Genomic DNA, 57,671 nt, shown 5'->3' with positions numbered 1-57,671 from the left:
GAAACAAGGATTCGTGGGGAATAAAGGTGACACGAGCTTCCGGATTAGTAGGTAAGAGTTCGGCAATTGGTTCAATGAGCAGTTGATGCAGTTGTTTTAATCGTTCAGTTTGACCAGCTCTCTCTGTTTTAGTCAATCTTTCTCTGGGAACTAAATCAACTAGGGATGGGCTTCTTCTTAAAAAAATCGATTTACGAGTGATAACAACCAATTCTTTCAGAGATGTATCCAGATTAGTTAAATCAACCTGACGAAAAGCGATTTTCCCTGTAGGTTTAATTACCCAAATGTAAAGCTCTTTGTCTTGAAGTTGCCGCACACCTTGGGCTTCGACGAATTCTTTGATAATCGAGTATAAAACTATTGTCGAGTTTTGTTCTTCAGTAATTTTTTTGATTTGTTTGATAGTCGGAGGAGCAATCGGTTTATTAGTTTTGAGTTTTGATTCAGACTCTGATAAACCTCTTGCTAATAGTTCAACAAAAGCTCTTGCTCTTCCTCTTTCGGTAATTTCTAGGGCTTGATTGAATTGTTTTAGTTCTACTAAATACTCTTGTAAAGCGCTATAAGTTGTTTGATGAGTTTCAAATATTGATACTCTCTCAAGGTCATTGCTGCCTAAGTTCGACCGCAAAGACTCCCAAATTTCAATGGCAGCAAATAGAGCCTCATTTGCTTCTTGAGGATTTCCGGCTTTGTAGAGAGCATCACCTAAGTTGCTCAAAGCTCGTCCCTCGGCGTGGCGATCACCTAGTTGCTTGGCAATTTCTAAACTCTGGCGTTGGTAGTTTACTGCTTGGTTGTAGTCTTCTAGAGCATGGTAAATTATTCCCAAATTTTCTAGGGCTACTAACTCTCCATAGTTATCTTGCAGTTTTTGTGCGATCGCTAAACTCTGCTGAGAGTATTCAATTGCTTGGTTATAGTCGGTCAGAGTATAGTACAGCAAGCTCAAATTAGATAATGCTCTTGCCTTTCCAGGTAGGTTATCGGATGTTTTAGCGATCGCTAAACTTTTTTCTTTGTATTCAAGTGCTTTGGTATATTCCTTCTTAGCGTAGTAAGCTAATCCGAGATTGCTTACTATATTCCTTTCCAGCTCAGACTCATTGGTTGAGTTTACTAGTTCTAGACCCTGTTTATAGTATTCAATAGCTTTGTCATAGTTTCCTATTGCGCCATAAGCGGCTCCTAAACCACTAAAAGCTTGTGGTTTTCTTCTTAAGTTTGGGTCTGATTGGGCAAGATTAAAATGCTGCTTATGATAGTCTATAGCTTTGCCATAGTCTCCCAATCTATAGTGAGTTACTCCGAGGTTATGCAAAGCTTTTGCTTCTCGCAATTGATCGCCAGTTTTTCGTGCAAATTCTAAATTTTTGTCATAGCATTCGGCAGCTTTAGTGTAATCTTTGGCAGCAACTTGTATAGAAAATCCTTGAGGATTTCTGAGCAATTGTTCTTCTGCCAGACACTCTGTAATTTCCAGTACCAGGATTGTCAGTCGTTCTAGTTCAATTGCTGGAGTCTTGTTTGACCTCTTGCTCTGATTGACCGCCACATCTGATCGATTAACTTGGGTTGGCAAGGCAGAGTTTTGATTGTCTGACCTTGGTGATGGTGTTGTTGGGGAAGGATTTGAAGGATTTACAGGATTTATAGGTGCAGGAATTACCGGTTTTGGAGGTTCTGGCGGTGGTAGTGGTGGTCGTGGTGGAATACCTAAATCTGATGTTGTTGGAGGTTCTGGCGGTGGTACTGGTTGAAAAACTGGCTCTTCTTGTGTTGGAGGTTCTGGTGGTGGTAGTGGTGGAATACCTATATTTGCTGGTGGTAGCGGTGGTAATGGCTCTGAGACGATGACTGAAGGAGGTTCAATCGTGGGTGGATCTAGATCTAAAAAAGGTGGAGGTTCAGGTATTGGTGAGACTGGAGATTCTGAACTTTTTATAGTAGAATTCTGGTTTCTGAAATCTAGAATGGAAATAATAGTAGAAGTAGCAGTAACATTTCCTTTACTGATGTCACTACCAGCAACAAGAGTAACATTGCCACTCTCACCATTGCTACTAGCAGCATTTATATCACCAGCATTAATACTTCCCTCTGTAGCGAATAATTGAACCTCTCCTCCTTTACCTTCCACAGAGGAAGAATCAACTACCCCAGCACTAGTATCAATATTTCCTGTATCGCTAACAGCAGTAATATCACCACCATCACCATTATTACTGGAAGCATTGAGACTCCCGGTAGTGATATTACCTTCTGCTTTAAGGTCAATATTTCCACTATCACCACTTACCGCCGTTGAATCCAGTGTGCCACTACTAGTATCAATCTCTCCTTTTCTACTATTGAGGAAAATTCTTCCACCATCCGAGGTAATTGATGCTGTCCGAATATTACCGTCTGCTTCAATAACTACTTGCTGACCAGCGCTGATATCCTGCACTACTACATCGCCAGGATTAATACTTCCCTCGGTAGCGAATAATTGAACCTCTCCTCCTTTACCTTCCACAGAGGAAGAATCAACTACCCCAGCACTAGTATCAATACTTCCTCTATCGCTTACGGCAGTAATATCACCACCATCACCATTATTACTGGAAGCATTGATACTTCCGGTAGTGATATTATCTTTTGCTTTTAGGTCAATATTTCCACTATCACCACTTACCGCCGTTGAATCCAACGTGCCACTACTAGTATCAATCCCTCCTTCTCTACTATTGAGGAAAATTCTTCCACCATCCGAGGTAACTGATGCTGTCCGAATATTACCTTCTGCTTCAATAACTACTTGCTGACCAGCGCTGATATCCTGCACTACTACATCGCCATCTTCCACCTGGATACCAGAACCGATCAGTTGTACTGTACCCTCACGATTTACCTCAATTGCTGTAGCATCACCGCCGCCAACTGTCAGCAGTTCGGGTAGGGAAAGGGGAGTGAAGGGAACAGTGGCAGAGGGGGAAACTTCTAAACTCAGAATATTACCTGGCTGGGAAATACGGAGTAAATTTTCTCCAGGCACAGCCTCAATAGTAACTTGACCACCAGATGCAGTAAGAGTGCCATTACTGACAACAGTACCACCTACTAAGGTTAAATTCTGCCCCTCTTTAACTGCTAAATCAGCTAAATTGATGATCCCACCTGGTTGGGAAACAGCAAAATCAAAAGTATTGGGCTTGCCTACCAAAGAAGCATAGTCATTGCTACCAATGGCGTTAAACCAGCCGCCATCAAAACCAATACCAGTAGCAGTGGTGGCGGTAAAAGAAGCAGGTAGATCGATGCTGGCACCAGCACCAAAGACAATCCCAGCGGGGTTGATCAGGAATAAATTGGAATTACCCCCTGTAACCTGGATTAAGCCATTAATTACAGAAGCATCACCACCAGTCACTCGCCCTAGGATATTTTGGATATTAGGATGAGAGAGAAAGATGGCAATCTGACCTTCACTCAGACCAAATTTCTGGAAGCTGTGAAAGAGATTCGCACCATCTCCCGACAGCTTACCGCCATCAATGTTGAATTGGTTACCCTCAGGGTTGACAACAGTACCAGTACCATCGTTGGCTTCAACTATCGGTTGCGCCTGCACAGGGGTTGGCAACGGGCAACAGCTCAAATAGGTTGAAGAACAAACAAGCAGGAAAAACTTAGTTGCTGCCCATCTTCCCTTACCCATGATCTGGCTCAACAGGTTAAGACAGCTCAATTTTAGTCTCATAAATTATATAATTCATAGGGAATCTGGGTCGAATACACCCTTTTCAAGAAAGTAGACCTAGATTGAACAGAGGGTTACTAGAGCGGATTTGGTATCAAAGCTCTATTGCTTCATTCTTTGGGAGAAATCCCCCTTGGGATGAGGACACTTTATTTAATTTTAGAGAAATATCGATCATCTCAGTTTCCTTTAAACTATGTATTTATCAGGGCTAATGCCTCCCTTTTATGCAGATTGTTGGTTTTTGTCACAAAACTTTACATACTTGACTTTACATATTAAACTATATATAATTTACTTTAAACACATACTCTAGGGCGTGTCTGCTTGCCTCAATAGCCCTAAACCAATAATTCCTCCAACTCCTGTTAGTGTAAAAACTCTTAGTTAAGTTCGATTACCTAGCAGTTTATCCCGCAGCTGCTTAATGCGATCGCGTAACTTTGCTGCCGTTTCAAATTCCAAGGTCTTTGCTGCTTCCTTCATCTGTTCTTCTAACTGATTAATCAACTCCGGAATCTTCTCCAAAGGTACATCATCCACCTGTTCAAACACCGCTTCCAACTGTTGGGAATTCAACCGTCGGGAGACATCCAAAAATGTCAAAATCGGGTTGTTTGCGGTTTTGCGAATCGGCTGTGGTATAATGTTATTTTTGATATTATACTCAATTTGAATCTTACGACGGCGATTAGTCTCATCAATCGCTTTTCTCATGCTTTTTGTAAAGGTATCAGCATACATAATGGCTTGCCCTCGGACATGACGTGCTGCTCTGCCTATAGTTTGAATAAGCGATCGCTCTGCCCTGAGGAACCCTTCCTTATCGGCATCCAAAATTGCTACCAGAGAGACTTCTGGCAAATCCAACCCTTCTCGCAACAAGTTAACTCCAACCAACACATCAAATTCACCCTGGCGCAACGCCTGCAAGATTTCAATCCGTTCAATAGAGTTAATATCCGAGTGTAAGTAGCTTACTCGAATATCCCGTTCTTGCAGATAGTCTGTCAAATCCTCAGCCATGCGCTTGGTTAAGGTTGTTATCAGCACCCTTTCCTGACAATCCACCCGCTGCTTAATCTCAGCCAACAAATCATCGACTTGACCTGCTGTAGGACGAACAAAGATTTCTGGGTCAAGCACTCCGGTAGGACGAATGATCTGTTCCACGACTCGTCCTTGAGATTGTTCCATCTCCCAATCCCCAGGAGTAGCAGAGACAAAAATACACTGATTCACCTTTGCCCAGAATTCCTCTGCCTTCAGGGGTCGATTATCTGCTGCACTGGGTAAGCGAAAGCCATGGTCAATCAACACTTGCTTTCGAGCGCGATCGCCATTGTACATTCCCCGAATTTGCGGCACCGTAACATGGGATTCATCCACTACCAAAAGCCAATCTTCGGGAAAATAATCAATCAAACACTCTGGTGGTTCCCCAAGCTGGCGTCCAGCCAAGTGACGAGAATAGTTTTCCACACCATTGCAGTAACCAATTTCGAGCAACATTTCCAAATCATAGCGGGTACGCTGTTCCAACCGTTGCGCTTCTAGCAAGTTACCAGTTTGCTCCAATTGAGCCAAACGTTCCTCAAGTTCTGCCTTAATAGCATTACAAGCTTCTTCCAACCGTTCATCGGGAGTAACAAAGTGACGAGCAGGGTAAATATTGACTCCCTCTACACTTTGGAAAATTCCACCGCTAACTGGGTCAACGTAGTGAATAGCATCAATTTCATCTCCGAAGAATTCTACCCGAATAATTCGGTCTTCATAAGCCGGGCCAATTTCTAATACATCCCCCTTCACCCGGAACCGTCCGCGTCCCAATTCTAAATCATTCCGGGAATACTGTACTGAGACTAAATCCCGTAAGAGTTGGCGTTGGTCAACTTCGGTATTTACCCGCAGAGGAATCGAGGCTTTTAAGTATTCTGAGGGGATACCCAAGCCATAGATACAGCTAATGGAAGCCACCACAATTACATCCCGCCGTTCAAAAAGCGATCGCGTAGCTGAGTGCCTCAGCATATCAATTTCATCATTAATTGAAGCGGTTTTCTCGATGTACGTGTCAGTGACCGGGATATAAGCTTCCGGCTGGTAGTAATCATAGTAGGAAATGAAATACTCCACCGCGTTATGGGGAAAAAACCCCCGCAATTCGTTACATAACTGGGCAGCCAAGGTTTTGTTGTGGGCAAGTACTAGGGTAGGTTTGCCGACTTTTTCAATTACCGATGCCACGGAGAAAGTCTTACCTGTCCCCGTAGCACCCAGTAGAGTTTGGATAGGGTTGCCAGCCTTGAGGTAAGTGGTGAGTTGGGAAATAGCTTGGGGTTGGTCCCCTGTTGGTTTAAAAGGGGCTTCGAGGTTAAATAGCATCTTAGATTCTGGCACAGCTAAAAAAAAATCCGTAAAAATACTATCTATAATTTCATCATAATTTTTATACATTGATAGGTACTGATGGATAGATTATTACCCAAAGTCAAGAGATAGTTTTAATACTTGCCCAAAATCCGGAGGGTAGGATGACAACTATCTGCTTAACTGCTAATCCCTTAAAGGGTTATCGTTACGGATAAAGGATAATAGGTCATGGGTAATGATTAATGGGTAATTATACCAATTTTATAGCCATCACCGTTTATCATTTACCATCGACTCTCCCGTCTTTAAGTGGAGAGCATTTTTATCTTCTCCTTAATCAGCTAAGCTTTTTTGAACCAATACTTATTAATTTAGGATTAAAAATATTGAATATATTCGCACTTATTAATTTTATAAAAATTATCCACATATTAATTCTCAAATTTGGTAATGGTTAATCTATAATAACGAAGGGTATTATGAGTAACGATTAAACCTGATAACGAACCAATGAATATCGATAAGTATATGTGGTATTAATTTTAGAAAAAATCAAGTCTAAAATCCAGGTATTTTGATTAATTTAATCTCAACATAAAAAACTAGTTTTTAGTAATTATGAATGATAGAAATGCTATTCAGCGGATTGAAATATTGCTAGTGGAAGACAATCATGGTGACGTAGACCTGACCAAAGCTACTTTGAAAAATAGCAATATCCGCAACAATCTGCAGACGTTTAGCAATGGTAAGGAAGCTATGGCATTTCTACGTCGAGAGTCCCCTTATACTAAGGCACCCCGTCCCGACGTAATTTTGCTGGATTTGAATCTACCAGTGATGGATGGTCGTGAAGTGTTAGCACAGATCAAATCTGATCCAAAATTGAGTCTGATTCCCGTGATTATTCTCACCTCCTCAGATTCTGACCAGGACATCCTCACAAGCTACAAGCTAAACGCCAATGCCTACGTCACTAAGCCCCTTGAATTAGAGCAGTTTGTCAAAGTATTGAAGTCAATTGAAAATTTCTGGCTAAGTATTGTTAAACTGCCACCAAAAAATTAAGCATTTCCAATTCATGGTATAGCGTTTGTATCTGGTAATAGGTAATAGCTAATAGGTAATTGGTAGTTGATGATTACCAATTACCTATTACCCATTACCAAAAATCCCAAGACTATGTCTTGATGCAGTCGCTCATGGGGGAAACCACGGCAGTCGCTCATGGGGGGAACCCCCAAGACCGCGCTGCCTCCCCAAGACCGCGCTGCATCGCTTTGATAACTGATTAATCGGACTTGATCGTAATAGTCAATTGGCAATTAACAATTTTAAATTGCTGTTGGTATACTACAAATCTTCACTAAGAACTTCATGGAAAGCAAACCCAGGGGCAGCTAGTACAAAGACAATGGTAGGAAGACCAGCAGTTTTTAGCTGTAAACTTTCGTAATATTGAGTAAACTTATCGTCTGGTGTAGCCATACCCATAAAGATTAAGTCAGCATCAGCCGATGACTCATGAAGAATAGTATTAAAAGAACGCCCTTCGGAAACGAGCACCTGACAAATAACCCCCATCCGCAACTGTTTCACCCAATTACTTAGGTTTGCCCGTGCTGCTTGAGCTGCTATTTCATTAGGAAGCACCAACTTGAGGTAAATCTCAGCATTTTGCCACTTCAGGTCGCTGCGCAATAGATAGGCGAGGAGCAACATCAGGCTACCATTGGCTTGCTTACCGCCCCACCAAACATCAATCCGTTGACGACTACCGAAACCCTGCTCCCGATTTTCCCGCAGAATCACTACATTACGCTTTGCTTGGTGTATGTGAGTAATCAAGCGACAGTAAGGCTGGCGGCGGCTAAGGGTTTCGTTATCCCCGAGTAAAACTGTATTGGGCACTAGTGGTCCTATACCGTAAGTTTCCACCAGTTGCCGGGCTCCGGTAAAGGGATCCGGTGCTGTTACCAAGCGCACTAGAGCTTGTACACTGCGCCGTTCGAGATACTCACTGATGGTTTGTTCTAACTTTGCCTGCTTAGCAACACTATGGGAACTACTGGGTAAAATACTCGAAACGGTCACTAAACCGCGATTATGGGTCAGAGCATCGGCTAACTCTATCAAAGACCATCGTTTAGTGGGAGCTCCCGAAAGCACCAAGATGTGGGGTCGCCAGTTTTTCGGATCAGGATGATGACTAATCTGAAAAATACCAGTGCGCAACAGTGCCATCCAAATCCCCCGGCGTACATCCCCCCAAGCTGTGCGCAGTTCCCGCTGCTGTAGCCAAAGGTAAACCCCCAAGACAATAACAGCTGCTGCCACTGTGGCAAAGGCATTGATCAAAAACATCACGATCAGGCAACCCAATGCCCCTAACAGTGACAGAAACCAGTTAACTTTAAAGGAGGGTCGGAACGAAGGACTTTGCAAAAAGCCCTCAATGCCAGCTGCTACATTCAACACCAGATAGGTGGTCAGAAAGAACATACTTAGCACTGGTGCAATGATATCTAATTTACCAAGGCAAACTGCAGCAGTAGCTATTCCCAAGGTTACAGCGGTGCCAATCCGTGGTTCATCATCTCGTCCACTACCCGTACCTAGAAATCGCATCCAACGGGGTAATACTCCATCTCTAGCTAGTGCCTGTAAAATCCGGGGAGCCCCTAGAATACTCCCTAAGGCACTGCTGAGAGTAGCACCCCATACCCCGAGTAGGATTGCCGGACCCCAAAATGCCATCTGCGTCATAATCAAAGGATTGGCAATTAGGGCATCTCCCCCTACCCGCATTGATAGAATAATTGGTACGATCATATAAACGGCATATCCTGTACCTACAGCTGCCAGAGTACCGATGGGAATGGCGCGGATCGGGTTGCGTAGATCACCGGACATATTCACCCCAGCCATGATACCGGTCACGGCAGGGAAGAAGACAGCAAAGACACGCCAGAAGGATTCTTTGGAGGTCACCCACAGCTCAATATTAGCTACATCATAAGGGTAATCATGGTTACCGACGAATAGAGCAATCAGGGATAGCACTATCGCAGCCATAATAAAGTATTGAATGCGGATGGCGAGGCTAGCGGAAGTCAAAGCCAGTATTGCCACTAAAATAGTAGTAATTAGCGCTACATAAAGCTGGTTGAGCTGGGGAAAGGTCTGAACTACGCTCTCGGCAAAACCAATAGTGTATAAGGCGACTGAGAGAGCTTGGGCAAAGTAAAGGGGAATTCCTACGGCACCGCCAGTTTCAATTCCTAGGGAACGGCTAATCATGTAATACGCACCACCAGCCCTAACAATGCGGTCAGTTGCGATCGCAGAAATAGACAGAGCCGTCAAAAAGGTAATACTGGTGGAGAGGGTAACAATGATGAGGGTACCCACTAAACCAACATTACCAAGTACCCAACCAAAGCGCAGGTACATAATAACCCCCAGGATGGTGAGAATCGACGGAGTATAGACCCCACCGAATGTTCCCAAACCTGAAGTTTTTTCCTGAGTAGGCTCGACAACAGGAGATGAGCGGCGACCAAAGAATAACTTCATATATCTAAAACACGAATATAGTGCATTAAGCTAATCTGAATATAGGGAATAGGGAATAGGGAAGAGAGATTTTCATTCCTTTGTTGTCGGCGAAACGCCCATGGGTTTCTGACTTGAAAAAGCCGTCGAGGCAAGCAAGTGCGTTAGTCCTCGGTAAAATACCAGAGATGTTCATACTTTGTTCTTTGTTGTAAATGCATTTTTGATGGGGGTATAGCTGGAAAATTTTTCAAGTCCTTGGCAGACAATGTCAGTTGGTGAATTGATCCAGGTCCATGAACAACTCCACCAGTTCTACCCCCAAGCCACCAACATTGCAACTCAAGGATGTTACAAGGTTGGTAGCCTCGGCTTTTGGTTCAACATTGGATGAATTTCACACCACAGGACTAACTGCTGTCATGGGGTTTTGGGCAAACAAGTAGAAACTGCTAATGGAACGAAGAGAACAGAAACGATAGTCTTTTAATCTGACAGTCTTTTAAGCTGACTACAGAATTAACTTGCGCGCATTCCCAACTTTATGCACCCCAATCACGAATTTAAGGCATTTTTTGCTCAATGACCAATTTCCCAATATGGGTAATATCAAGTTCGGTTAATCACTTCGTTGATCAATCCAGTCTTCAAGAAGAGCGCCAGTGTGTTGTACTTAACCAGACAATTCTATGTAGAATTCTGTTGGGCTAGATAGTCAGCCCACAGCCTGCGATACCATCCAAATGTAGCGTGATTAACAATAAGCACTATGGAGCCTGATTCTCTACCCACGGAGTTAATTTTGACGCACCCGCTTCAGACCATTGGCAATGTTCAACTGGATTGGATACCTCAACCCGGTAACTATCTCGACTTTAAAGGTAAAACCTACACAGTTTTAGAGCGCCGCCACCGCTACTGTCTTAAGTCAGGGCGCTATCGTTTGCATAAAATTGCTCTGTATGTGCAGTCTTCTGGACACCCTAGTGAAAAAAGCCTGCTCCAGGGGCGTTGGGTGATTGGGGATGCCAGCTGTTATTTCAATGCTCACTCTGAATTGATTCGTTGTGCAGTCAATCCAGACGGACCATGTGATTCTTGCCGCTTTTACGAACCCTTGAAAACCGCAACTAACTAACTAACCATTACCTAGAACTTCTCCTACTTCTAAACGCATACCATTGGCAAAATCCCAAGCCGATTGAGCACGTTTGCCAGCTAGTTGCACTTGCTGCAACAACAACAGTCCCTTTCCAGTTTGAATAATTGGACCGATTCCCTTCGCAATCTTTACAACTTCTCCAGGACGACCTGAACCAACATCAAGAGTAGACCACTCCTGCGATCGCATTTTTAACTGTGAAGGCAACTCGGATAAGTAAGCCGAATCTAAGGGAACAGTGGCACTGATTTTCAGAGATTTACCCCGAAATGAGGTGACGCAGTTCGGGAAAAATCCCCGGATCTGATTGTGTAACTCCAAGTTAGAGCGTGACCAATCTAGGCCATAATCTGACTTTTGAATCAGTGGTGCATAGGTAGCCAATGAGTCATCTTGAGGAATTGGTTGGATGTCCTGTAACTCTTGCTTGAGGAGGGTTTCAATCAGCAAATCAGCTCCCAAATTGCTCAGAGTTTGTGCCAAATCCTCGGCATTATCCAATAGTCTAATTGGTGTATATGCTTTCAAGAGCATTGCTCCAGTATCCATTCCAGCATCCATCAACATCGTTGTGATGCCCGTTTGGGCTTCACCATTATAAAGACACCACTGGATCGGAGCTGCTCCCCTATACTTAGGCAAAATTGAGCCATGTACATTGATACAACCTACCGTAGGCATATCCAGAATCTCTTGGGAGAGAATCTGCCCATAGGCAACCACGACAAAAGCATCAGCCTTTACCTGCCTTAGCTGAGTTAGGGTTTCCCTATGCTTTTTCAGGCGCTGCGGTTGCCAAACTGGTAGTTTATGTGCTAATGCTATTGATTTCACTGGGGAAGGAATCAGCTGGTTACCACGTCCTCGACGCTTATCTGGCTGAGTTACCACACCCACCACCTCAAATTCAGGATGGTTCAACAAACCTTCCAAACAAGGTAGAGCAAATTGGGGAGTACCAAAGAATACAACTCGCATCTAGAAATTACCAATGACTAATGGGTTGTTCGCGTAGCGTGGCCTTTTGGCCAAGGTTAGCTGGTTGAAGGTTAGCTGGTTGAAGGTTAGCTGGTTGAAGGTTAGCTGGTTGAAGGTTAGCTGGTTGAAAGTTAGCTGGTTATACATCCAGATTTGAGTTGTTAAGGCTCTAATCTTCAACCTACCCTACAAGGGACGCCCAAGGGAAACAACCAAATAACTTTCAACCAAATAACCTTCTAACCTTATAACTAATGACTAATCCACAGCAATTTCCACCCTACGATTGCGTTGCTGGTTAACCTCAGTATCATTAGCTACCAGAGGACGAGTTTCTCCGTAGCCAATAATCAGCCAACGGTATGAATCGTCTAAAGCGCTACTAAGATACTGCTGAACTGCTTTAGCACGCTCAAATGAAAGGTTTCGATTCTCTTTGGCTTCGCGGGGGTTGTCGGTGTGGATAGCAATTCGGATTGTACTACCAGGATAGGCTTGCAAATCTGTGACAATTTTGTCTAGGATCAAACCTGCTTCTGGACGTAACGTACTTTTACTTTCCTGAAATAAAATATCACTGGGCAATGTGACTTTCAACTTATCGGCAGCCGAGGCAGCTAGTCGATTACCATTGCTATTACCAACTAATGCAGCATTGCTACTTGAAGTCGATGGTTCCTTCAGAAGCAAAGTGATCCCTTGGATGCGCCTTTCAACAGATTCATTCCCTCCCGAGGTTCCCAATTGAGTTTCCAACATTGTCACCTCCTCACTCAATCTCTTCAGTCGCTTGTCTAACTCACTTAGCTGAGCTTTGACCTGGACTCTTTGAACCGGTGTCAATTGTTTTAGTAGATTGGCTTCCGTTGGTTCCCGAATTGAACTAAAATTGAGAAACGTTGATTCTCGCTTGTTATCCAGATGCTCCAGTAATTTTAAGATCAGGGGTTTTTCTGGATTCGGGTTAGGGTAAGCATTGGCAACAACAATGCCAAATATCACGGCCAAGCCACTCCCTACGCCTAGCAGTAGTAGCCTGAAAATTAAGATTAGTAGGCAGTTCAGTATACTTATTGAGGTTTCAGGTCTGGTATTGGTGTTGGAAGTAGCGGGTTGAGTCACACCGAATTTTGTTAGATATCCTTCAACATAATGAGGCAGGATGCTCCAATTGTACTCCGTTAGGGGTCAAACGCGGGTATTTAACATTATAGAAGAATTCAAAAAAACAAGGTTGAATTCCAAATGGCTATCATAACACTAAAACCTCCAAACCAACCAGTTAATTCCAATGTCAAGCCTGACAACTTTTGTGTGAGGGCTACCCACTTCAGCCAAGACCTCTTAGGGGAAGGAAAGAGTGTTAATTTTTTATTTTTCCCTGGCTTATTTTCTTTGTCTGCCTTCGGTAGCTTGATAGTGGAGGGTTTAGCCAACTGACTGAGTCGAAGTGTAAGAAACCCGGTTCGTAATTCAGGGTCGGACGGGGTAGTTGATCACTTTTTAACCTTTTAAATTTAAATTTAAGGAACTATATTCTAGTTTCTTGGGGTTGCTCCTCTAACTAGAAACGCTAATTAGTAACTGAAAAACCAATCAATGTTGAAAAGGCAATTGAGTTTAGCAGGATGGCTTAAAAATCAACCACTAGGACTGTTGTTAGCAACTTTGATGTTGATAACATCTAGCCTATATGCCGAGAAAGCCAAGGCTAATGAATCCTTAGTAGCCAGTCAATCATCGGTGCTATCTTCCCAGCCTTTAAGGGAAGTAACAGAAGCTATCAAACCTGATCTAACCGAACCATACGTTCAGAGTGACCCACTCAATAGCCCTTATCCTATTCCTTGGAATTGGGTCTTGGAAACCCATGCTGAACTGGTTGCTAATCAGAGTTTTGGGTTTAGGTACTATCGCAGCCAATCACTAGTGTCTCCTGATGGCAAGTATGCTGCCTATAGTCGCATTCAACTACAAGGACAGCCGGAACTATACCGCAGCCGCATCAGTAGTGTGATGTTTATAGAAAATTTGCAGACTGGACATTTGCGCATCATCACTGCATCTTCTCCCTTAGCTAACCATCATAATGATGATAAATTAAGCGGCGCGATCGCTATTCTGATTCCCGTGTCTTGGACAGAGTCAAGCGATCGCCTTCTAGGGCGACAATTTGAAGGTTTTTTTAATACCTCAGGTGGTTCTGATTACGCAGTAATTTGGGATCGGAACCAAAATACTGTCACCACCTTGGCTCCTAAGCGCATTCATTATACTAATGCACTGTTGCTAGGCTGGAGTCAAGCTAATCCAAATCAAGTGCTATTTCAGGCTGGTGAGTTGGGCAATGAGTATTGGCCAATGTGGTCTGTTGAACCCAATGGTTACACTGCTCTTACCTTTGAGGATGAACCTATGGTTTATGGTGAATCAGTAGAACACATTTGGTCTGGTTCCCAGGCACGCTGGTAATCTCAAAGGATGAAGGATGAAGGATAAATTTTCATAATTCATCCTTCATCCTTCACACTTCATAGTTTACCAATTATCTTTGGTGTTGTGCTACCAATTTTTTTAGGTAAGAGTAAGCTTCTTCTGGTGAAAGAGTGAAGATTTGACCTTTGCATAGGATTTCGTACCTTCCTAAGTAATAACCATGTCCACCAATTAAACCCATCTTTGCGGCTTGATTGCCAAGCTTGGTTAATTCCTGTCGAATTGAATAGTCCAATTCTTCTATTTGTTGATCAATAACTTGATTAATAGTTTGTTCTTTCATTTTTGACCGCTCCTAGTATAGTTATCATACTGCTTTATGCACCCCACAACCCATCGACCTAGCGATAGCGGTCAACAAATTGGGCACTTGCCTGGATTAACTGCATGAATGTACTCACTTCCTGATGTCGGCCATCCCCGTTTATAGGATGCTTCCTCAGGTTTCCCCCAACCTAGCTGCAATATAATTTCCCAAAAGTTGTAATTCTTATATTCATAGAGATTTGCCCATTCGGTTTTTTGGGCGACCTCTTTTACATCATTGGGCATAATTTTTTGATAGTCTTTACCAAAATTAATACTTAGGTATAAGTCCATACCTTGGATACCTGTATACCAAAACTCTAAGAGGTCAGCTTTGGCAGCTTTAAGGATTTTCAGGTCACTGTCTAGGGCGGCTAACTGCTCGTCAATAGCAGGATAACGTAGAGTCTTTCCTTTCATAGTCAGTTCGCACCAAATAATGCCTGAAACTTGGTGTTGCCGTTGGTAGCTGTGAACTGCGGCTTTAAAGTCGTTATAAGCACTGAACTTTTGAATTCCCTCCGGTTTCAGAAAGCGATCAATCACAGGGTTACCAGACACCGAAGCTGCCAGATTAAGACGTTGCCCATTCATGCACGAACGACGTTCTTGAGCCAAAATTTCGATTAGCTCCTGTGTGCTGTAAACCTTGGACATCAGCACGGATGTTAACTGTACTTACAAATAGCTTAACCCGTAAACGTGACAAAAAAATAGGGTAAACGCCAATGGCAGTTCACTCATGACTAAAACAATTTTGTTCATGTCAAGTTGTGGGAGTTTGATTGGATGGAGGTCTAAGCACTAAGCCAATTAAATCACTCTGATGTTAACTGAGCATTAATATCATTGACAGTGCGCAGCTTTAACTCTACAGATTCTGAACGGGGTAGTAAGTTAAACACTTCCCGAAACACATCATCTATCTGTTCATAAGGAACTTGTCCAATTTCGTTGAGTACTACCTCTGCATTTTGGTCAATCAGTACTGTCTGGGGAATTAAATCTTGGTAGTAGTATCCCGCTTCTGTGGGTGTATAGGTAGCATCGGCTAACAAAGTGTCGATGTTGACTGGAATAAAACTCGCTGCCCTACCATAAGGCTCCTGTAACTTAGAGATAGTCACAGAATATAGCTTGCAATCCCTACTGTCATCTACGTAGAACACCAACAAAGCTGGCTTTTTCCTGCGCAAAGAATCTTCTAAGGTAATTCGTGGTGGGACTATAGAGCCATTACCAGCATACAGAGCAAAAATATTACCATCAAAGCTGTCATCATCGAAACTTGCTAATGCTGATGGTGTTCCCAGTAGATACCAGCAGCTCAGTAAGCCGACAAGAATCAATAGGCATTTGGAAACAAATCTGCGCCTTACACAGCAACTATATGTAATAGTCCTGTATCGGAATCTTGCTAAACCGTCTATCATACCGAATTATTAGCCCTTATCTCAAATCCGAGGTGAATCCAAGTCCAAGGGTTTCAAAAATCCCAACAATCACTATAGCAATTGTAATTCAGTTGTGAACCCTAGTGCAGGCATATTGGCTGCACTACCAGCATAACTAGACTGAGGCTGGTCAGCTCACTGCTTAGAACAAATCCTCTTGGCTTTCATCTGTGCGGTGATGCTTATCTTCCTGTTGGTCTGCCTAGTTACAGGAGTCATGGTATTATACACCAATCAGGCTCAGAGTTTAGGGTAGTGGGGTGCGCGGTTACCTTGATTCTCGAGGTGAGATTCCTTACCCTTGCACCGGTTACTGACTCTAACAAAATCCTAGGGCATGGTTGGCTTGGCTGCAAAGCAAGCGCTTCGGATTGGCTTCAACATTGGTCTATCTAAAGGCATATCAAGTATACTGCTGTGGGCTCCCCTTGTAACTGGATTGCGCTGCACGATGATGGTGCCAACAAGGGGTGAGGTTTTTCCCGAGACTTGAGCAATTTTGCATCTACTTGATAGACTGGGGGATCCCATGAGATAATAGTAAATTGTGTTTAATTGTAATATTTGAGTTCTTAGAAAAAAAACTATGGCAAGTAAGAAAGGTGTCCGAATCGTTATTACTCTAGAATGTACGGAATGTCGCAGTAACTCCAATAAGCGTTCGGCTGGTGTTTCCCGCTATACCACTAGGAAGAATCGCCGTAACACAACATCACGTCTGGAACTGAAGAAATTTTGCCCCAATTGCAACAGGCACACAATTCACAAAGAAATCAAGTAGATTTGCTCCTTGGTCATTTGTGAATTGAATTTTTTAATTCAAAATGGACTATTGACAAAGAACAAAGACCAAAGCACAAATGACTATAATCAGTAACCAGTAACCCAAATAACCAATAACCAATCATGACTTACTTTCGTAAACGTCTCTCTCCGATCAAACCCGATGAACCGATCGACTATAAAGATGTTGAGTTGCTGCGCAAGTTTATCACTGAACGGGGAAAAATCCTACCCCGCCGCATTACTAATCTAACGACTCAACAGCAACGAAAGCTAACCACAGCCATTAAGCGAGCAAGGTTCTTGGCTTTGCTACCCTATATTAATAAAGAAGGTTAAGGTGAACAATCACGGTCTTCCTCTGGGATATTTCCCGTGTGAAGAATGAAATATCAAATAAGAAGGATGAAGGATGAAGGATGAAGAATGAAGGATGAAATCGGGTGATCGATGGCTGAGGCGCGGGATGCAGTGGCCTCAAGGTGAGGCAGTTACTCATGGCCCATGAGCCATGAGTAACTGCCGTGATTTGCCCCACTCGCGCTCTGCATGGCTGAGATGGTAACTAAAAACTTGCGACCCAACCAGGAGTTACACTGACCACTGAGCGCTGACCACTGACAACTTCAGACTTCAGACTTCAGACTTTAGACTTGACCCCCTCTGCTGAGTTGGGCATCTCAACAACACAGGATAGACTGGGGGCAGGTGGATTTGGTAAACGCTACCCGGGTTATCAGAACTGGTGGAAAAGGGAACACTAATCGAATTTCGCTTACAAGGAGAACGCCATCTCGCCGTTGTCGATCGTCCAGAAGGCAAGAATCACTTGATTGCTTTGGATCAACGGGGGAAACTGCACAAGCTCCATCCTCGACAAGTCACCTACGCAGTGGCAGATTCTACTTATAAGCCATCAGAAATACCAGAGTTTCTCGCTCGAGTACAACCCTATCTAGACCCAGATAGCTTAGAATTAGCCTGGGAATTACTGGTGGAAGAAGGAGAGGCGGTTACCTGTGCTGACATGGCACAGTTATTATTTTCTGAGCAAAGTCCACCCCAGTGCTATGCGGCACACTGTATTCTCTTTGAAGACAAAATCTATTTTAAACAAAAAGCACAAACCTATGAACCCCGCTCCGCTAGCATGGTGGCTGAAATCAAGCATCAACTGGCAGCGGCTCAATCAAAGCACCAGGAACAAGAAGAATTTTTGAAGCGAGTACAACAAAAGCTAGGGGGTGAGGAAGTAGAGTGGCTTGATAGCGATCGCACTCGCTTTGATGCTCTAGAACGGTTCGTTAGTGAACCAGATAAACCCTCTCGTGCAGTTCAGGAAACTCTGGAAGCAGTAAAACGCCATCAAAACCCAGAAAATGCCTTCAATTTGTTGGTAAATCTGGGTTTGTGGCATCCTCACCAAAAGTACTTGCTGCGTCATAAAATCCCAACTCAATTTCGTCGTGAGGTACTCGAATTGACCCAGCAATACCTGGCAAATCCTCCTACTGACCCAGATTCAGATCGCTTGGATTTAACTCATCTGAAACTCTACACCATAGATGATGAAAGTACCCAAGAAATAGATGATGGGTTGAGTATAGAAGATCTAGAGGATGGCACTCAGCGTCTGTGGATTCACATCGCTGACCCAACCCGCTTGGTAATGCCAGGGGATAACCTTGACCTAGAAGCAAGACGGCGTAGTACCACCATATATCTACCCACGGGCATGATTCCCATGTTCCCATCGGAACTGGCCACTGGTCCGATGAGTTTAGTTCAAGGTCAAGTCTGTGGGGCACTCAGTTTTGGCGTGATCTTGGATGAAGATGGTGCCATCTATGACTATCAGATTCACCCCACCCTGATTAAACCTACCTATCGCCTGACTTATGAAGATGTAGATGAAATGTTGCAGTTAGGGGTACAGGCAGAAACAGAACTGTTTGCGATCGCTAACTCGGCTGTGCGTCGGCAAAAGTGGCGCAAGTCTCAGGGGGCGATTAGCATCCATATGCCAGAGTCGGTAATCAAGGTGGGAAATGATGACAAAATTACCATTGAGGTGTTAGAAGATTCACCATCACGGCAAATGGTGGCAGAAATGATGATTCTGGCAGGTGAAGTGGCTGGACGCTATGGTCAAGCGCACCAAATTCCGCTACCATTCCGAGGACAACCCCAGCCAGAACTTCCTTCCCAAGAAGAACTGCTGCTATTGCCAGCGGGTCCAGTGCGGTTCTGTGCCATGCGTCGGTGTATGCCTAGAAGTGAAATGAGCATTACCCCAACACGCCACGCTAGTTTGGCTTTGGAAACTTACACCCAGGTAACCTCTCCGATCCGCCGCTACACTGACTTAATGACTCATTTCCAGCTCAAAGCTCATCTACGGGGTGACCCCCTACCCTTTGAAGCTGAACATTTGCTCGAAACGATGCAGAGTGTAACCAGAACAGCTAAGGATGCTAGTGAAGTAGAACGTGATACCAACAAATATTGGGGATTGGAATATTTACGGCGTAACCCAGATCAGGTTTGGCAAGTATTAGTACTCAGTTGGTGGCGAGAAAACGAGAATAAGGGCAACATTCTCCTAGAAGAGTTAGGTCTAGAATTGCCCATGCGTTTCCAGCGTTCGGTTCAATTAGGCGATCGCTTACACGTCAAAGTCAGTCATGCTGATCCCCGTAAAGAAGTTATTCATTTTCAAGAACTAGCGAACTCAGAGGCTCAGCTTGCTTTTAAATCAAAGCTAGAAGATGACTCAGCTTCTGCTGTGAACAGGTTCGCGTAAATCTCTGTCCTTCTATAAGGCTTGGATGTAAGCAGTTAATTATGTAACGAAACATCATACAGTGTTATTGAAAGTGTTATTTAGTAGTGTCCACCTACTTACCAGTTGGATATACACTGCGATTGTAAAACTAGAAAGCTTGCTTTGATGTCTCGACATAAGTACAAGAGATTAAAACACCAAATCAGCTCGGTACCCAGCCGTTGGTACTTCTGCCTATCTTTGGCTATTACCATCCTACTGGGATGGGTTGGTGTAGCAGCAGCACAAGATAGTAACACGAATAATTTCACTAACCTGTCTACTATCTGGTTGTTAGTTTCATCTTTTCTAGTCTTTTTTATGAATGCTGGCTTTGCCATGTTAGAAGCTGGCTTATGTAGACGGAGAAATGCGACTAATGTCTTGGCTAAAAATTTGATAGTTTTCTGTATATCAGCCTTAGCATTTTGGCTACTTGGCTTTGGCTTAATGTTTGGTGATGGCATCACTTACAGTTGTGTTCCAGGAGAAAATACTAGTTTAAGTTTAGTGGGTCAAAAGGGGTTATTTTTTAATCTTCCCTTTCCCCAATTTGGAAATCTGGGTTTTCCAGAATCAGGATTTAATTGTCTCAATCAAGATTGGTCTAATCACTCCTTTTCCGCTCTATTTTTATTTCAGTTAGTCTTTGCTGGAACTGCAGCCACTATTGTTTCAGGAGCTGTGGCTGAACGGGTAAAATTCTGGGCATTTCTGCTATTTAGTTTTTTCCTGGTTGGTTTTATCTATCCCCTAACCGGTCACTGGGTTTGGGGGCACTATGGTTGGCTAACCAAGGCGCTAAAATTTCATGATTTTGCCGGTTCAACTGTAGTCCATAGTGTTGGTGGTATGGCTGGCTTGGTAGGGGCTTGGCTACTAAAGCCACGACAAGGTCGTTTTGGCTACAATTTAAGAACAGATAGATATGAAGGTCTCGAAACTGAAAAGTTCTCTGCCGATAATCTGGGTTTAGCAACCTTAGGCTGCTTAATTCTTTGGCTGGGCTGGTTTGGTTTTAATGGTGGATCAGCAAAGGATCTCGATTATGTAGCCAATACCATCACAACTACCATGATGGCAGCAGCAGCTGGTGGAATATCTAGCGTATTTTTTAGTCCAATTATCCTGGGAAAACCTAGTCTAGCCTCAATTATCAATGGCATTTTAGGTGGGTTGGTGGGAATTACAGCTTCAGCTGCTTTTGTCGATATCAGAAGTGCATTTATAATTGGCTCAATCAGCGGTATTTTTGTCCTTTTAGGCGAATATTTTCTACAAGTTTGGAAAATTGATGACCCCGTTGGTTCGGTTCCTGTTCACCTTTTCTGTGGATTTTGGGGAACGATTGCCTTAGGAATCTTTAGTAGCAATAGTTCTCTGTTGTACTCAGAACTTGATGTATATGACGATCCATTATTACAAGTGTTGTGTCAGTTCTTAGGCTGGCTGATTATTATCATTGTAACAGCTCTCTTGAGTTTAGTAGGTTGGCTATTAGTTAGCCTAATTTTATATTATGCAAGCCAGATCAATGAGCGGATTAGTGGCAAACAACGCCATAGACAACAATTCCGTCAAACCCAATATTTTCAATTGGGAGAATTTATATTAACTATTTTTGAAATTGCTCGTCGAGGGATTAGGGTATCTTTGGAAGAAGAAATCAGTGGTAGCGATGGAGTTTTTTTTAATCCTTAGACTCTGGATTATCAGTAAGTAAATAGCTAAGTCTTGAAAAGTAGGAAATAAAAGAAAGTTATCTTGATTACAACTAGTCTATTAAGTTAGATTAATTAGTTAGTTAACTGTTTGCTAAAAATCCATAAATTTCCTGTTGCCTGTTTCCTGTTAGCACAACTAATGATTTAACAATTTAACAATTGATTAGCCCAAATATTTAGAAGCGGGACAATCATATTTTATTAGATAGTTTTTCAACCAATTAGCATAATTCTCATTATTCCGACCCCATCGACGGAAAAAACGTGGAAGAGATTTTTGTCTAAACTGGTAGTAACGCTGTGATACTTGACAAAGATTTATAGTAGCTTGCTTGAATTCACCTTGACTAGCGAGCTCTTCTATAGCATAAGAAAACTGCAATTGATATAACATTGACTGACATAGCTGGGGAAAAGCATTATTTTGACTCTTGATCTTTCTAAGTTGCTCTATTTGTTCTTTTCTGGTAGTCAATTGGCGTCTGCATATGTCCTCAGAAGCAAGGTTTTTTAGTTGATCGTCTGCTCTTCTAGAACTAGTACACTGAAATACACCAAAGGTAATGACTAGAAACAAGGCGATCAAGCCACCCCAAAAACTAATAGGTGATGGGATTCTGCTAGCTGATGGGGTAGACAAGGTTGTGGCTTGGTCTGGCTCAAAAGGTACTACAGTTAATCGGTTGGGATCGTCAGTTGTTAGATCTTGGTGTTTGGAATCGTCAGTTGTTGGATCTCGGTGTTTGGGATCGTCAGTTGTTAGATCTTGGTCTTGAGTAACTGGGGTAATTGGTAGGTTAGGAAAAGCCATGGCGATGGCTTCATCAGTAGCGTCTGTGGTCAGCTCAGATGCCAGCCAAAAGTCTGTACTGGTCAACTGTGCTAACTCTTGAGCTACCCAGCTGGGATTAAAAACAGCCTCATAAATACGGTTAGAAACTTTTAAATTTCCCCCCTGGTTAATCACCACACCGGAGTTGAGCAACACTTTTTGTTCCCAACTGTCATTTGCGATCATGACTCCTTGCAAAATCTTCTGATACAGCCGCAGGAATTGTTCTTCGAGCAAGAAACTACGAATATCTTGCAGAAGTTCAGCGGCTTCCTGAGTTTCCCAATTTTCAACGAAGTGAGTTTTGACGAGTTCTTCGACTTTGAGAGCTTCCTCACCAACAGGGATGGGAGATTTAGAGTCAAGGATAACTTGACAAAGCTTCTGAGTCAAAAAAGGCTGAGAGCCAGTCCATGCCAGTACCTCGTCTAACACAACATCAGGGTTGCTCAGATGCTCAGCCAATGCGGGTTTAAATGGTTCGAGGATTTTAGCCACCTCAGGTTTATCCTGCTCAGACGTCATTTAATTCCTTGTGTATTCCAGACTATTTTTCCTTCAAACATATTTTGTGATAGTCTTAAATTTTCGATCAAGATTAACAAGGAATTTCTATGACCTATAAGCCAGGTTATGGGTAAAACATGGGGTGTAAACTACATGTCCACTACATGTCCATTACATCCAACCCCTCTGATGGCATAACCTTTCCCCCATAGGACTTAACTACATCTTCAAACAAGGGCATATCATCCTGTGGGATTCCCACTACTACTACCATTTTGGCATATTCCTCTGCTCCTTCTTCCTTGTATTCTATTTGCTCGAAGGGCAGGTCTGTTGTCCAATCGTCTAAATTGCTATTAATCATAGGGATGTTGGGCAACAGTTCTTCAACTGGGATAGCGCGAGGTTTAAAAGGTAGATCCACGCAAAATCGAGGCAGTGCCTGATGAGAAAAATTAACGAAATCCACGGGATTGGTAAAGACGACGGATACTTGGACTTTCATAATCTATGCTATGCTATTCAATCTATTGAGACCGATTTGAATTAATACATCATAGCAAAGATGAGCAGTAAGCTTACCCCGGGCTGTTGGCGTAGCCTGCCGCCAGGCATAGCACGGGGGCTTTCGCCCAGGCAACAGGCGCGTTGGTTTTCAGTACCCCTAGCTAACTAACGCCCTTAGACTCCCAATTAATTGAGCCTAAGGGTTAAGGGCTGAACCTCTAGGTCTGCTTACTCTACGGAAACCCGTAGCTTCTACAACCGAGTCAATTCCCGGACGACCCCATTGAGAATTAAGAATTGAGAATTGAGAATTGAGAATTGGTATTTCTGAATTCTTGATTCTTGATTCTTGATTCTTCAACATTGCTCCGATTTACGTATCACTCGCCGATACTAACCTACTGGCCTAGCCGTTTTCTCCAGAGCTAAGAGTGCCTTGGCCAATTTCAACCTATATCTATTATACTTTACTGGGGTTAAAACTGCTATGCCGCTTCATCCCGGAGACGAAACCTTTGTTTCTTACGTGAGACAGCCTCTGACTTGCAGTCATGCCAAATCTGGGTCTAATAGCACCGTTAACCAAACTGGTAATATGAACAGTGTATTATATCGCAATGACTCAATTTAGGAATTGATGCCTGGTGAATAAAGACGTATCAAGGAGTTTGGTTTACGAGTTCCAGCCTCATCAGATTATTTGCTTAGAGCATGACAATACTCGTTTATACGCTGAAGTTATCGAATTTGTGTCATCGCGACAAATGTGTTGGGTGCGTTCTATGATATTGGTCACCTTGCATAGTCAAGAGCCTGTGCCAGTGGAACCCCCTGAACAGCTTACTCTTTACGACCTACGCTCTGGACCGGATTTACTTTGGCCAGCGAGTTTATTACGACTAGCCTTAGACACTGAAGTAATTCCCCTCTTGGTTCGGTTAGATGACCCTGATGTCAATGTAGAAAGTGACCCTGATGCTCGCCAGCAACTAAGTTATTTTATCTGTGCAGTTTGGCAAGCTTATCCAGACAAGTTTTAAGTTTTGTTAATGGTTAATCGGTAATAGGACTTTGCCAACTCAATGGTGATCTGATCACGACTCAAGCAGTAGCAAGTCAGACCCCTTAGGAGAGTAAACTAAAGTTGTAGGGGTTTTGCCACATGTAGCTGTCAGAGCTTGCCCCAACCCTGAAAGTCATGGCTAAAAGTCATGGCTAAAAGTCATGGAGTAGTTACCAAGCCTCCGAGCTGGTCTAGCCTTAGTTTATAACCACTTTTTCTAGTGACTCGGAACTAGCTGTACACGACCAGCATCCATCTCAGACATTAATAATTCCAGTGCTTCGTAATCCACATCAGAGATGTAACCCGTTTGAGTTAGTTCGTAGTTAATTGCATTCTCTATATCAGGAGTCAACTGCCTAATATAGAGGGCTTTTTCTACTAGTTGACGAATAACAAAGGTAGTTTTCACAATTACTTACCCAAAATTCCATATAAATTTATTGTCTTCTGAAGTTACTAGCCACTATAGTGATCTTTATCTTATTGGTATGTGATCTAAATCACTGATAAGGTGGATTGGTACTCTCTTAAATACATATTATAAGCCTTTTGGACTTAACTCATAAAGCTTAACCTGAACGTAAGAAGCTATGCCGTTTCAAGGGTTAGAGGTATTGAAGTTTAGGTGCGACCCGTTCCCGTAGCGTCGGCTTTGCCCAAAGGTGCGACCCAAGGGCGATTTACTCGCCCTTGGAGGCGCGCACCTAAGGCAGTTATAAGGACATACTGCTTAGTACTACTTGCCTCTACACCCTAGTTAACGTTATACTTATCTAAAGCTAAACATTTGGCTCAAGCCTATAAAAAAAGTCTTATATTTCTATGTCAGGGCAGCTCTATTTAGTGAATGTAACAAAAATTATTAAAATTTAATCCCTACTTATAGGCATGAACTGAGCGATGCTCTTAGCGACTTAGACCATCGGAAATGAAAAATAAATAAATTACTTAACTTGAAAAAAGTAATATATGATACATTTTGTTGATGGTAAGTTTTATGAAGATTTCAAAAACCATTAGCCATCTGTAAAGATTCGGCAAAGTATCTCAGAAGTGGTATGGAATTAGCAAAATTCCATACTATCTTCAATATATTCTCTAGAAAATTTTATTGGATTTGACCAAGTGAGGATTCTGCTCATGACACAGGCGACCCTGAGTGCAAAATTAAGAATTATTCAACCTTCCGGTCATATTAACGCTTCTAATGCAATTGAGTTTAAAAGTCAGTTGACAGAAGCTGTGGTGGCTGCTGAGGATTCGGCTTTGTTGGTTGATATGCATAAGTTAGAGTCTCTCGACAGTGCTGGCTTAATGGCCTTAATTCATGCCCTGAAGCTAGCAAGAAGTCTAGAGAGGCGCTTTGGTCTTTGCTCCGTAGCTCCTTCAATTCGCATTATGCTGGAGCTCACTAAATTAGATGGGGTGTTTGAGATTTTTGAGAGCCATGAGGCTTTTGCTACAGCCCTCTAGGGGGTTGGAGTAGGTTGGGAAGCTAACTCAATGGCTCTGAGTGCAGCAAAATAATAGGAAATCTAAGGAAGATTAAGTGCTTACAGCGATGATGATGGGAGGAGATAGGGAAATACCAGTCAAGAAGTCTGGTGGTTCTTATCTCCCTCACTTCATCCACCTTCACCCAACCCTATCTCTACCCTGAGTACTGATAAAATGAATGGTGGATCAGGGCTAACTGCATTGAAAGCAGTAATAAAGTTTCTATGGGAATCACTGTAGAGGAAATACTAACACCAGACATCAACAGACCAGCCCGTTACTTAGGTAACGAGTTGGGAGCAGTCCATAAACCTTGGGAAGAAGCTGAGGTACGCTGGGTATTGACTTATCCAGAAATCTATGAAGTGGGCGCTTCTAACTTAGGCCATATCATCCTCTACAATATATTGAATTGTCAACCTAGGCAGTTATGCGATCGCGCCTATCTACCCGCCCCAGACTTGGCAGCTAAATTGCGTTCCACTCAAACCCCTCTGTTTGCTGTCGAGAATCGGCGACCTCTGACAGATTTTGATATTATTGGCTTTAGCCTTAGCTATGAATTAGGGGCAACCAACATCTTGGAAATGTTGGATTTGGCAGGAATTCCCCTTACCTGGAAAGACCGTGCTGAGTTTGATATATCGGAAATCCCCCTAATTTTTGCAGGTGGACAAACGGCGACATCGAATCCTGAACCCTATGCTGATTTCTTAGATTTTGTGGATCTTGGCGATGGGGAAGAATTGTTGCCAGAGATTGGCTTAGTAATCGAAGAGGGCAAAGCAGCTGGCTTAAGTCGAGAAGCGTTACTCCTGGATTTGGCTCAGATACCAGGGGTGTATGTCCCCCAATTCTATGATATGACTGAGGATGGCTCAGTTAAACCCAACCGCCCTGATGTGCCGAAGCGGATATTGCGGCGTGTGGCTACACCGATGCCTGCCTATGCTATTGGACTAGTACCCTATATCCAAACGGTTCATGACCGACTCAAGATCGAAGTGCGACGGGGCTGTACTCGGGGTTGTCGGTTCTGCCAACCTGGGATGCTGACTCGACCAGCGCGGGATGTGGCACCAGAAAAAGTGGTGGAAGCTATTGAAGAAGGGATGCGTGCTACAGGGTATAACGAGTTTTCCCTTCTATCCCTGAGTTGTTCCGATTACCTGGCTCTACCAGCGGTGGGGATGGAAATCAAAAATCGTCTTAAGGATCAGAATATTTCCTTGTCCCTACCGAGTCAGCGGGTAGACCGCTTTGATGAAAATATTGCCAATATCCTAGGGGGAAATCGCCAGAGTGGCTTGACCTTTGCCCCAGAAGCAGGAACTCAGCGGATGCGGGATATTGTGAATAAGGGACTGACTAATGAAGAACTGCTCAGGGGAGTAAAGACGGCATTTGAGCAAGGCTGGGAGAAAGTCAAGCTCTATTTTATGATTGGTTTGCCCGGTGAAACGGATGCGGATGTGTTGGGGATTGCGGAAACGGTGCGTTGGTTGCAGCAGGAGTGCCGTGCAAAAGGGAGAAAAACCCTTAAGTTTAACATAACTGTTTCTAATTTTACCCCAAAACCTCACACCCCATTCCAGTGGCATTCCGTATCGACTTCGGAGTTTAAACGCAAGCAGGAATTGCTCAAACAAGTATTTGGTCAGATCAGGGGGGTGAAGGTTAATTACACCGATGTTCGGATTTCCGCCATGGAAGATTTTGTCGGACGGGGTGACAGACGCTTAAGTGCGGTGGTGCGCCGTGCTTGGGAATTGGGGGCAGGGATGGATGCCTGGATGGAAAGCTTGGATCGGGCATTTGGTGCTTGGGAAAATGCGATCGCTTCATCAGGTCTGACCTGGAAATATCGCCAAGTAGAAAATGGCGAATGGAACGTGATGGCGGGTGTAGAAGAGTTGCAAGTTGGAAGGTTGTTCGCGAAGCGTGGCCAAAAGGCCAAGGTTGAAAGTTCAGAGCAACCAGCTAACCTACAACCAGCTAACCTACAACCTTCAAACCTTCAACCTTCAAACCTTCAACCTTCAACCCTTGGCCAAAAGGCCACGCTACGCGAACAACCGTCTAACCTTGGCCAAAAGGCCACGCTACGCGAACAACCTTCAACCCTTGGCCAAAAGGCCACGCTACGCGAACAACCTTCAACCCTTCAACCTTCAACCCTTAACGCCCTTGATGCTCCCTTGCCTTGGGATCATATTGATACGGGAATTGATAAGAATTGGCTCAAGGAAGATTTACAAAAGGCCTTAGATGCAGCAACGGTACCGGATTGTTCCTTTGATGGGTGTTCTCACTGTGGTGTGTGTGGGATTGATTTTGGTCATAATGTAGTGATTGACCCGCCGCAGATTCCGCAATTTGCTGGTCACTTTAAACCCAATACTAATAAGGATCAGCGGCTGCGGGTTTGGTTTGGAAAGTTGGGGGATATGACCTTGTTGGGTCATCTGGATTTGGCAAGTCTGTTTGAGAGAGCAGTAAGACGGGCGTCACTACCAATTCGCTATAGTGGGGGGTTTCGGGCTAATGCTCGGATTATGATTGCTAATGCATTGCCCTTGGGAGCGTCTAGTAGTGGGGAGATTGTGGAGTTTGAGTTAACTGAGAAAATGCCAGTTGAGGAGTTTAGGGAAAGGCTGGTGTCTGAGTTGCCTATAGAGATTCCGGTGTATGGGGTTGAAGCAGTGGATTTGAAGGAACCTGCTGGAACTCAGCTGTTGGAAAAGGCTGAGTATTTGATTCGAGTTGAGGCAATGTCATCGGTGTCTTGGGAAGAGTGGCAGGGTTGGATTGAAGCAATTAAGGGTAGTAAGGAAATTTGGTGGGAGCGGTTTACGAAGTCGGGTAAGAAGCAGTGGGTGAATTTATGCGATCGCTTATTTGAGTTCGAGGTGATGGAACCCCAAAAACCCAAAGATGGTGAAGAGGAGGTTGCGGAGTCTGGGGTGGTTTTGCGGTATGTCGGGAGTTGTTTGAATGATGGCACCATGTTGCGACCAGAGCATATTATTTATATGTTGGACCAGGTGGCGCAGCAGGAGTTTCGTTTGTTACATGTTCATCGGCAACGGTTGATTCTGCGCAATTGAGAAATTTGGTGTGGCATTGCTGAATCTTCGGATGAATATGAGTGGGGTGGGCATCCTGCCTGCCCAAAAAGATCCGGTGCGCTTGACCCATTAAGAATTAAATTCGCCACGGGTCGCACCGTCAGGAACGGGCAAGATGCCCATTCCACAAAAGTCTTCAAATCATTCCATTATTAAGCAACGCTGCCGGGAGAGGAGTTGCTGCTTCAAGGAATGGTATAATCAAAAGAAAACCACTGCTTTGATAAGGAAAGCCAATGGTACGGGAGTAACCAAAATTAGCCATTAGCCATTACACATTACCAATTACCAAGAATTATATTCTCACTGAGCTAAATTGATCTAGCTAACAATTACTTATTATTTCTAATCCTACCATTAGGCATAATAGTGTTACAGAAAATAGCATCATTTAATTCAGCCTTAGCTAATTTAGCCTTTTTAAGATTAGCATGGCTAAAATTAGCCTCACTCAAATCAGCATCATGAAAGTCAACACCTTCTAAATTGGCATAACTTAGGTTTGCGCCCCTCAAGTCACTATTATACAGTCTTGCACCACTCAAATTAGCATGACTAAGGTTAGCGCCAGACATTTCCTCATAACCAAGGTTGATATTTTTCAAGTCTAAACCGCTTAAGTCAGCCTCTGCACAAATAAAGATTGCTCCTGCTTTTGATGGGTTAAATCCAGTCGGAAACTCAGTGCATGACGTATAGATAGCTTTAGTAAAATTTATACTACTAAGGTCAGCTTTTTTCCAGCCATCAACCCCTAGCATACGGGCATAACTGAGGTTAGCATTGCTCAGGTCAGAATCACCTAGGTAAACGTCACATAAGGTAGCATAAGTAAAATTGGCATCCGTGAGCTTACTACCAGCCATATAGATTACAGATAAATCAGCATAGCTCAGATCAGTACCACTAAAGTCGCAGTTTTCCAAGGTTGATTCAGATGCTACTAGATGACTCAAGTTAGCCTTAGTGAGGTTGGAATTTTCGATAGTGGTTTCATATAGGTAAGCATTCCTCAAGTTAGCATGACTTAGATCCACATCATCCCAACTAGCTTCCTCTAAATCAGCATTACTCAAGTCAGCATAATTTAGACAAACACCCTTGAGGTTAGTACTTTTCAAGTTAGCCTTTTTAAAATTAATACCAGAAAAATCTCTTTCACCGGCTTCGTAGCGTTTTAGGAATTCATCACGATTCATAGTATGCCCCTTATTTGTTTAATCTTAGATAGTAATCATCCTGATTATATCGTAAAAAAAAATTATTAGTATTTTCATGGGTTGGGTTAATGATTAATCGTTAATAGTTGTTAGTACTTAATGGTATCAAGCATAATCTAAGGGTGCCTAATCCTTAATTCTTAATCCCTCATCCCTGATCCTTTATCCTTAATGTGCCGATCAGCAGATGAAATTGCTCCCAACTCCATAAACTTGACGTAGTCATAACGAGTTTTGGTTATTTTAGCAGAACACAAAAATAAAGGTTAGGTTAGTTTTATAGGGAGTTCATTTGCTGTCAGGTTACAAAATAGTTGATTGTTGATTAGGCTTTAGGGATAAACCATGAACTATAGTAATCCTACATGAATCGTGAAATTTCCTGATCCGAAGTTACCTTGTAAAAAAATTCTGCTTTAATTGTGTCTGACTACTTACGACCTATAAAGGCAACTTAATAATCCAGTTCGATTAGACCAAGACTATGACTACAACTGAGCCTAAAACAGAGAAGAAAATGGAAGTGCCTAGGACAACTAGTGAAGTGATTCGCATCAAGCCCCAACAGTTTATTCATGTTCTAGACAACAACACTGGTGTTACCCGACTGGAGGTTGGTCCTCAAACCATTACCCTTCGCGATCACGAGCGGCTGATCTTAAAACCTGAACCGATGATTATTGTGCCGCCTCGGTATTATTGTGTGGTTGCTAATCCGTTACTCCGGGATGAAGACGGTCAACCCATTGCTGATCAGCATGGTCAAATTCGACTGCGCTACGGTGATCTGGAAATTCGCTTCGCGCAAGATCCGTTTCCCCTTTATCCAAACGAGAAACTAGTAGGGGATGTCACCCAACTGGCAGTAGTCGAGACCAATCAAGCACTGCGTCTGAGAGCAATTCGGGATTTTACCGATACCGTTACGAGAATAGTTGATGGAGAAACCCAGACTGAAACAATTAACCGTTTAGCAGGTGATGAATGGCTATTTGAAGGACCTGGAACCTATATTCCCCGAGTGGAGGTTGAAGTAGTTGAGACAGTAACAGCTGAGGTGATTAAACCTAACCAAGCCTTACACCTGTTAGCACGGCAAAATTGCACCGATCGTCAAAGGAATAGACGTAGAGCAGGTGAAGAATGGCTGGTTAGAGAAGAAGGAGCCTATTTACCTGGTGTAGATGAAGAAGTAATTGGCATTATTAATGCTTACATTTTGACAGAACAAAAAGCATTACATCTGAAAGCTAAACGCACCTTTACTGATATTTTTGGTCGTCAGCGTAAAGCTGGAGATGAATGGTTGGTCACCTTTGAAGATGCAGAAATTCATATTCCCGATGTTTATGAAGATGTAGTGGGAGAAGTTACGATTACTACCCTCAGCGATCACGAATGGTGTATTGTGCTTGACCCGATTGATGAATCTGGTAAACCTCAGCTCGGTATGCGAGAAGTGCGCCAGGGTAGAACATCATTTTTCTTGCATCCTGGTGAGTCCTTGGAGAATGGTATCCAAAACATCTATGTTCTCAGTGAGCTCGAATCACTATTGCTTCGAGCCAAAGAAGCTTTTAATGAAGGGGAAGGTGACCAGGTCATTACTCATCAACCAGGGGATTTGTGGATGATTGCTGGGCCACAAGATTATATTCCCCCTGTGGAAGTGGAAGTGGTTGAGAAGCGTCAAGCCATTCCCCTCGATAAGAATGAAGGTATCTATGTGCGTAACATTCAGACTGGTGAACTCAAGCTGGTCGGTGGTCCTCAGGCTTATATGCTCACTCCCTATGAGAAGCTTTGGGAAAAAGAACTGCCATCGGTAGTTGAGGAACTGTTGATGCAAAAAATAGACCCATTATCTGGGCGTGGTGAGCATTCTCTAGCTGGAGGGGATCAGTCGGAGGGAAAATCAGGAGTACGCCAAGGTCTATCCCAACGGGATAAGACTAGAGCAGTTGTGTTTCATATTCCTCAAAATGCTGCTGTACAGCTCCATGATTATAAAAACAGAACTGCAAGAACTGTATTTGGACCGGACTTGGTGATGCTCGAACCAGATGAAGCCTTTACTGTGCTTTCTTTGTCAGGTAGCAAGCCCAAACGACCTAATGTCATCAAATCCTTAGCCTTATTACTCGGTCCTGATTTCATGACCGATATCTTTACCGTAGAGACAGCAGACCATACCAGATTGCAGCTACAACTGTCCTATAACTGGTACTTTGATGTGGACAGACACGATGAACAGACTGCAGCTAGATTGTTTCAAGTACCTGATTTTGTGGGAGATACTTGTAAAGCGATCGCATCCCGAGTGCGGGGTGCTGTAGCAGGGGAAAAATTTGATGAATTTCACCGCAATTCAGCCCGGATTATCCGACTGGCGGTGTTTGGCACTGATGAAGAAGGTCATATTCGAGATGAATTTCGTTTCCGAGCCAATAACCTGGTAATTACCAATATTGACATTCAGTCAGTGGAGCCAGTGGATGAAGAAACCTTAAGGAGCTTGCAAAAGTCAGTGCAGCTAGCGATTCAAATTACCACTGATGCTCAAGAAGCTGCTGCACGGCAAGATGCGGAACGGATTGAGCAAGAAGCGAAAGCCAGGTTGGAAAGGCAAGTAATTTTGGATCAAAGTGCAGCAGAAGCAGAACGGAAAAAACTTCTAGAATTACAAGCAGAAAATATAGCCATTGAGTCTACAGGTCAAGCAACAGCAGAAGCGAGAGCTAAGGCTGAAGCGGCTCAGATTGAAGGACAATTAGCAGTTAACTTGGCTCAGCAAGAAGCCGAGGCGGCTCGGATTCGCAATCAAATCGAGTTAGCTCAACTCAAAGCACGTCAGGAAGCTGAATTAGCCCATCAACAAGCCTTAAATAACCTAGAGATTGCCAAAGCTGAGCGTATGGCTCACATTAAGAGTGAAGAATACCGACAGAAAGTAGAAGCAATTGGTCCTCAAACCATTCAAGCGATCGCACAAGCAGGTCCGGAAATGCAGGCAAGACTTCTAGAAGCACTTGGTATCCAGAGTGTTTTGATTACCGATGGCAAAAATCCCATCAATCTATTTGGTGCAGCTAATGGTCTGATTACTCCCCCGACTTCTAACTAAGTGCATCTGTGTCTGCTGCGCGCTGTGTCTGCTGCGTGCTGGCACGGCTTCCCTTATACACAGATAGACTGATAACCCAACCCTATCTTACCGGTCTATCTGTGTCGAAGGTTGAGAGTTGAGGTGTTGCTCGACTCTGTTAATGACCCCTAGTAGGAGAAATAAACCAAATACTACAGCAACACCGATAGCAGTCCACTTGAAAAAAACTAACTTTGGCCGACCTTTAGCTGGATAACCACAACTTAGGCAAATTTCATCGTTGGTGCTGGTTAAAGACCCACAAACGTTACACTGTTCTAAAGTCATAGTTCTTGGAAATCTCTACCGTCATAAGATAACTGAAAAAATTATCAGGTGGGTAGAGTACTTTGAACCTTCCTTACCAACTCCTTGATGCCCAAGTTGCTTAGTTCAAGTGGGTAGGTTACAAAAAAATCAGGGCACAAGGGAAAACCTCCAGGTATGAAGCCTGTGACCAATAACCGATTACCCATTCCTAATCATGGCCTCAGGACACAATTTAATTCTGGATCTAACCACAGTTCTAGGGGCTTCTGCTCTGGGAGGCTACCTTGCCAATCGGCTACGTCAACCTGTACTTTTAGGCTATTTAGCCAGTGGTTTATTGGTTGGTCCGTTTGGTCTTAAACTCGTAGGCGAATTAGAACAAGTCAAATCCCTAGCTGAAATTGGGATTGTTTTTTTGTTATTCACCTATGGGGTAGAGTTTTCTCTATCCCAGCTTAAACGATTTAAAGATATTGTCCTTAAAGGGAGTTTACTGCAAATTAGTCTCACTATTACCCTAGTTGCAGTTTTAGCCAATGGACTTGGTTGGGTTGATGGATTTACTCCGGGAATAATGCTCGGATTCATCATCTCCCTTTCCTCCACCTCAGTAGTTCTTAAAACTCTGATGGAGAGAGGAGAAACCAATACCCTTCATGGTCAAGTGATGCTGGCAATTTTGATTGCTCAAGACCTTAGTTTAGGTCTGATGTTAGCCGTCATCCCCGCCCTTCAGCAGCCCTCAGATATTGGCTCAGCTTTAGTTGTTGCTTTACTCAAAGCTTTGGTGTTTCTAGCTGCTGCTCTAGCCGCCGGTCGCTGGATAGTTCCCCATCTCATTAAATATATTGCCCGCACTGAAAACAGTGAGCTATTTCTGATCACAGTAATTGCCCTGTGTTTAGGGATTGCTTTGATTACTGCTGGACTTGGTCTATCCGTTGAAATGGGAGCATTTGTGGCAGGCTTAATGATGGCTGAAATTGATTATGCTGACCAAGCAGTTGCCAAAATAATTCCCCTTAAAGATACGTTTGTATGTTTATTTTTTGCATCCATAGGAATGCTCATTGAGCCGGAAGTGCTGCTCGAAAACTTCGGCATAATCATCGGTTTAGTGATGTTAGTCATGGGGGGTAAAGCAGCCATTATCCTACCGATTGTACTGAAATTTGGCTATTCCTTTAAAACTGCTTTTATTGCTAGTTTTGGTCTCAATCAAATTGGAGAATTTTCCTTTGTATTAGCAGTGGTTGGCTTTGAGTTAGGATTTATCACTAGGGATCAGTATCTACTCCTGGTGGGAACCACAGCCATTACCCTAGTCCTGACACCCATGTGGCTAAGATGGTCTCCCCGAATAGCAGACCACCTGGTAAATCTGCCGTTTCTGAAAAACTACCTGCGTCAGTTTCAGGGCACTAAAGCTTTGTCAATTCCAGAAACGATTTGTAATCATGTGGTAGTGGCTGGCTATGGACGAGTGGGGCGAGTACTGGTCAACATCCTGCGCAATCAAGGGCATCAGGTACTAGTGATTGAAAATAGCGAAGCTGCTATTCAACGATTAAGACATGAAAAAATTCCCTATATGTTTGGGGATGCTCACTCGGAACTGGTGTTAGAAAAAGCCCATCTAGAAAAAGCTAAAGCCCTAGCCATTGCCCTACCTGATCCTGGCAGTACCCGCTTGTTGCTCAAACGTGCCCTCAAGTTTGCCCCAGGACTGGATATTGTGGCTCGTTCTCACAAAAATAGCGAAATTGACCTACTTACCCAGTTAGGGGCGCGGGAAGTAGTGCAACCAGAATTTGAGGCAGCATTGGAAATGGGAGCCCATGTGCTAGTAGCATTGGGAGAAACCCCAGGGATGATTCAGTCGGTCATCAATCGGATTCACCAAGACCGCTATTTGAGTGTACGACCTGAACAAGCTACCTATTCAAAGCAGCAAGACATCACTGATGTTGCCCAAGAACTCCACAGTGAGTGGGTGACTTTGAGTCAAACTTCCCGTCTAGATTGGGTAACTCTGGCAGCAGCAGATATCCGTAACGTGACTGGGGTAACAGTTTTGACAATTCAACAAGGTAATGATATAGTCCACTACCCACAAGGTAAGATGACGTTGCGTTCAGGGGATCGATTGCTAGTTGTTGGGGAACCGGAAGAATTAGCAGCGTTTAGAGACTGGATCGAAAGTCGCAGTTTCCTTAGTGAGGGATCTAAGCATTGGGTAACTTTGGTAGAGAATTCAAGTTTGGTGGGTATGAAGCCAATGGATCTCCAGAATCAATACAATGTCATAGTTCAGGCGTTGCGTAGACAAGGGAAACTGTATAATCCGGTGGATGAAGCTGGAGTATTGCAGGTGGGGGATTGTGTGTTGTTGTCTGGGGAATGGGATGAGGACTGAATTATTTGATTTCGAGACTATGCGATTAGCCCGAAGGGCTACGCTACGCGAACGCATCCTTCGAGACCCGAATCCCCCGATTTCAGATAAATCCATACAGGAAGGCAATTTTTTTCAAACTAATTCTCAAAATAACTAGACACCCTTAGCAAAATACTATATACTATACAATAGTGGCATTATGACAGTTGCTTATTAAGCAACTGAATAGCTGCGTGTGCTGTGGGCTGAGAAATAGGTTCGAGGCAAGATAATATAGACAGCATACCAGGCGTTTGTTTGGCATCAGGGCTAAAGTAGGTCAAAGACAGTTAGGTATAAACAAGTCCCATCAGTTCTTGGGTCTGCTTTAGGTCAATAAGTGCTTACACTTTCGTGGATCAAGGGATACTGAGTTATTAGCAACTTAAGTCCCAGCGAAGTCAGGCGAGTTTAATAGCCTTTTCTGACCAGTAAACGCAATTGAAGGATAATCTAGCTCGACCCTCATGCCGAGCTAGATAAAAGTGGGCTCTCTGCTTATTTTTTGAGGAGAGGTTTATCCACTATAAATAGTGACCAGGTTTATAATGACCAGGTTTGTGGCACAAAGGGAATTCAGGTTTGTGAATATCCCTGCTGCCAGACTGCTGCAATGTCTACAAAGGAGAAACCCGTGTCTGTCGGTATCCTCGGTACCAAACTCGGTATGACCCAAGTGTTCGATGATGAAGGAAGAGCGATTCCTGTAACCATCGTCCAAGCAGGGCCATGTACTGTGACCCAAATAAAAACCAACCAGACAGATGGCTACAATGCCATTCAAATTGGTTATGACCAAGTCAAGCCTAAGGCAATTACTAAGCCTGAAATAGGACACTTGGCTAAGTCCAGCGCCCCACCCTTACGCCACCTACGTGAGTACCGCGTGGATGATAGCAGTAAGTTTGAACTGGGTCAGCCAGTCAATACCGATATGTTCAGTATTGGTCAAATTGTCGATGTCAGCGGTAAAACCATTGGTCGCGGGTTTGCCGGTTATCAGAAACGTCACAACTTCAGGCGAGGACCGATGGCTCATGGTTCCAAAAACCACCGCCTCCCAGGTTCCACTGGAGCAGGGACAACCCCTGGTCGTACCTATCCAGGTAAGAAAATGGCTGGTCGTTACGGCGGTACCAAGGTGACAATTCGCAAACTTGAGTTAGTCAAGATAGATGCAGAGCGCAATTTGCTACTGATTAAAGGTGCAGTTCCCGGTAAACCAGGGACACTATTGAGCATTGCACCAACTAATAAAGTCGGACGTTAGTCAGAACGAAAAAGCAATTAGCTCCCTCATCGTTAGGTGTAAGCCTGATGTATATGTAACTGTTTATTTTTACTACTAGCACTGAGTGCTGAAAAGCTAACAGCTAATTGCTAAATGCTTGGTCCCTAAGAAGGAGAGAACAAATGGTAGATTGTTCAGTGCGAAACTGGCAAGGGGAAGAAGTAGGGCAGGCAACACTCCAGATGCGAGTTGCCAAAGAAGAAAACGCTGCCCACATTGTTCACCGGTCACTGGTTAGACAAATGGCCAATGCTCGTCAAGGCAATGCTTGTACAAAAACTCGTTCCGAAGTTAGAGGTGGAGGACGCAAACCTTGGCGACAAAAGGGAACCGGTCGTGCTCGTGCTGGTTCGAATCGTTCACCCCTATGGCGTGGTGGTGGTGTGATCTTTGGTCCGAAACCCAGAGACTATAGCCAGAAAATGAACCGCAAAGAGCGTCGCTTGGCTCTAAGAACAGCGTTTATGAGTCGAGCCGAGGATTTGATTGTGGTAGAGGAATTTGTTGAGCAACTACCACGACCCAAAACCAAGGATGTGGTGGCAGCAATTGGTCGGTGGGGAATTGAGCCTGAGTCAAAAGTTCTCATAATCCTAGCTCAGCCAGAAGAAAAGGTTTATTTGTCAGTCCGTAACCTAGCAACTGTCAAGTTGATTTATGCCACCAACTTGAATATCTATGATATCCTAGCCGCTGATAAAATCGTGACCACTAACACGGCTCTTACCAAAATTCAGGAGGTTTACAATGACTGAGTATAACCCCCGTGACCTTGCTGATTTGGTGATTCGCCCAATTGTGACTGAGAAGGCGACCCTACTGATGGAGCAGAACAAGTATGTCTTTGATGTGATTATCAAAGCGACAAAGCCACAAATTAGAGCCGCGATTGAAAGTCTTTTTGAAGTAAAAGTGGTGGCAGTAAATACCCTACGTCCGCCACGTAAAAAGCGTCGAGTGGGAAGATTTGTAGGTTACAAACCCCAGTACAAACGGGCGATTGTTACCCTAGCTCCAGGAGATTCCATTACTCTATTCCCAGACGTATAAAACTGGCTAATTGCTAAATGCTAATTATTAATTTGGTTAATTGCCAATTGGTAGATTGTCAATTGTTAAGACAAACTAGTCAAGACAAACTAGTCAAGACAAACTAATTAAAAAATACTTGTTATGGGCATCCGTAGCTATCGACCATATACCCCAGGCACTCGTCAGGGTACTGTCTCAGACTTCGCTGAGATTACTCGGACTGAGCCAGAAAAATCCCTAACCAAGTCTAAGCATCGTAAAAAAGGTCGCAATAATCGCGGTGTTATTACCTGTCGCCATCGCGGTGGCGGACATAAGCGTCTATACAGGGTAATTGACTTCCGCCGGGATAAGCACAATATTCCAGCAAAAGTGGCAGCAATTGAGTATGACCCCAATCGGAATGCTAGGATTGCGCTCCTCTACTATCAAGATGGGGAAAAGCGATATATCTTGCATCCTGTGGGTTTGGAAGTGGGGTCAAGCATCATATCTGGGCCTGACTCTCCCATCGAAATAGGCAATGCCTTGCCCCTAAAGGATATTCCCTTAGGCACAAACGTGCATAACGTTGAACTGATCCCAGGGCGAGGAGCACAGATTGTTCGTGCTGCCGGGGCAACTGCTCAAGTGCAAGCAAAAGAAGGTGACTATGTCACCCTAAAGCTGCCCTCTAGTGAAGTCAGGATGTTGCGTAAAGAATGCTACGCCACTATTGGACAGGTCGGTAATGTTGAAGCGAGAAACTTGAGTTTAGGCAAAGCTGGTCGCAATCGACATAGAGGCCGTCGTCCCCAAGTACGGGGCAGTGTAATGAACCCGGTAGATCACCCCCATGGCGGTGGTGAGGGTAGAGCTCCGATTGGTAGAAGTGGTCCAGTAACCCCCTGGGGTAAACCAGCCTTGGGAGCCAAAACTCGTAAGGTCAAAAAGCAAAGTAGTTCTTTAATTGTCCGGCGTAGGCGGAAATCCTCGAAGCGAGGGCGCGGCGGTCGCGATTCTTAAGGAGTTGAACGTTAAAGTTAGCAGGTTAAAGGTTGTAACTAGCAACTACTAACTACAAACTAGCAACTATTAACTACCAACTAACAACTAAAAACTAACGAGCGTTGAATTATGGGTCGTTCATTAAAAAAAGGTCCTTTTATAGCCGATAGTCTTCTGACTAAGATTGAAACCTTGAATGCTAAAGGCCAAAAACAGGTGATTAAAACCTGGTCAAGAGCCTCAACCATTGTGCCGCAGATGGTAGGTCACACCATTGCCGTTCATAACGGGCGGACACATGTACCAGTTTTTATCAATGAGCAGATGGTAGGTCATAAGCTGGGCGAATTTGCCCCGACTCGAACATTTCGGGGACATGTTAAGGATGGTAAGGCCCGTCGTTAAAGTGATTAGTTCAGTAGTTAGTAGCTATAAAGAAAGCAAATGATGGAACGATGGCGATAGACACTACAGCAGAAACTAAAGCGATCGCACGCTACATTCGAATGTCTCCAAGTAAGGTCAGGCGAGTACTTGACCAAATTCGAGGGCGTTCCTATCGGGAAGCTCTGATCATTCTGGAATTCATGCCCTACCGGGCTTGCCAACCAGTATTGAAAGTACTACGCTCCGCTGTTGCCAATGCTGAACACAATTCAGGTATTGACCCGGCTAGCTTATACATCACTAAAGCTTTTGCGGATATGGGACCAAGCTTGAAGCGATATCGACCAAGGGCTCAAGGTCGTGCTTATCAGATTCGCAAGCCAACCTGTCATATCACAGTGGCTGTTTCTCCAGAAGTAGATGATTAGTTAGTGAGTTAATTGAGAATTACCAAGGGCAAACACTAATAGCGCTATGGCTCGATAATAGGGAAAGAAAAGAACAGTGGGACAGAAAATACATCCAATTGGTTTTCGGCTAGGTATCACGCAAGAGCATCGCTCTCGCTGGTTTGCCGACTCAAAGCGTTATCCGCTTCTGTTGCAGGAAGACTACCAAATCAGACAATATGTTGAGAAAAACCTCAATAATGCTGGAATTTCTGACATCCGGATTGAGCGCAAAGCTGACCAGATTGATTTAGAAATTCATACAGCTCGACCTGGGGTAGTTGTTGGTCGTGGTGGCAGTGGTATTGAGTCTTTGCGTGTCGGTCTGCAAAAAGCCCTGCACAACAGTCGTCAAATTCGCATCAACGTTGTAGAAGTATCGCGGGTGGATGCAGATGCTACCCTAATTGCCGAGTACATTGCCCAACAACTAGAGCGCCGAGTTTCCTTCAGACGAGTGGTTCGTCAAGCAATTCAGCGGGCTCAGCGGGCTGATGTCCAAGGCATTAAAGTTCAGGTAGGTGGTCGGTTAAATGGAGCTGAAATTGCCCGAAGCGAGTGGACTCGTGAAGGACGAGTTCCCCTCCATACCCTCCGGGCAAATATTGACTATTCCTACAAAACGGCTCAAACCATTTATGGAATTTTGGGCATTAAAGTTTGGGTGTTCAAAGGGGAAGTGATTCCCGGTCAAGAAGAAAAGCCTACCCCTAACACAGCTCAACCTCGTCGCCGTCAGCCAAAACGCCGCCAGCAGTTTGAAGACCGGTCAAATGACTAGTCATTAGTAACTAGTCATTTTAAAATTGCTTGCTTGTTAATTGTCAGTTTTCAGTTTTCGATTTTCAATTAACAAAGAACAAATTATGTTAAGTCCAAAAAGAACAAAATTTCGCAAACAGCACCGGGGAAGAATGAAGGGTATGGCCACTCGTGGCAGTACCATTAACTTTGGTGATTATGCGCTGCAAGCCACAGAACCAGCTTGGATTACCTCCCGCCAAATCGAAGCAGGTCGTCGGGCAATGACCCGCTACGTTCGTCGTGGTGGCAAAATCTGGATTCGAATTTTCCCAGATAAACCAGTCACCATGCGTCCAGCAGAAACTCGTATGGGTTCTGGAAAAGGTTCCCCAGAGTTTTGGGTAGCAGTAGTTAAACCCGGTCGGATTATCTATGAAATCGCTGGGGTAAGCGAAGAGGTGGCTCGGGAAGCCATGCGTCTGGCTGCTAACAAATTTCCGATTAAATTGAAGTTCATTTCTCGTGAAGGGGAACAGGTATAAGCTATGGCTCTGCCCAAGATAGAAGATGCTAGAAGCCTGAGCGATGCCGAACTGGAGCAGGAAATTTTAGCAGCTAAGCGTCAGTTGTTTGACTTGCGCCTGCAAAAGGCAACCAAACGCTTAGAAAAACCTCACCAGTTTAAGCATCTGAAGCACCGAATCGCTCAGCTAATGACAGTAGAACGAGAACGCCAACTCGCTCAGAAAGAATCAACAGATACCTCACAAAGTGATACCCCACAATCAGAACAAAGTGATACCCCACAATCAGAATCAGACGAATAGGAAAGATTATGGCAGCAAAAGAGAGAGTTGGCCTGGTGGTCAGCGACAAAATGGACAAAACTGTGGTGGTGGCTATTGAAAATCGGTCTCCCCACCCAAAGTACGGCAAAATTGTTGTGCGTACCAAGCGATACAAAGCTCATGATGAGGAAAATAAATGTAAAGAAGGCGATCGCGTTCGGATTATAGAAACACGACCACTGAGTCGTACCAAACGCTGGATGGTTGCTGAAATCGTCAGTAGTTCCTCAAAATAGCGAGTTAACCCTAGTCGATGTGGGTTCTCCACGACCTACAAATGTGCGTGAGATCTCGGAAGAAAATCCTTTAGGAATTGGAAACTTACCAAGGTTTAACTCATAACTCGTTTAACTCATAACTGATTACTCTATTAGAGGAGGAACACTGATGATTCAACAAGAGAGCTACCTAAACGTTGCTGACAACAGTGGAGCCAGAAAAATAATGTGCATCCGCGTTATTGGTGCAGGAAATCGGCGCTACGGTGGTGTGGGTGATGTAATTATTGGTGTGGTCAAAGATGCCATTCCAAATATGGGGGTCAAAAAGTCAGATGTAGTTAGGGCTGTGATTGTGCGCACCCGCAAGGGCCTACGTCGGGAAAGCGGTATGAGTATTCGCTTTGATGACAACGCAGCAGTAATCATAAACGCAGATGGCAATCCCAGAGGTACCCGGGTTTTTGGCCCTGTAGCGCGGGAACTGCGAGAGAAAAACTTCACAAAAATTATATCCCTTGCTCCGGAGGTACTCTGATGCCAAGTAAACACAAGAAGGCACAAACTGATACCCCATTACGCTACAAAATGCACGTTAAAAAGGGCGACACGGTACAAGTGATTGCCGGTCGAGATAAAGGCAAAATTGGAGAAATCTTGCGGACGCTACCCAAAATTAGCAAGGTAGTAGTCAAAGGAGTTAACGTCAAAACTAAGCATGTCAAGCCTCAACAGGAAGGTGATAAAGGTCAAATTGCTACGTTTGAAGCTCCAATCCATAGCTCCAACGTTATGCTTTACTCGAATAAAGAAAAAATTGCCAGCCGCATCTGCTATACCTTTACCGATGAGGGTCGTAAGGTGCGGATGCTCAAAAAAACTGGTGAGATTATTGACTAATTAGTCCCTAGTCCTTAATCCTTAGTCCTCAGTAATCAAAAAAGTAACAAAAAAATTACTCTTGGCAGTTACTAATGGCTAATGAGCACCAATGACTAATAACTAATGACAATTGCCCTGACCAAGCCCAGGGAAATCAAAGGAAAAAAACTATGACAAAAGGGTTAAAAATCCTATACCAGGAAACAATAGTCCCCAAATTAAAAGAGCAATTCGGTTACAAAAACATTCATCAAGTACCGAAATTAGTCAAAGTTAGTCTTAACCGAGGATTAGGAGAGGCATCTCAAAATGCCAAGGCTCTGGAATCGTCGGTAAGCGAAATTGCGATCATCACCGGTCAAAAACCGGTGGTCACACGAGCAAAACAAGCGATCGCGGGTTTTAAAATCCGTGCTGGGATGCCTGTTGGTGTCACGGTTACCCTCCGTTCAGAGCGTATGTACTCCTTTCTAGAGCGGCTAATTAACTTAGCCCTACCAAGAATTCGGGACTTTCGGGGTCTTAGCCCTAGAAGCTTTGACGGTCGTGGTAACTACACTCTTGGGGTGCGAGAGCAACTCATTTTTCCAGAAGTAGACTACGACAGCATCGATCAGATTCGTGGTATGGATATTACCATAGTCACCACTGCCAACACTGACGAAGAAGGTCGCGCCTTACTCAAAGAGATGGGAATGCCTTTCCGGGAGAAATAAGCCTGTAATCATAGGAAGGAACAATGCCGGCAAACGACACAATTGCAGATATGCTGACCCGCATTAGAAATGCCTGCTTGGTTCGGCATCAAACAACAAATGTACAATCAACTAAAATGACCCGGGCGATTGCCCAAGTACTCAAAGAAGAAGGCTTTATTACTGATTTTGAGGAAGCAGGCGAAGGGGTCAAAAGATACTTAGTTGTTTCCCTAAAATACAAGGGCAACAATCGCAAACCAATTATCAGAGCCCTGAAGCGGGTGAGTAAACCGGGATTGCGAGTTTACTCCAACCGTAAAGAACTGCCAAGAGTCTTGGGAGGGATTGGGATTGCTATTATCTCTACTTCTAATGGCATCATGACCGACAGGGAAGCAAGGCGTCGGGGAATTGGTGGTGAAGTTCTGTGTTACGTATGGTAAACGATGAAGCATGAAGGATGAAGGATATACTAAGAGCCGTCAGCTGACGCGCTACTTAAAAATCTAGGCTTGCCAGGTATCAGCTGAAAGCCCCTGTAGCTTAGAGCATCAGTTCGAGCAGCCAGATCAGTATATGCCCAACGGTTCGATAACAACCTAGGATTGATCGGATTAGCTGATTAACCAATTCATGACATGGTTCATACTTCATACTTCATACTTCATACTTCATAGTTCATACTTCTTTAGTTAGGAGGATTATTTTATGTCACGTATTGGCAAGCGCCCTATACCAATTCCCAGTAAAGTTACTGTAACAATAGACGGTCAACAGGTTAAGGTCAAAGGTTCCAAAGGTGAACTGGAGTGGGTTTTGCCAGATACAATTAAAGCTGAGCAAGTCGATGAAACTGTACAGGTTTCCCGGCGCGAAGAAACCCGAACCGCCCGTGAAAGTCATGGTTTGTCTCGCACTTTGGTTGCCAACATGATTGAGGGAGTCTCCAAAGGCTTTGAAAAACGTTTGGATATTCAGGGAGTCGGTTATCGAGCTCAAGTGAAAGGTCGAAATCTAATTTTAAACGTTGGTTACAGCCAGCCAGTGGAGATCGTTCCTCCTGAGGGGATTGAAGTCAAAGTTGAAAACAACACCAACGTGATTGTCAGTGGCATCAACAAAGAAGTTGTAGGCAACACAGCTGCAAAAATTCGTGCAGTTCGACCCCCAGAAGTCTATAAAGGTAAAGGCATTCGATATGCCGGTGAAATAGTCAGACGTAAAGCTGGTAAAGCAGGTAAGAAGTAAACTATGAAACTTACTCGAAAAGAATCTATACGACACAGACATAGGCGGGTACGCCGGAAAGTCAGTGGTACTGCTGAACGCCCAAGATTAGCTGTATTTCGCTCTAATGAGCACATTTATGTGCAAGTTATCGATGACAATCAGCAACATACCATAGTGGCAGCTTCAACGTTAGAACCAGCTCTGAGATCTGAACTCAAATCTGGAGCCACTTGTGAAGCCTCAGCTAAAGTGGGTCAGTTGGTGGCCCAGCGAGCACTAGAAAAAGGTCTCAAGAAAGTGGTCTTTGACCGTGGGGGCTACCTATATCATGGTCGTGTCAAAGCTTTAGCAGAAGCTGCTCGTGAAGCAGGGCTAGATTTTTAGTAAATGCTAATTAAAAATTGAGAACTGACAATTGCAATTAGTTAAGAGTTAGCAGCGATAAATTAGCTAATCTTTGATTACTTACTATCATTCATGATTTAATCTATAGCGAACTATGGCAAATCGTAGAAAAAACAACCGCTCTAAAGAAAAAGAAAGTAATTGGCAAGAGCGGGTTATCCAAATCCGCCGCGTTAGTAAGGTGGTCAAAGGGGGCAAAAAATTGAGCTTCCGCGCCATCGTAGTTGTAGGTAATGAAAAAGGTCAAGTGGGGGTTGGTGTAGGCAAAGCCAGTGATGTAATTGGTGCTGTCCGTAAAGGAGTTGCTGATGCCAAAAAGCAACTCATTGATGTACCCTTAACCAAAACTAATTCCATTCCTCACCCATCTAGAGGTAGGGCTGTAGGAGCCAAAGTGATCATGCGACCTGCTGCTCCAGGAACTGGGGTGATTGCTGGTGGTGCTGTGCGCACAGTACTTGAGTTAGCTGGAGTTAAAAATGTCTTAGCTAAACAGCTTGGTTCCAATAACCCCCTCAATAATGCTAGAGCAGCAATCAACTCTCTTGATTCCCTGCGCACATTTTCAGAGGTGGCTCAAGAACGGGACATTCCCCTTGAACAAATCTATGCATAAATTAAAAACCAGGTAGGTAGAAATAAAAGTAATATGCTCAAGGTTGACGGTTTAGCGTCAGCCGTCAATCAAAAAAAAACATTTTTATCCTTACAAAAAACGATGAGAATAAATGATGCAGTCCCCAAACAAGGCTCCAAAAAGCGCCGACGCCGTGTAGGTCGTGGCATTGCTGCTGGTCAAGGGGCTAGCTGCGGTTTTGGAATGCGTGGTCAAAAATCCCGTTCAGGTCGAGGGACAAGACCTGGTTTTGAAGGGGGTCAGATGCCCTTATATCGCCGTATTCCCAAGTTAAAACACTTTACGGTAATTAACCCCAAACATTACACTACAATCAACGTAGGTAAGTTGGCATCACTTCCCGCCAATACTGAGGTAACTTTGGAATCATTGTTGGAGACAGGTTTGGTCACCACCAATGATGGTCCATTGAAACTACTCGGTGATGGGGAGCTGAATGTGCCACTCAATATCAAAGCTGCTGCCTTTACAAGTGGTGCCCGCCAAAAAATCGAGGCGGCTGGTGGCAGCTGGGAAGTTATAGCTAAGTAACCCCTTTAGCCCTTATGCTCCTGTATCTTCAAGAGGTACCTTAAATGACTGTCAGTCGAGACAAAGCCCCAACTGCTCAAGAGACGTTTATGCAAATGGCTCAAGCGGCTGGCCTTAGAGGTCGGCTGCTTGTCACCGTTGGTTTGTTGATTTTAGCCCGCTTGGGTGTCTTTCTTCCTGTACCAGGAATTGATCGAGCCAGATTTTCAGCAGAACTGCAGAATAGCCCCTTTGTCGGTCTTTTAGACTTTTTCTCTGGTGGTGGTTTTTCCGCCCTAGGGATCTTTGCCTTGGGAATTTTGCCTTATATTAATGCTTCGATTATCCTACAACTGCTAACCGCAGCAATTCCTGCTTTAGAAAATTTGCAGAAAAATGAAGGTGAAGCAGGGCGTCGAAAAATCGGTCAGATTACCCGTTATGTTGCCCTAGGCTGGTCTGTGATTCAAAGTATTGGCTTATCGTTGTGGGCACAGCGGTTTGCTGTTGAACCAGGCGCATTCTTCGTGTTTGAAACTGTCCTTGCCCTCACGGCTGGCTCTATGTTCGTGATGTGGTTATCAGAGTTAATTACTGAACGAGGCATTGGCAACGGAGCTTCACTGTTGATTTTTGTCAATATTGTTGCTGTTTTGCCCCGCACCTTGGGTCAAACCATTGAACTGGCTCAGACCGGTGGTAGAGAAACCGTGGGTAAGGTAATTGTGCTGCTGTTAGTTTTCCTAGTAATGATTGTCGGTATTGTGTTTGTGCAAGAAGGCAGCCGACGCATTCCGATTATTACTGCCAGACGTCAAGTTGGTAAGCGCCTTTACCGGGAGCGGAAAAATTATTTGCCCCTAAGGCTAAACCAAGGTGGCGTGATGCCAATTATCTTTGCCTCAGCCGTCTTAATCCTACCCACATCTCTAGCTGGCATAACTAGTGGCGAAAATAGCAATGGATTGTTAGCCCCAATCAATCAAGTCCTAATTCAGATTGCCAATTATCTCAACCCCAATGGTCAAACTCCTTGGGTCTATGTTGCTGTCTATTTAGTGTTGATTTTGTTCTTTAGCTACTTCTACGCCTCCCTGATTATCAACCCAGTAGATATGTCCCAGAATTTGAAGAAAATGGGGGCAAGTATCCCTGGTATTCGACCAGGAAGAGCTACCAGTGAATATATAGAGAGAGTTTTGAACCGACTGACCTTATTAGGAGCAATTTTCCTAGGACTGGTAGCTGTAGTACCAACTGCAGTCGAAAGCGCCACTGGTGTAACCACATTTAGAGGATTAGGTGCCACATCGTTGCTGATTTTGGTGGGAGTTGCCATCGATACAGCCAAGCAAATTCAAACCTACGTGATTTCCCAGCGTTACGAAGGTATGGTCAAGCAGTAAAATCATTGGGCTTTGGAAGCAGCAGCTTTTTTCGGTGAATGAACCTCAAATTTTCGGGTCAGTTGGTTTTTGTTCATTACCTAGGACAAAAACCAACTGACACATCACCCATGACACATGACACATGAAAAGATTAATCTTTTTAGGACCTCCAGGAGCAGGTAAAGGAACTCAAGCCAAAATTGTGGCTGAACAACTAGGGATTCCTCACATTTCAACCGGGGAAATTTTGCGAGGGGCTGTTAGTGCTCAAACCCTCCTGGGTCAAAAAGCTCAGTCCTATATGGATAGGGGAGAATTGGTGCCTGACGAGTTGCTCATAGATCTGATCCGCGATCGCCTAAATCAACCCGATGCTCAAAAGGGTTGGATATTAGACGGTTTTCCTCGTAACGTCAGCCAAGCCCATTTCTTGAATGACCTGTTGCAAGAGCTTGACCAAACTTTGGATGGTGCCATCAACCTGGAAGTTCCAGATCAGGTTTTGATCAACAGACTATTGGAAAGGGGTCGTAAGGAGGGACGTACAGATGATAATGAGGAAACTATCCGCACACGTCTTGAGGTCTATAACCATCAAACAGCTCCTTTGGTGGAATTTTACCGAGAACACTCAGCTTTAAAATCTATTAATGGTGATCTCTCCTTAGAGCAAGTCACAGAATCGATTAAACAGGTTCTAGGGTAATGATTTTAGGTTAAGCCCGTGCTTAAGCGCGGAAACCCCCTGCGTCCGGCAGGTCAGCCATCATCTGACCCTATTGTAGCTAATACCATTAGCCTAATACGACTAATTTAGACTAATGGTTCTTATAATGGTTCGACCGGTGTAACCTATGCTTTGAGCTAGCCCACGGGAAAAATGCTTCCCTCACCCCGCTACTCCAAATTTGGTGGCAAAGTCATTTAGTTGGTATAATTTTGGATTTGATAAAATATGTTAAGACTCCCTGAATTAAATAATCAAAATTTAGAACCTAGGGGGATAGTTGTATTGAGGTTAAAACACGTTGGCTAAACAAGACTTAATTGAAATGGAAGGCACGGTGACCGAATCCCTGCCGAATGCCATGTTCCGGGTTGACTTGGACAATGGCTTTAATGTCCTAGCTCATATTTCCGGTAAAATCCGTCGGAATTACATCAAAATTCTGCCTGGAGACCGGGTCAAAGTTGAACTAACCCCCTACGATTTAACCAAAGGTAGGATTACCTACCGCCTGCGTAAGAAGTAAAACTAGCAGTGACTTCTGTTTTATTAAAAATCAGTTAAATTTGACAAGTCAACAAAAAAAAAGATATAATAACCAACTGCATTATGTCCAGAAAAAAAAGACATGAAAGTTAGACCATCTGTCCGAAAAATGTGTGAGAAGTGCCGCGTAATTAAACGCCACGGTCGAGTTATGGTAATTTGCCCCAATCCCAAGCACAAACAGCGTCAGGGATAAATCTCAAATCCATACACTTAATCCATACATTTAATTTGTAGCACAAAACTTCAGTCAAGGGAGAACCAAGCGTGGCTCGGATTGCCAGTGTAGACCTACCTCGCGATAAACGTGTAGAAATAGGTCTGACCTACATTTATGGAATCGGTCTGTCGCGGTCTAAAGACATTTTAGCAGCAACAGGAGTTAACCCAGATACGAGGGTTAAGGATTTGACCGATGCGGAGGTGGCTGCCCTCAGAGCAGCTGTCGAAAAAAATTATCAGGTGGAAGGGGATTTAAGGCGCTGGCAGTCAATGAACATCAAGCGCCTAGTAGATATTGGTACCTATCGCGGACGTCGTCATCGCATGGGACTGCCCGTGAGAGGACAGCGAACCCGCACTAATGCCCGTACCCGTCGCGGTAGACGAGTGACTATCGCTGGAAAGAAAAAAGCACCGGCTAAGAAGTAATAGCTCTAGTCAGCCCAACTATCCACCACAGCTTTCTTGTCATTGGTCATTCGTCAAAAGTAACTGCCAGGAGACCTTCTGTTAGTCACTTTGGACAAAGGACTTTGGACAAAAGACTTTCGAAAAAATTGTACAGGTTACTCAACCCCAAGATAATCAATCACCCATAGAGTAAAGTCAAGTGACATGGCGCGACCAACAAAAAAAGGTGGTACAAAAAAGCAGAAACGCAATGTACCCAATGGAATAGCATACATCCAGTCTACGTTCAATAATACTATCGTTACCATTTCTGACACCAAAGGGGATGTAGTCTCTTGGGCTTCAGCTGGCTCTAGTGGATTTAAGGGGGCAAAAAAAGGAACTCCCTTCGCTGCTCAGACCGCTGCTGACAGTGCTGCCCGACGAGCCATAGACCAAGGTATGCGTCAGGTGGAAGTGATGGTGAGTGGACCAGGAGCAGGTCGAGAAACCGCTATTCGGGCCCTGCAAGGAGCCGGACTGGAAATCACCCTAATCAGGGATGTAACTCCAATTCCTCATAACGGCTGCCGTCCACCCAAACGGCGTCGAGTATAAGAGTATATTTTTTGCGACCGTTAGGTTGAAAGGAAAGTAGCTTGAAAGGAGGAGGTTCATCAGGAACTTCTTACCCTTTTTACCCTTTGGCTTACTATCCCTTCAACCTGTATTCGGTTAAAGGGGTCTTATGAATAGAGGGAGGTCACTCTGTGGCGCAGTTTCAGATTGAGTGTGTAGAATCCAAAACACTGAAGAACCAAAGTCAGTATAGCAGATTTGTCCTAGAGCCTCTCGAACGTGGTCAAGGCACAACGGTTGGCAACGCCCTCAGACGAGTTTTGCTGTCCAACCTAGAAGGGGCAGCAGTGACGGCTGTCCGGATTGCTGGCGTAAACAATGAGTTTGCCACAATTGAGGGAGTCAGAGAGGATGTCCTGGAAATTATGCTGAATATGAAGGAAGTTGTCCTAAAAAGCTACACCTCTCAACCTCAGATAGGTCGAGTGATGATTACTGGGCCATCCACTGTGAGAGCTGCTCAGTTTGATTTGCCCTCGGAGGTGGAAATTATTGCTCCAGGTCAGTATGTTGCTACCTTAGCAGAAGGGGCTAAGCTGGAAATGGAGTTCCGCATCGAAAAAGGTACAGGATATCGCTCTGTGGAACGGGGGCATGATGAATCAACAGCGGTAGATTTCCTCCAGATTGACTCTGTGTTCATGCCGGTGACTAAAGTAAATTACAGCGTTGAAAATACTCGCATTGATGGTGCTCTGGAAAAGGATCGCTTAAGTTTAGAGGTCTGGACCAATGGTAGTATAACTCCCCAAGAAGCTCTATCTCAAGCGGCTGGTACCCTGGTCGATCTGTTCAATCCTCTTAAGGAGATTAATCTAGAATCTATTAAAGATGACTATGGTGATGATGACGATCCCACCAGCCAAATCCCGATCGAAGAATTACAACTCTCGGTTCGGGCTTACAACTGCCTGAAACGAGCACAGATAAATTCTGTATCCGATTTGCTCGATTATAGTCAGGAAGACCTCCTAGAAATCAAAAACTTTGGTCAAAAGTCGGCTGAAGAAGTGATTGAAGCTCTGCAACGACGTCTAGGAATTACACTGCCCCACGAAAAATCCGCTAAGACTTAACCACAACAATTAAACTTAAGGGACTGGAGAAGCACGCAAGTAGCTAGTCTAAACCCTAGGAATAAAGGCAAATCTTGTTCAAAAAAAAGGAGGAAGCTAAAAAATGCGTCACGGGCGTCGTGTGCCAAAACTGGGCAAGCCAGCAGATCAACGTCGGGCTCTGATGAGATCCCTGACCACTGAATTACTGCGTCATGGTCGAATCACTACCACTAAAGCTCGGGCAAAAGCCATTCGTTCGGAGGTGGAGCGAATCATTACCCTGGCCAAGGATGGTTCATTGGCATCCCGACGTAGGGCAATTGCCTATCTCTACGACAAAAAGTTAGTTCACTCCCTCTTTGCTGGAGTGAACGAGCGATATGGCGATCGCAATGGCGGATATACCCGAATTCTGCGCACGGTGCGGCGTCGTGGTGATAATGCTGAAATATCTATTATTGAACTAGTCTGAGGCAATTAACCATTAAAGCAATTAACCATTAAAAATGTCAATTGTTAATCGTTAATCCATGATGTCTGCCAACGATGCTAAAGCTATCCAGCGAATTGCCCTGGTTATTCAATACCTGGGTAATAACTTTTATGGCTGGCAGCGACAACCAAAGCATCGCAGTGTTCAGTCGGAAATCGAAACAGTTCTGTCCACCGTGCAACAGCGAGCCATAACCCTATATGGTGCTGGTCGTACTGATACAGGGGTTCACGCTGCTGCCCAAGTCGCTCATTTTAATGCCACAGGTCCCATACCAGCCCATCGCTGGGCAGCCATACTCAATAGTAGACTGCCAGAGGATATCTTAGTCCGAGCATCAGCATTAGTATCACCAGACTGGCATGCTCGGTTTAGTGCCATCTGGCGTCGTTATCGATACACAATCTATACCGACGCCTGCCCTAACTTGTTTGTGCAACCCTTTTGTTGGCACTATTATCAAGCTCCCCTTGATGAATCCCTGATTCAGGCAGCCTTAAAACCACTGCTGGGTAAGCATCACTTGGCAGCCTTTCACCGAAGCAACTCGGGGCGATCGCATTCCTGGGTAAATGTGCAAGCAGCCGAATGTTATCGCAATGGACCATTTATTCATATAGAAATTCAAGCTAACGGATTTCTATATGGTATGGTGCGTCTGTTGGTAGGAATGCTAGTACAAGTGGGAATAGGGAAGCTAACCCCAGAACAGTTTACTGACATCTGGGTTAACCAACAGCGGGACAAGGTGAAATACGCTTCCCCAGCCAAAGGCTTGTGCTTGCTAAGGGTTGGCTACCCAGAATGCCCCTTCCCGCCAGAAATATGGTATGATACCCAACCCAAATTTATACTACCTCAATTGACCGGTTGAAGGTTACAGGTAACAAGGTTGAAGGTCACTGAATCTGTCAATAGTCAACCTTTTAACCTGTCAACCTACTAACTGACAAGGGATCCCTGGGCTAGAACAACCTGTCAAGCTTGGCCAAAAGGCCACGCTACGCGAACAACGTTTCAACCCAACCGTAAACCTGATATTAATTGAACCGATGGAAAAAACCCACATCCCAACTCAAGACTCAATCGAAAAAAAGTGGTACGTTGTAGACGCCACCAACCAACGTCTAGGACGACTAGCCAGTGAAATTGCCATCATTCTGCGGGGTAAAAACAAACCTACTTACACCCCCCACATGGATACTGGAGACTTTGTGATTGTTGTCAATGCCGAAAAAGTTATGGTCACTGGCAGAAAACGCGAACAAAAGCTATACCGCCGTCATTCCGGTCGTCCTGGGGGTATGAAGACAGAAACCTTTGCCCAATTGCAAGCACGTATACCCGAAAGAATTATCGAGAAAGCTGTCAAGGGTATGCTACCTAAAAACTCTCTGGGTCGCCAACTTTTCAAGAAGCTGAAAGTTTACACTGGTCAGACCCATCCCCATGAAGCACAACAACCCCAAGAACTAACTATTAAAACAATTCCAGGAGGCTAAAACCAATGCAAGCAGAAGAACAAGCAGGTCGCGCTGTTTACTGGGGAACTGGTCGTCGTAAGTCATCAGTTGCTAGGGTGCGTTTGGTTCCCGGTAGCGGTCAGTTGATTGTTAATAAACGTCCAGGGGACGCTTACTTTAACTTTAACCCCATGTACCTAGCCAGCCTGAAAGCACCTTTGGAAACCTTAGGTTTGGAAAATGAGTACGATATCCTAGTCAATGCCCACGGTGGTGGCTTAACGGGACAATCTGATGCTGTGCGTCTAGGGGTGGCTAGAGCCTTGTGCGAACTAGACCCAGAAAACCGCCAACCTCTTAAAATAGAAGGCTACTTGACTCGTGACCCACGGTCAAAAGAGCGCAAGAAATATGGATTGAAAAAAGCTCGGAAAGCCCCCCAATACTCGAAGCGATAAATTATCAGCTGGCTAATTTAAAATTCAACATGGTAATTAAAAATTTGTAAGCATTCAGACCTTAGCTATTAGCTATCAGCCATTCCGAATAAACGTTTAGCTAAAAGCAATAATAAATAAGCTAATAAATTAGCTGATTAAGGGTTGTCCACAATAGCTAATGTATGGGCAATATTAAGCCACATGCCTAAGTTTGACAGGATTGAAAAGCTGACTGCTAAGGGGCTGATAGCACCTCAAGTAGCGTACGGCACAGGCTTCTAGCCTGTGGTGTAGCGCATATCATTACCATAATTTAACAATTAGCAATGTAAAATTAGCTAATTATATAGTAAAATACAAAGCAAAGGAGGAACTATGCCAAAACCAGATATTCACCCAGAGTGGTACCCAGAAGCCAAAGTCTATTGCAACGGGGAAGTTGTGATGACCGTTGGCTCAACTCAGCCAGAACTTCACGTAGATGTTTGGTCTGGTAATCATCCCTTCTACACAGGAACCCAGAAAATTATTGATACGGAAGGGCGAGTTGAACGCTTTATGCGGAAATATGGGATGCTGGATGGTGCAGAAAATACAGCTAGCTCTGATGGGACAAAGAAATAGCTCCTAACGTTCAAGGGTGAAGGATGAAGGAGAAAAGATGAACCAGGAGGAATGAAGGATGAAATGGGTTTAGCGATGGCTAACTTAAGGTTGACTAAAAACTTGATAAACAGTTAGGAGTTAAATTTCCCACTTAATACTTCCCAGTTCATAATTCATAAATTTATACTTCATCCTTCCTAACTTCTGAGGCTATTTCAAGAGAGCGATCGCATAAACCATGGCTGAAACCTACCTGCTGGAAAAACTAAACTCTGTCGAGCAAACCTACCATGAATTAACAAGGCGTCTGGCTGATCCAGATATCGCCACTGACCCCAATGAGTTGCAACGAGTGGCAAAAGCTCGTTCCTCCCTAGAAGGAGTTGTTGCTACCTACGACAACTGGAAGCAAACCCAAGAGGAGTTGGCAGGAGCACGGCAAATCCTTAAAGAATCCACTGGTGAGCCAGAATTGCAAGAAATGGCAGCTCTGGAAGTTGAGGAACTCCAGACCAAGCTAGAGCACCTGGAAAGAGAACTTAAAATATTACTCTTGCCTAAAGACCCGAATGATGAAAAGAATATCATGCTAGAGATTCGGGCAGGAACTGGTGGCGATGAAGCAAGTATCTGGGCAGGGGACTTGGTACGAATGTACTCACGCTATTCCGAAAGTCAAAACTGGCGAGTAAAGTTATTGAGTGAGTCTCTGGCGGATATGGGAGGCTTCAAAGAAGCGATATTAGAAATTCAGGGAGAGCAAGTTTACAGCAAGCTAAAGTTTGAAGCTGGGGTTCATCGAGTCCAACGAGTACCTGTGACTGAGGCTGGCGGTAGAGTTCACACCTCAACAGCAACGGTAGCCGTGATGCCAGAAGTTGATGACGTGGATGTGGACATAGACCCCAAGGAGATCGAAATTTCTACAGCCCGTTCTGGTGGTGCTGGTGGTCAGAACGTAAACAAAGTAGAAACGGCAGTTGATTTGTACCACAAACCTACAGGAATTCGCATTTTTTGTACAGAAGAACGATCTCAGCTACAAAACCGAGAGCGAGCCATGCAAATTCTCCGGGCTAAGCTGTATGAGATCAAGTTACAGGAACAACAGGAAGCGGTGACCTCGATGAGGCGTTCCCAAGTTGGTACAGGGGCTCGTTCTGAGAAAATCCGCACCTACAACTACAAAGATAATCGGGTCACCGATCACCGACTGGGTCAAAATTATTCCCTCGCTCCTTTGCTGGAGGGGGACTTGGAGGGAGTGATTCAATCTTGCATTAGCCAAGACCAGCAGGAGCAATTGGAAAAATTGGCATCTTCTACATCCAACGGTGAATCTTTAACTTGATGCCAAGTTAGCTAAAGGCTTCTCGCGCCTTTAGCTAAAAGCCTTGCCTTATCTGGGGTTTACTCTAACTGAAGCGCAGACTAGAAAACAACAGTGTGTTGTTAGGTTTGTGTATTAAATCATAATCAAAATTTTGTCAACTAGATTTTAAGTGTTGCTTGATTTTATTGACACTCCGCGCCGAAGTAAGAACGGGGATTCTTAGTTCCTCGACATGCCTTAAAATTAGCTATCCGTCAAAGGCAATATTTAAGCCAAATGCCCGTTAAAAACCAAACATCTAGCCTAATTTAACTAACCCCAGTGGGCTTGTCTCCCTAAGCGTTGAGTTTCCTCAGTTTCCGTGTGCCCCACGGTACTTTTGTTTTCAAAGTTTGCTTTACTGGTTGTCGGTATCTGTTAGGATCCATACGTTTTTAATGAGGTTTTTCGCGCCTCAAGTGCTAACATCGCTTTACGTCGTGAAATTATGACAGTACCGACGAATCCTGTCTGTGTTAGGCCACTCTCTTATTCTAGCACATTACTTGAAAGCCGTCCTAGAAGGACGGGGCTTGAAACCCATCTTTTTAGTCACTCCAGAGAGACGAGTATGAAGTTGACATTGTCCAAGATAAATTTGTGCTACACTATCTCCTGGGTTCAAGCGTAGACACTCCTGAAACAGAACTGATGCCTTGGAGAAATAATGGAGATTATAAAGTACCAAGGCTTGTTCAAATTTGCTGCGAGTAATTAACTTCCCTTCTCGCAGTTGAGGTTTATCGGCATCAAAGATTTCATAAACTGTCACCATTTCCGATTTCCCCTTGACTGGTACCCGATCAATCAAGCGAATGGCATAAGCTAAGGGATTATCTAACTTCCAATAAGTATGCTGAGTGATTAATAACGGCACCCCATAACGTTTCGTTAATTCTTCTAAACGAGACGCTAAATTGACCCCATCGCTGATGACAGTGCTATCCATCCGATTTTTTCCTCCCACTGCTCCTACCATCAACGAACCAGTATTGATGCCAATCCCAACGGTGATGGCTGGGTGTCCTGAGCTTCGCCGAGATTGATTATAGTCAGCTAGGGATTTTAGCATAGCAATTCCGGCGTTGACCGCATGATTAGCACTTTCGTTAAACAGAGCCATAATCCCATCCCCCATGTATTTATCAATAAAGCCATGATTTCCATTGATGGCAGATTCCATACGAGAAAGATAGGTATTGATAAATTCAAAATTTTCCTCAGGTGTCATACTTTCCGATAGGGTGCTAAAGGAGCGAATATCGGAAAATAGCACCGACATCTCTTGCTGAACATGATCCCCTAATTGAACATCGGTAATGCTTGGTTTGTTCAATAATTGGAGAAACTGATGGGGGACAAAGCTTGCATAAGCTTGATTGACTTGGGAGAATTCCTGCTTCAAGCGTAGGTGTTCTGCTTCTGCTTTTTTGCGTTGGGTGATATCGTGAAAAGCTACGATAGCATAGGCAATGTTGCTCAATTCATTAAAGATAGGTGTTCCCCAACTTTCTATAGGGATAATTTTTTCTCCTTGGTGGATTTCCAGATCATCCAGGGTGGCGTTTTCACCTTTTAATGCCTTTACAGCAACTAATTTTTCAGCAAAGTATAGCTGATTGGTTCCGGCAACATAAAGTTGATAAACCTCTGGCATTTGCTCAGCTGTAGTTAATGGCACGACTCCCTTACCGAATAACTGCCGCGCCTTATAATTGAGGAATTCTAGTACCCCCTTATCATTAAACACAGCCACACCCACAGGCATCCTTTCTAGAAACTGGGTCAATTGATACTGGTTCTCTAGCAGTTCGTCAACTAGGACAGTTTGCTGACGGTTTATAGCACTCAGATGCTGCCACTCTTGATTAGCTTGTTCTGGTGCTGTAGTATATTCTGAAATCTGTGCTGCTTGATCACAGATGATTTTTTCCAACTGCTGATTGAGTTCCTGAAGTTGGCGATTTTGTGCCTTCAGTGTTTCCTCAAGAAGATAA

General features: G+C 44.0%; 59 protein-coding genes (1 of these 59 only partly in view). 44 read left to right on the top strand and 15 right to left on the bottom strand.

Features of this window, described 5'->3' with window-relative positions:
• A protein-coding gene (locus tag F6K51_RS13375) for a tetratricopeptide repeat protein (protein WP_293020939.1) crosses the window boundary here: on the bottom strand, window positions 1-3,745 show its 5' portion. The gene continues 482 nt to the left of window position 1, outside the view; the window shows 3,745 of its 4,227 coding nt (coding positions 1-3,745); it begins with the start codon at window positions 3,743-3,745; the stop codon falls past the left edge of the window.
• A gap of 387 nt (window positions 3,746-4,132) precedes the next feature.
• Window positions 4,133-6,133 (bottom strand): excinuclease ABC subunit UvrB, encoded by a 2,001-nt coding sequence (uvrB, locus tag F6K51_RS13370; RefSeq protein ID WP_293020966.1) that lies wholly within the window; start codon window positions 6,131-6,133, stop codon window positions 4,133-4,135.
• Between the two features lie 606 nt (window positions 6,134-6,739).
• Here uvrB and F6K51_RS13365 point away from each other — a divergent pair.
• Entirely contained in the window at window positions 6,740-7,189 is a 450-nt protein-coding gene (locus F6K51_RS13365; RefSeq protein WP_293020937.1) for a response regulator, read from the top strand.
• 285 nt (window positions 7,190-7,474) lie between these two features.
• Here the strand turns inward: F6K51_RS13365 and F6K51_RS13360 are convergent, their stop codons facing one another.
• Complete coding sequence (locus F6K51_RS13360; protein ID WP_293020935.1) at window positions 7,475-9,697, bottom strand: amino acid permease; 2,223 nt, start codon at window positions 9,695-9,697, stop codon at window positions 7,475-7,477.
• 275 nt (window positions 9,698-9,972) lie between these two features.
• On the opposite strand from F6K51_RS13360, the gene F6K51_RS13355 reads away from it, so the two are divergent.
• Together F6K51_RS13355 and F6K51_RS13350 are read left to right on the top strand one after the other, a co-directional pair.
• Window positions 9,973-10,122, top strand: coding sequence for a hypothetical protein (locus tag F6K51_RS13355; RefSeq protein ID WP_293020934.1), 150 nt, complete (start codon window positions 9,973-9,975; stop codon window positions 10,120-10,122).
• A 323-nt stretch (window positions 10,123-10,445) separates the two neighbouring features.
• Entirely contained in the window at window positions 10,446-10,814 is a 369-nt protein-coding gene (locus tag F6K51_RS13350; RefSeq protein WP_293020932.1) for a DUF6464 family protein, read from the top strand.
• Here F6K51_RS13350 and fmt read toward each other — a convergent pair whose 3' ends face one another.
• The 3 genes from fmt to F6K51_RS13335 all read right to left on the bottom strand — a co-directional run bounded on the left by fmt (window position 10,815) and on the right by F6K51_RS13335 (window position 12,818).
• A complete protein-coding gene (gene fmt, locus F6K51_RS13345; protein ID WP_293020930.1) occupies window positions 10,815-11,816 on the bottom strand; it encodes a methionyl-tRNA formyltransferase in 1,002 nt (333 codons plus the stop codon).
• Window positions 11,817-11,963 (bottom strand): hypothetical protein, encoded by a 147-nt coding sequence (locus F6K51_RS13340; protein ID WP_293020928.1) that lies wholly within the window; start codon window positions 11,961-11,963, stop codon window positions 11,817-11,819.
• Between the two features lie 111 nt (window positions 11,964-12,074).
• Window positions 12,075-12,818, bottom strand: a complete 744-nt coding sequence (locus F6K51_RS13335) for an OmpA family protein (RefSeq protein WP_293020926.1) — start codon at window positions 12,816-12,818, stop codon at window positions 12,075-12,077.
• Between the two features lie 597 nt (window positions 12,819-13,415).
• Between F6K51_RS13335 and F6K51_RS13330 the strand changes: the two genes are divergently transcribed.
• Entirely contained in the window at window positions 13,416-14,288 is an 873-nt protein-coding gene (locus tag F6K51_RS13330; RefSeq protein ID WP_293020925.1) for a hypothetical protein, read from the top strand.
• A 73-nt stretch (window positions 14,289-14,361) separates the two neighbouring features.
• On the opposite strand, the gene F6K51_RS13325 is transcribed toward F6K51_RS13330, so the two are convergent.
• From F6K51_RS13325 to F6K51_RS13315, 3 genes are all read right to left on the bottom strand, one after another.
• Entirely contained in the window at window positions 14,362-14,595 is a 234-nt protein-coding gene (locus F6K51_RS13325; protein ID WP_008182312.1) for a hypothetical protein, read from the bottom strand.
• A 71-nt stretch (window positions 14,596-14,666) separates the two neighbouring features.
• Window positions 14,667-15,275: a hypothetical protein gene (locus tag F6K51_RS13320; protein WP_293020922.1), complete on the bottom strand. Its 609-nt coding sequence runs from the start codon at window positions 15,273-15,275 to the stop codon at window positions 14,667-14,669.
• Between the two features lie 161 nt (window positions 15,276-15,436).
• A complete protein-coding gene (locus tag F6K51_RS13315) occupies window positions 15,437-15,967 on the bottom strand; it encodes a thylakoid membrane photosystem I accumulation factor (RefSeq protein ID WP_293020920.1) in 531 nt (176 codons plus the stop codon).
• Window positions 15,968-16,658: 691 nt separating this feature from the next.
• On the opposite strand from F6K51_RS13315, the gene rpmG reads away from it, so the two are divergent.
• From rpmG to F6K51_RS13295, 4 genes are all read left to right on the top strand, one after another.
• Window positions 16,659-16,853, top strand: coding sequence for a 50S ribosomal protein L33 (gene rpmG / locus F6K51_RS13310; RefSeq protein WP_293020919.1), 195 nt, complete (start codon window positions 16,659-16,661; stop codon window positions 16,851-16,853).
• A 125-nt stretch (window positions 16,854-16,978) separates the two neighbouring features.
• Complete coding sequence (gene rpsR / locus F6K51_RS13305; RefSeq protein WP_008191262.1) at window positions 16,979-17,194, top strand: 30S ribosomal protein S18; 216 nt, start codon at window positions 16,979-16,981, stop codon at window positions 17,192-17,194.
• A 406-nt stretch (window positions 17,195-17,600) separates the two neighbouring features.
• The gene (locus tag F6K51_RS13300) at window positions 17,601-19,658 is read left to right on the top strand and encodes a ribonuclease R family protein (RefSeq protein WP_293020916.1); all 2,058 of its coding nucleotides are present in this window, start codon (window positions 17,601-17,603) and stop codon (window positions 19,656-19,658) included.
• A 222-nt stretch (window positions 19,659-19,880) separates the two neighbouring features.
• On the top strand, window positions 19,881-21,380 hold the full coding sequence (locus F6K51_RS13295; RefSeq protein ID WP_293020914.1) for an ammonium transporter: 1,500 nt from the start codon (window positions 19,881-19,883) through the stop codon (window positions 21,378-21,380).
• Between the two features lie 186 nt (window positions 21,381-21,566).
• On the opposite strand, the gene F6K51_RS13290 is transcribed toward F6K51_RS13295, so the two are convergent.
• Both F6K51_RS13290 and F6K51_RS13285 read right to left on the bottom strand, forming a co-directional pair.
• Window positions 21,567-22,760 (bottom strand): hypothetical protein, encoded by a 1,194-nt coding sequence (locus tag F6K51_RS13290; RefSeq protein WP_293020912.1) that lies wholly within the window; start codon window positions 22,758-22,760, stop codon window positions 21,567-21,569.
• Between the two features lie 142 nt (window positions 22,761-22,902).
• Window positions 22,903-23,247, bottom strand: a complete 345-nt coding sequence (locus F6K51_RS13285; RefSeq protein ID WP_293020911.1) for a hypothetical protein — start codon at window positions 23,245-23,247, stop codon at window positions 22,903-22,905.
• Window positions 23,248-23,893: 646 nt separating this feature from the next.
• Between F6K51_RS13285 and F6K51_RS13280 the strand changes: the two genes are divergently transcribed.
• Window positions 23,894-24,289 (top strand): hypothetical protein, encoded by a 396-nt coding sequence (locus F6K51_RS13280; protein WP_293020910.1) that lies wholly within the window; start codon window positions 23,894-23,896, stop codon window positions 24,287-24,289.
• Window positions 24,290-24,529: 240 nt separating this feature from the next.
• Here F6K51_RS13280 and F6K51_RS13275 read toward each other — a convergent pair whose 3' ends face one another.
• Window positions 24,530-24,724, bottom strand: a complete 195-nt coding sequence (locus F6K51_RS13275) for a hypothetical protein (RefSeq protein ID WP_071102195.1) — start codon at window positions 24,722-24,724, stop codon at window positions 24,530-24,532.
• Window positions 24,725-25,455: 731 nt separating this feature from the next.
• Between F6K51_RS13275 and F6K51_RS13270 the strand changes: the two genes are divergently transcribed.
• The gene (locus F6K51_RS13270; protein WP_293020909.1) at window positions 25,456-25,788 is read left to right on the top strand and encodes an STAS domain-containing protein; all 333 of its coding nucleotides are present in this window, start codon (window positions 25,456-25,458) and stop codon (window positions 25,786-25,788) included.
• Window positions 25,789-26,036: 248 nt separating this feature from the next.
• Complete coding sequence (locus tag F6K51_RS13265; RefSeq protein ID WP_293020908.1) at window positions 26,037-28,919, top strand: TIGR03960 family B12-binding radical SAM protein; 2,883 nt, start codon at window positions 26,037-26,039, stop codon at window positions 28,917-28,919.
• Between the two features lie 353 nt (window positions 28,920-29,272).
• On the opposite strand, the gene F6K51_RS13260 is transcribed toward F6K51_RS13265, so the two are convergent.
• Window positions 29,273-30,139, bottom strand: a complete 867-nt coding sequence (locus tag F6K51_RS13260; protein ID WP_293020907.1) for a pentapeptide repeat-containing protein — start codon at window positions 30,137-30,139, stop codon at window positions 29,273-29,275.
• 505 nt (window positions 30,140-30,644) lie between these two features.
• Here F6K51_RS13260 and F6K51_RS13255 point away from each other — a divergent pair.
• Window positions 30,645-33,284 (top strand): colicin uptake protein, encoded by a 2,640-nt coding sequence (locus F6K51_RS13255; protein WP_293020906.1) that lies wholly within the window; start codon window positions 30,645-30,647, stop codon window positions 33,282-33,284.
• An 87-nt stretch (window positions 33,285-33,371) separates the two neighbouring features.
• On the opposite strand, the gene F6K51_RS13250 is transcribed toward F6K51_RS13255, so the two are convergent.
• A complete protein-coding gene (locus F6K51_RS13250; RefSeq protein ID WP_293020904.1) occupies window positions 33,372-33,593 on the bottom strand; it encodes a hypothetical protein in 222 nt (73 codons plus the stop codon).
• 196 nt (window positions 33,594-33,789) lie between these two features.
• On the opposite strand from F6K51_RS13250, the gene F6K51_RS13245 reads away from it, so the two are divergent.
• The 32 genes from F6K51_RS13245 (at window position 33,790) to prfA (ending at window position 55,653) form a co-directional block, all read left to right on the top strand.
• Window positions 33,790-35,991, top strand: coding sequence for a cation:proton antiporter (locus F6K51_RS13245; RefSeq protein ID WP_293020903.1), 2,202 nt, complete (start codon window positions 33,790-33,792; stop codon window positions 35,989-35,991).
• Window positions 35,992-36,646: 655 nt separating this feature from the next.
• Complete coding sequence (gene rplC / locus F6K51_RS13240; RefSeq protein ID WP_293020901.1) at window positions 36,647-37,282, top strand: 50S ribosomal protein L3; 636 nt, start codon at window positions 36,647-36,649, stop codon at window positions 37,280-37,282.
• 143 nt (window positions 37,283-37,425) lie between these two features.
• On the top strand, window positions 37,426-38,058 hold the full coding sequence (gene rplD / locus F6K51_RS13235; protein WP_075895723.1) for a 50S ribosomal protein L4: 633 nt from the start codon (window positions 37,426-37,428) through the stop codon (window positions 38,056-38,058).
• On the top strand, window positions 38,051-38,353 hold the full coding sequence (locus tag F6K51_RS13230) for a 50S ribosomal protein L23 (protein WP_075895721.1): 303 nt from the start codon (window positions 38,051-38,053) through the stop codon (window positions 38,351-38,353). Before rplD ends, F6K51_RS13230 begins: the two co-directional genes overlap by 8 nt.
• Window positions 38,354-38,476: 123 nt before the next feature.
• Complete coding sequence (rplB, locus tag F6K51_RS13225; protein WP_070390685.1) at window positions 38,477-39,340, top strand: 50S ribosomal protein L2; 864 nt, start codon at window positions 38,477-38,479, stop codon at window positions 39,338-39,340.
• Window positions 39,341-39,451: 111 nt separating this feature from the next.
• Complete coding sequence (gene rpsS / locus F6K51_RS13220; protein WP_071102183.1) at window positions 39,452-39,727, top strand: 30S ribosomal protein S19; 276 nt, start codon at window positions 39,452-39,454, stop codon at window positions 39,725-39,727.
• Window positions 39,728-39,777: 50 nt separating this feature from the next.
• A complete protein-coding gene (rplV, locus tag F6K51_RS13215) occupies window positions 39,778-40,137 on the top strand; it encodes a 50S ribosomal protein L22 (protein WP_071102182.1) in 360 nt (119 codons plus the stop codon).
• Between the two features lie 76 nt (window positions 40,138-40,213).
• Window positions 40,214-40,939, top strand: a complete 726-nt coding sequence (gene rpsC, locus F6K51_RS13210; protein ID WP_293020898.1) for a 30S ribosomal protein S3 — start codon at window positions 40,214-40,216, stop codon at window positions 40,937-40,939.
• Window positions 40,940-41,024: 85 nt separating this feature from the next.
• A complete protein-coding gene (gene rplP / locus F6K51_RS13205) occupies window positions 41,025-41,444 on the top strand; it encodes a 50S ribosomal protein L16 (RefSeq protein ID WP_071102180.1) in 420 nt (139 codons plus the stop codon).
• A 3-nt stretch (window positions 41,445-41,447) separates the two neighbouring features.
• A complete protein-coding gene (rpmC, locus tag F6K51_RS13200) occupies window positions 41,448-41,729 on the top strand; it encodes a 50S ribosomal protein L29 (protein WP_293020896.1) in 282 nt (93 codons plus the stop codon).
• 8 nt (window positions 41,730-41,737) lie between these two features.
• Window positions 41,738-41,986: a 30S ribosomal protein S17 gene (gene rpsQ / locus F6K51_RS13195; protein WP_293020895.1), complete on the top strand. Its 249-nt coding sequence runs from the start codon at window positions 41,738-41,740 to the stop codon at window positions 41,984-41,986.
• Between the two features lie 151 nt (window positions 41,987-42,137).
• A complete protein-coding gene (rplN, locus tag F6K51_RS13190; RefSeq protein ID WP_070390681.1) occupies window positions 42,138-42,506 on the top strand; it encodes a 50S ribosomal protein L14 in 369 nt (122 codons plus the stop codon).
• Window positions 42,506-42,868 (top strand): 50S ribosomal protein L24, encoded by a 363-nt coding sequence (gene rplX / locus F6K51_RS13185; RefSeq protein ID WP_293020894.1) that lies wholly within the window; start codon window positions 42,506-42,508, stop codon window positions 42,866-42,868. The genes rplN and rplX overlap by 1 nt, the downstream gene beginning before the upstream one ends.
• Before the next feature lie 152 nt (window positions 42,869-43,020).
• Window positions 43,021-43,566, top strand: a complete 546-nt coding sequence (rplE, locus tag F6K51_RS13180; protein WP_293020893.1) for a 50S ribosomal protein L5 — start codon at window positions 43,021-43,023, stop codon at window positions 43,564-43,566.
• Window positions 43,567-43,589: 23 nt separating this feature from the next.
• Complete coding sequence (rpsH, locus tag F6K51_RS13175) at window positions 43,590-43,991, top strand: 30S ribosomal protein S8 (RefSeq protein ID WP_293020892.1); 402 nt, start codon at window positions 43,590-43,592, stop codon at window positions 43,989-43,991.
• Window positions 43,992-44,256: 265 nt separating this feature from the next.
• On the top strand, window positions 44,257-44,796 hold the full coding sequence (gene rplF, locus F6K51_RS13170; protein ID WP_293020891.1) for a 50S ribosomal protein L6: 540 nt from the start codon (window positions 44,257-44,259) through the stop codon (window positions 44,794-44,796).
• Between the two features lie 3 nt (window positions 44,797-44,799).
• A complete protein-coding gene (gene rplR, locus F6K51_RS13165) occupies window positions 44,800-45,162 on the top strand; it encodes a 50S ribosomal protein L18 (protein WP_008191189.1) in 363 nt (120 codons plus the stop codon).
• A 115-nt stretch (window positions 45,163-45,277) separates the two neighbouring features.
• Window positions 45,278-45,799 (top strand): 30S ribosomal protein S5, encoded by a 522-nt coding sequence (rpsE, locus tag F6K51_RS13160; RefSeq protein WP_008191187.1) that lies wholly within the window; start codon window positions 45,278-45,280, stop codon window positions 45,797-45,799.
• Window positions 45,800-45,901: 102 nt separating this feature from the next.
• The gene (gene rplO / locus F6K51_RS13155; protein WP_070390675.1) at window positions 45,902-46,351 is read left to right on the top strand and encodes a 50S ribosomal protein L15; all 450 of its coding nucleotides are present in this window, start codon (window positions 45,902-45,904) and stop codon (window positions 46,349-46,351) included.
• Window positions 46,352-46,395: 44 nt separating this feature from the next.
• A complete protein-coding gene (gene secY / locus F6K51_RS13150; RefSeq protein ID WP_293020888.1) occupies window positions 46,396-47,736 on the top strand; it encodes a preprotein translocase subunit SecY in 1,341 nt (446 codons plus the stop codon).
• A gap of 124 nt (window positions 47,737-47,860) precedes the next feature.
• On the top strand, window positions 47,861-48,424 hold the full coding sequence (locus F6K51_RS13145) for an adenylate kinase (protein ID WP_293020886.1): 564 nt from the start codon (window positions 47,861-47,863) through the stop codon (window positions 48,422-48,424).
• A 322-nt stretch (window positions 48,425-48,746) separates the two neighbouring features.
• On the top strand, window positions 48,747-48,971 hold the full coding sequence (gene infA, locus F6K51_RS13140) for a translation initiation factor IF-1 (RefSeq protein ID WP_008191178.1): 225 nt from the start codon (window positions 48,747-48,749) through the stop codon (window positions 48,969-48,971).
• Between the two features lie 102 nt (window positions 48,972-49,073).
• Window positions 49,074-49,187 (top strand): 50S ribosomal protein L36, encoded by a 114-nt coding sequence (gene rpmJ, locus F6K51_RS13135; RefSeq protein ID WP_075895709.1) that lies wholly within the window; start codon window positions 49,074-49,076, stop codon window positions 49,185-49,187.
• A gap of 71 nt (window positions 49,188-49,258) precedes the next feature.
• A complete protein-coding gene (rpsM, locus tag F6K51_RS13130; RefSeq protein ID WP_008191169.1) occupies window positions 49,259-49,642 on the top strand; it encodes a 30S ribosomal protein S13 in 384 nt (127 codons plus the stop codon).
• Between the two features lie 186 nt (window positions 49,643-49,828).
• Window positions 49,829-50,221 (top strand): 30S ribosomal protein S11, encoded by a 393-nt coding sequence (gene rpsK, locus F6K51_RS13125; RefSeq protein WP_008191167.1) that lies wholly within the window; start codon window positions 49,829-49,831, stop codon window positions 50,219-50,221.
• A gap of 152 nt (window positions 50,222-50,373) precedes the next feature.
• Window positions 50,374-51,318: a DNA-directed RNA polymerase subunit alpha gene (locus tag F6K51_RS13120; protein WP_293020883.1), complete on the top strand. Its 945-nt coding sequence runs from the start codon at window positions 50,374-50,376 to the stop codon at window positions 51,316-51,318.
• A gap of 103 nt (window positions 51,319-51,421) precedes the next feature.
• Window positions 51,422-51,772: a 50S ribosomal protein L17 gene (gene rplQ / locus F6K51_RS13115; protein WP_293020882.1), complete on the top strand. Its 351-nt coding sequence runs from the start codon at window positions 51,422-51,424 to the stop codon at window positions 51,770-51,772.
• Between the two features lie 61 nt (window positions 51,773-51,833).
• A complete protein-coding gene (truA, locus tag F6K51_RS13110; RefSeq protein ID WP_293020965.1) occupies window positions 51,834-52,667 on the top strand; it encodes a tRNA pseudouridine(38-40) synthase TruA in 834 nt (277 codons plus the stop codon).
• 178 nt (window positions 52,668-52,845) lie between these two features.
• Window positions 52,846-53,295 carry a 50S ribosomal protein L13 gene (gene rplM, locus F6K51_RS13105; RefSeq protein ID WP_293020881.1) on the top strand — a complete coding sequence of 150 codons (450 nt, stop codon included), beginning with the start codon at window positions 52,846-52,848 and terminating at the stop codon, window positions 53,293-53,295.
• A gap of 5 nt (window positions 53,296-53,300) precedes the next feature.
• Window positions 53,301-53,714 carry a 30S ribosomal protein S9 gene (gene rpsI, locus F6K51_RS13100; protein WP_008191157.1) on the top strand — a complete coding sequence of 138 codons (414 nt, stop codon included), beginning with the start codon at window positions 53,301-53,303 and terminating at the stop codon, window positions 53,712-53,714.
• A 357-nt stretch (window positions 53,715-54,071) separates the two neighbouring features.
• A complete protein-coding gene (gene rpmE, locus F6K51_RS13095) occupies window positions 54,072-54,320 on the top strand; it encodes a 50S ribosomal protein L31 (protein ID WP_293020880.1) in 249 nt (82 codons plus the stop codon).
• Window positions 54,321-54,540: 220 nt separating this feature from the next.
• Window positions 54,541-55,653: a peptide chain release factor 1 gene (gene prfA / locus F6K51_RS13090; protein ID WP_293020879.1), complete on the top strand. Its 1,113-nt coding sequence runs from the start codon at window positions 54,541-54,543 to the stop codon at window positions 55,651-55,653.
• Between the two features lie 523 nt (window positions 55,654-56,176).
• On the opposite strand, the gene F6K51_RS13085 is transcribed toward prfA, so the two are convergent.
• Window positions 56,177-57,671: adenylate/guanylate cyclase domain-containing protein (locus F6K51_RS13085; protein ID WP_365939957.1), on the bottom strand; the 1,495-nt coding region annotated here is incomplete at its 5' end.

It is taken from the genome of Moorena sp. SIO3I8, from assembly GCF_010692325.1.
In the GTDB taxonomy this organism is placed as follows: Bacteria; Cyanobacteriota; Cyanobacteriia; order Cyanobacteriales; family Coleofasciculaceae; genus Moorena.
Note: the sequence above shows the minus strand (reverse complement) of the source record. Positions and strands in the feature narration are given on the sequence as shown.

What these genes read in the sequence shown, in the direction of transcription:
- uvrB (WP_293020966.1), bottom strand. Translation starts at nt 6,133, where the DNA reads ATGCTATTTAACCTCGAAGCCCCTTTTAAACCAACAGGGGACCAACCC.
- F6K51_RS13365 (WP_293020937.1), top strand. Translation starts at nt 6,740, where the DNA reads ATGAATGATAGAAATGCTATTCAGCGGATTGAAATATTGCTAGTGGAA.
- F6K51_RS13360 (WP_293020935.1), bottom strand. Translation starts at nt 9,697, where the DNA reads ATGAAGTTATTCTTTGGTCGCCGCTCATCTCCTGTTGTCGAGCCTACT.
- F6K51_RS13355 (WP_293020934.1), top strand. Translation starts at nt 9,973, where the DNA reads ATGAACAACTCCACCAGTTCTACCCCCAAGCCACCAACATTGCAACTC.
- F6K51_RS13350 (WP_293020932.1), top strand. Translation starts at nt 10,446, where the DNA reads ATGGAGCCTGATTCTCTACCCACGGAGTTAATTTTGACGCACCCGCTT.
- fmt (WP_293020930.1), bottom strand. Translation starts at nt 11,816, where the DNA reads ATGCGAGTTGTATTCTTTGGTACTCCCCAATTTGCTCTACCTTGTTTG.
- F6K51_RS13340 (WP_293020928.1), bottom strand. Translation starts at nt 11,963, where the DNA reads ATGTATAACCAGCTAACTTTCAACCAGCTAACCTTCAACCAGCTAACC.
- F6K51_RS13330 (WP_293020925.1), top strand. Translation starts at nt 13,416, where the DNA reads ATGTTGAAAAGGCAATTGAGTTTAGCAGGATGGCTTAAAAATCAACCA.
- F6K51_RS13325 (WP_008182312.1), bottom strand. Translation starts at nt 14,595, where the DNA reads ATGAAAGAACAAACTATTAATCAAGTTATTGATCAACAAATAGAAGAA.
- F6K51_RS13320 (WP_293020922.1), bottom strand. Translation starts at nt 15,275, where the DNA reads ATGTCCAAGGTTTACAGCACACAGGAGCTAATCGAAATTTTGGCTCAA.
- rpmG (WP_293020919.1), top strand. Translation starts at nt 16,659, where the DNA reads ATGGCAAGTAAGAAAGGTGTCCGAATCGTTATTACTCTAGAATGTACG.
- rpsR (WP_008191262.1), top strand. Translation starts at nt 16,979, where the DNA reads ATGACTTACTTTCGTAAACGTCTCTCTCCGATCAAACCCGATGAACCG.
- F6K51_RS13290 (WP_293020912.1), bottom strand. Translation starts at nt 22,760, where the DNA reads ATGACGTCTGAGCAGGATAAACCTGAGGTGGCTAAAATCCTCGAACCA.
- F6K51_RS13285 (WP_293020911.1), bottom strand. Translation starts at nt 23,247, where the DNA reads ATGAAAGTCCAAGTATCCGTCGTCTTTACCAATCCCGTGGATTTCGTT.
- F6K51_RS13270 (WP_293020909.1), top strand. Translation starts at nt 25,456, where the DNA reads ATGACACAGGCGACCCTGAGTGCAAAATTAAGAATTATTCAACCTTCC.
- F6K51_RS13265 (WP_293020908.1), top strand. Translation starts at nt 26,037, where the DNA reads ATGGGAATCACTGTAGAGGAAATACTAACACCAGACATCAACAGACCA.
- F6K51_RS13260 (WP_293020907.1), bottom strand. Translation starts at nt 30,139, where the DNA reads ATGAATCGTGATGAATTCCTAAAACGCTACGAAGCCGGTGAAAGAGAT.
- F6K51_RS13255 (WP_293020906.1), top strand. Translation starts at nt 30,645, where the DNA reads ATGACTACAACTGAGCCTAAAACAGAGAAGAAAATGGAAGTGCCTAGG.
- F6K51_RS13250 (WP_293020904.1), bottom strand. Translation starts at nt 33,593, where the DNA reads ATGACTTTAGAACAGTGTAACGTTTGTGGGTCTTTAACCAGCACCAAC.
- F6K51_RS13245 (WP_293020903.1), top strand. Translation starts at nt 33,790, where the DNA reads ATGGCCTCAGGACACAATTTAATTCTGGATCTAACCACAGTTCTAGGG.
- rplD (WP_075895723.1), top strand. Translation starts at nt 37,426, where the DNA reads ATGGTAGATTGTTCAGTGCGAAACTGGCAAGGGGAAGAAGTAGGGCAG.
- F6K51_RS13230 (WP_075895721.1), top strand. Translation starts at nt 38,051, where the DNA reads ATGACTGAGTATAACCCCCGTGACCTTGCTGATTTGGTGATTCGCCCA.
- rplB (WP_070390685.1), top strand. Translation starts at nt 38,477, where the DNA reads ATGGGCATCCGTAGCTATCGACCATATACCCCAGGCACTCGTCAGGGT.
- rpsS (WP_071102183.1), top strand. Translation starts at nt 39,452, where the DNA reads ATGGGTCGTTCATTAAAAAAAGGTCCTTTTATAGCCGATAGTCTTCTG.
- rplV (WP_071102182.1), top strand. Translation starts at nt 39,778, where the DNA reads ATGGCGATAGACACTACAGCAGAAACTAAAGCGATCGCACGCTACATT.
- rplP (WP_071102180.1), top strand. Translation starts at nt 41,025, where the DNA reads ATGTTAAGTCCAAAAAGAACAAAATTTCGCAAACAGCACCGGGGAAGA.
- rpmC (WP_293020896.1), top strand. Translation starts at nt 41,448, where the DNA reads ATGGCTCTGCCCAAGATAGAAGATGCTAGAAGCCTGAGCGATGCCGAA.
- rpsQ (WP_293020895.1), top strand. Translation starts at nt 41,738, where the DNA reads ATGGCAGCAAAAGAGAGAGTTGGCCTGGTGGTCAGCGACAAAATGGAC.
- rplN (WP_070390681.1), top strand. Translation starts at nt 42,138, where the DNA reads ATGATTCAACAAGAGAGCTACCTAAACGTTGCTGACAACAGTGGAGCC.
- rplX (WP_293020894.1), top strand. Translation starts at nt 42,506, where the DNA reads ATGCCAAGTAAACACAAGAAGGCACAAACTGATACCCCATTACGCTAC.
- rplE (WP_293020893.1), top strand. Translation starts at nt 43,021, where the DNA reads ATGACAAAAGGGTTAAAAATCCTATACCAGGAAACAATAGTCCCCAAA.
- rpsH (WP_293020892.1), top strand. Translation starts at nt 43,590, where the DNA reads ATGCCGGCAAACGACACAATTGCAGATATGCTGACCCGCATTAGAAAT.
- rplF (WP_293020891.1), top strand. Translation starts at nt 44,257, where the DNA reads ATGTCACGTATTGGCAAGCGCCCTATACCAATTCCCAGTAAAGTTACT.
- rplR (WP_008191189.1), top strand. Translation starts at nt 44,800, where the DNA reads ATGAAACTTACTCGAAAAGAATCTATACGACACAGACATAGGCGGGTA.
- rpsE (WP_008191187.1), top strand. Translation starts at nt 45,278, where the DNA reads ATGGCAAATCGTAGAAAAAACAACCGCTCTAAAGAAAAAGAAAGTAAT.
- rplO (WP_070390675.1), top strand. Translation starts at nt 45,902, where the DNA reads ATGAGAATAAATGATGCAGTCCCCAAACAAGGCTCCAAAAAGCGCCGA.
- secY (WP_293020888.1), top strand. Translation starts at nt 46,396, where the DNA reads ATGACTGTCAGTCGAGACAAAGCCCCAACTGCTCAAGAGACGTTTATG.
- F6K51_RS13145 (WP_293020886.1), top strand. Translation starts at nt 47,861, where the DNA reads ATGAAAAGATTAATCTTTTTAGGACCTCCAGGAGCAGGTAAAGGAACT.
- rpmJ (WP_075895709.1), top strand. Translation starts at nt 49,074, where the DNA reads ATGAAAGTTAGACCATCTGTCCGAAAAATGTGTGAGAAGTGCCGCGTA.
- rpsK (WP_008191167.1), top strand. Translation starts at nt 49,829, where the DNA reads ATGGCGCGACCAACAAAAAAAGGTGGTACAAAAAAGCAGAAACGCAAT.
- rplQ (WP_293020882.1), top strand. Translation starts at nt 51,422, where the DNA reads ATGCGTCACGGGCGTCGTGTGCCAAAACTGGGCAAGCCAGCAGATCAA.
- truA (WP_293020965.1), top strand. Translation starts at nt 51,834, where the DNA reads ATGTCTGCCAACGATGCTAAAGCTATCCAGCGAATTGCCCTGGTTATT.
- rplM (WP_293020881.1), top strand. Translation starts at nt 52,846, where the DNA reads ATGGAAAAAACCCACATCCCAACTCAAGACTCAATCGAAAAAAAGTGG.
- rpsI (WP_008191157.1), top strand. Translation starts at nt 53,301, where the DNA reads ATGCAAGCAGAAGAACAAGCAGGTCGCGCTGTTTACTGGGGAACTGGT.
- rpmE (WP_293020880.1), top strand. Translation starts at nt 54,072, where the DNA reads ATGCCAAAACCAGATATTCACCCAGAGTGGTACCCAGAAGCCAAAGTC.
- prfA (WP_293020879.1), top strand. Translation starts at nt 54,541, where the DNA reads ATGGCTGAAACCTACCTGCTGGAAAAACTAAACTCTGTCGAGCAAACC.